The sequence below is a fragment of the Pseudomonas sp. N-137 genome, assembly GCF_034555295.1.
GTDB lineage: Bacteria > Pseudomonadota > Gammaproteobacteria > Pseudomonadales > Pseudomonadaceae > Aquipseudomonas > Aquipseudomonas rhizophila.
Genome location: NZ_JAXUDQ010000031.1, coordinates 114,920 through 172,590 on the forward strand (window position 1 = coordinate 114,920; position 57,671 = coordinate 172,590).

The 57,671-nt window shown below is 60.3% G+C and carries 46 protein-coding genes and 1 tRNA gene (1 of these 47 cut by a window edge); 14 read left to right on the forward strand and 33 right to left on the reverse strand.

Annotated features, from left to right (window positions below):
- The 5 genes from rarD to T3A99_RS26185 form a co-directional block, all read right to left on the reverse strand.
- On the reverse strand, positions 1-741 hold the 5' portion of the coding sequence (gene rarD / locus T3A99_RS26165; protein WP_047228122.1) for an EamA family transporter RarD. Its footprint begins 147 nt before the window's first position; only the first 741 of its 888 coding nucleotides appear in the window; the start codon lies at positions 739-741; its stop codon lies off the left edge, out of view.
- Between the two features lie 203 nt (positions 742-944).
- Complete coding sequence (locus T3A99_RS26170) at positions 945-1,919, reverse strand: serine/threonine protein kinase (RefSeq protein WP_047228121.1); 975 nt, start codon at positions 1,917-1,919, stop codon at positions 945-947.
- A gap of 204 nt (positions 1,920-2,123) precedes the next feature.
- Positions 2,124-4,019: a PhoX family protein gene (locus T3A99_RS26175; RefSeq protein ID WP_047228120.1), complete on the reverse strand. Its 1,896-nt coding sequence runs from the start codon at positions 4,017-4,019 to the stop codon at positions 2,124-2,126.
- Positions 4,020-4,086: 67 nt separating this feature from the next.
- Complete coding sequence (locus T3A99_RS26180) at positions 4,087-4,851, reverse strand: TOBE domain-containing protein (RefSeq protein WP_305466883.1); 765 nt, start codon at positions 4,849-4,851, stop codon at positions 4,087-4,089.
- 57 nt (positions 4,852-4,908) lie between these two features.
- Positions 4,909-5,649: a double zinc ribbon domain-containing protein gene (locus T3A99_RS26185; protein ID WP_047228118.1), complete on the reverse strand. Its 741-nt coding sequence runs from the start codon at positions 5,647-5,649 to the stop codon at positions 4,909-4,911.
- A 91-nt stretch (positions 5,650-5,740) separates the two neighbouring features.
- On the opposite strand from T3A99_RS26185, the gene bioB reads away from it, so the two are divergent.
- The 11 genes from bioB (at position 5,741) to T3A99_RS26240 (ending at position 18,871) form a co-directional block, all read left to right on the forward strand.
- Positions 5,741-6,796 (forward strand): biotin synthase BioB, encoded by a 1,056-nt coding sequence (gene bioB / locus T3A99_RS26190; protein ID WP_076383416.1) that lies wholly within the window; start codon positions 5,741-5,743, stop codon positions 6,794-6,796.
- A gap of 153 nt (positions 6,797-6,949) precedes the next feature.
- The gene (gene bioF / locus T3A99_RS26195; protein WP_047228116.1) at positions 6,950-8,128 is read left to right on the forward strand and encodes an 8-amino-7-oxononanoate synthase; all 1,179 of its coding nucleotides are present in this window, start codon (positions 6,950-6,952) and stop codon (positions 8,126-8,128) included.
- On the forward strand, positions 8,121-8,852 hold the full coding sequence (locus T3A99_RS26200; RefSeq protein ID WP_047228115.1) for an alpha/beta fold hydrolase: 732 nt from the start codon (positions 8,121-8,123) through the stop codon (positions 8,850-8,852). The genes bioF and T3A99_RS26200 overlap by 8 nt, the downstream gene beginning before the upstream one ends.
- Positions 8,845-9,657 carry a malonyl-ACP O-methyltransferase BioC gene (gene bioC, locus T3A99_RS26205; RefSeq protein ID WP_047228114.1) on the forward strand — a complete coding sequence of 271 codons (813 nt, stop codon included), beginning with the start codon at positions 8,845-8,847 and terminating at the stop codon, positions 9,655-9,657. The genes T3A99_RS26200 and bioC overlap by 8 nt, the downstream gene beginning before the upstream one ends.
- On the forward strand, positions 9,654-10,337 hold the full coding sequence (gene bioD, locus T3A99_RS26210) for a dethiobiotin synthase (RefSeq protein WP_047228113.1): 684 nt from the start codon (positions 9,654-9,656) through the stop codon (positions 10,335-10,337). Before bioC ends, bioD begins: the two co-directional genes overlap by 4 nt.
- A 108-nt stretch (positions 10,338-10,445) precedes the next feature.
- Positions 10,446-10,742 carry a hypothetical protein gene (locus T3A99_RS26215; RefSeq protein ID WP_047228112.1) on the forward strand — a complete coding sequence of 99 codons (297 nt, stop codon included), beginning with the start codon at positions 10,446-10,448 and terminating at the stop codon, positions 10,740-10,742.
- 275 nt (positions 10,743-11,017) lie between these two features.
- The gene (locus T3A99_RS26220; protein ID WP_047228111.1) at positions 11,018-12,823 is read left to right on the forward strand and encodes a phenylacyl-CoA dehydrogenase; all 1,806 of its coding nucleotides are present in this window, start codon (positions 11,018-11,020) and stop codon (positions 12,821-12,823) included.
- A 381-nt stretch (positions 12,824-13,204) separates the two neighbouring features.
- The gene (locus T3A99_RS26225) at positions 13,205-14,494 is read left to right on the forward strand and encodes a GGDEF domain-containing protein (RefSeq protein ID WP_047228110.1); all 1,290 of its coding nucleotides are present in this window, start codon (positions 13,205-13,207) and stop codon (positions 14,492-14,494) included.
- 91 nt (positions 14,495-14,585) lie between these two features.
- Positions 14,586-16,382, forward strand: a complete 1,797-nt coding sequence (locus tag T3A99_RS26230) for an acyl-CoA dehydrogenase C-terminal domain-containing protein (RefSeq protein ID WP_274090696.1) — start codon at positions 14,586-14,588, stop codon at positions 16,380-16,382.
- A 219-nt stretch (positions 16,383-16,601) separates the two neighbouring features.
- Complete coding sequence (locus tag T3A99_RS26235) at positions 16,602-18,380, forward strand: acyl-CoA dehydrogenase C-terminal domain-containing protein (RefSeq protein ID WP_047228108.1); 1,779 nt, start codon at positions 16,602-16,604, stop codon at positions 18,378-18,380.
- Between the two features lie 332 nt (positions 18,381-18,712).
- Positions 18,713-18,871 (forward strand): YqaE/Pmp3 family membrane protein, encoded by a 159-nt coding sequence (locus tag T3A99_RS26240; RefSeq protein ID WP_038436734.1) that lies wholly within the window; start codon positions 18,713-18,715, stop codon positions 18,869-18,871.
- A gap of 70 nt (positions 18,872-18,941) precedes the next feature.
- Here T3A99_RS26240 and T3A99_RS26245 read toward each other — a convergent pair whose 3' ends face one another.
- The 16 genes from T3A99_RS26245 to rpsU all read right to left on the reverse strand — a co-directional run bounded on the left by T3A99_RS26245 (position 18,942) and on the right by rpsU (position 40,704).
- Positions 18,942-20,771: a S9 family peptidase gene (locus T3A99_RS26245; protein ID WP_322834952.1), complete on the reverse strand. Its 1,830-nt coding sequence runs from the start codon at positions 20,769-20,771 to the stop codon at positions 18,942-18,944.
- Positions 20,737-21,906, reverse strand: coding sequence for a pyrroloquinoline quinone biosynthesis protein PqqE (pqqE, locus tag T3A99_RS26250; protein ID WP_076383424.1), 1,170 nt, complete (start codon positions 21,904-21,906; stop codon positions 20,737-20,739). The genes T3A99_RS26245 and pqqE overlap by 35 nt, the downstream gene beginning before the upstream one ends.
- Positions 21,878-22,153 carry a pyrroloquinoline quinone biosynthesis peptide chaperone PqqD gene (gene pqqD, locus T3A99_RS26255; protein ID WP_107323006.1) on the reverse strand — a complete coding sequence of 92 codons (276 nt, stop codon included), beginning with the start codon at positions 22,151-22,153 and terminating at the stop codon, positions 21,878-21,880. The genes pqqE and pqqD overlap by 29 nt, the downstream gene beginning before the upstream one ends.
- Positions 22,150-22,902, reverse strand: a complete 753-nt coding sequence (gene pqqC, locus T3A99_RS26260) for a pyrroloquinoline-quinone synthase PqqC (RefSeq protein ID WP_047228105.1) — start codon at positions 22,900-22,902, stop codon at positions 22,150-22,152. Before pqqC ends, pqqD begins: the two co-directional genes overlap by 4 nt.
- Positions 22,903-23,112: 210 nt before the next feature.
- Positions 23,113-24,024 (reverse strand): pyrroloquinoline quinone biosynthesis protein PqqB, encoded by a 912-nt coding sequence (gene pqqB / locus T3A99_RS26265; RefSeq protein WP_047228104.1) that lies wholly within the window; start codon positions 24,022-24,024, stop codon positions 23,113-23,115.
- 81 nt (positions 24,025-24,105) lie between these two features.
- Positions 24,106-24,180: a pyrroloquinoline quinone precursor peptide PqqA gene (gene pqqA, locus T3A99_RS26270; RefSeq protein ID WP_003177660.1), complete on the reverse strand. Its 75-nt coding sequence runs from the start codon at positions 24,178-24,180 to the stop codon at positions 24,106-24,108.
- Positions 24,181-24,351: 171 nt separating this feature from the next.
- Entirely contained in the window at positions 24,352-26,790 is a 2,439-nt protein-coding gene (gene pqqF / locus T3A99_RS26275) for a pyrroloquinoline quinone biosynthesis protein PqqF (RefSeq protein ID WP_322834953.1), read from the reverse strand.
- A 55-nt stretch (positions 26,791-26,845) separates the two neighbouring features.
- On the reverse strand, positions 26,846-27,640 hold the full coding sequence (locus tag T3A99_RS26280) for a carbon-nitrogen hydrolase family protein (protein ID WP_047228102.1): 795 nt from the start codon (positions 27,638-27,640) through the stop codon (positions 26,846-26,848).
- 12 nt (positions 27,641-27,652) lie between these two features.
- Positions 27,653-29,335 (reverse strand): flavin monoamine oxidase family protein, encoded by a 1,683-nt coding sequence (locus T3A99_RS26285; RefSeq protein WP_076383427.1) that lies wholly within the window; start codon positions 29,333-29,335, stop codon positions 27,653-27,655.
- 273 nt (positions 29,336-29,608) lie between these two features.
- Positions 29,609-30,070, reverse strand: a complete 462-nt coding sequence (locus T3A99_RS26290) for an Lrp/AsnC family transcriptional regulator (RefSeq protein WP_024779396.1) — start codon at positions 30,068-30,070, stop codon at positions 29,609-29,611.
- Between the two features lie 199 nt (positions 30,071-30,269).
- On the reverse strand, positions 30,270-31,700 hold the full coding sequence (locus T3A99_RS26295; protein WP_107323002.1) for an alanine/glycine:cation symporter family protein: 1,431 nt from the start codon (positions 31,698-31,700) through the stop codon (positions 30,270-30,272).
- 478 nt (positions 31,701-32,178) lie between these two features.
- Positions 32,179-32,255 (reverse strand) — tRNA-Ile (locus T3A99_RS26300).
- A 15-nt stretch (positions 32,256-32,270) separates the two neighbouring features.
- The gene (locus T3A99_RS26305; protein ID WP_322834954.1) at positions 32,271-36,014 is read right to left on the reverse strand and encodes a bifunctional diguanylate cyclase/phosphodiesterase; all 3,744 of its coding nucleotides are present in this window, start codon (positions 36,012-36,014) and stop codon (positions 32,271-32,273) included.
- Between the two features lie 124 nt (positions 36,015-36,138).
- Entirely contained in the window at positions 36,139-37,986 is a 1,848-nt protein-coding gene (gene rpoD, locus T3A99_RS26310; protein WP_047228083.1) for an RNA polymerase sigma factor RpoD, read from the reverse strand.
- Positions 37,987-38,053: 67 nt separating this feature from the next.
- Positions 38,054-40,012: a DNA primase gene (dnaG, locus tag T3A99_RS26315; RefSeq protein ID WP_047228082.1), complete on the reverse strand. Its 1,959-nt coding sequence runs from the start codon at positions 40,010-40,012 to the stop codon at positions 38,054-38,056.
- A 476-nt stretch (positions 40,013-40,488) separates the two neighbouring features.
- Positions 40,489-40,704, reverse strand: coding sequence for a 30S ribosomal protein S21 (gene rpsU, locus T3A99_RS26320; protein ID WP_002551877.1), 216 nt, complete (start codon positions 40,702-40,704; stop codon positions 40,489-40,491).
- Positions 40,705-40,903: 199 nt separating this feature from the next.
- Between rpsU and tsaD the strand changes: the two genes are divergently transcribed.
- Positions 40,904-41,929, forward strand: a complete 1,026-nt coding sequence (gene tsaD / locus T3A99_RS26325; protein ID WP_047228081.1) for a tRNA (adenosine(37)-N6)-threonylcarbamoyltransferase complex transferase subunit TsaD — start codon at positions 40,904-40,906, stop codon at positions 41,927-41,929.
- A gap of 10 nt (positions 41,930-41,939) precedes the next feature.
- On the opposite strand, the gene plsY is transcribed toward tsaD, so the two are convergent.
- Positions 41,940-42,509 carry a glycerol-3-phosphate 1-O-acyltransferase PlsY gene (gene plsY / locus T3A99_RS26330; protein WP_047228080.1) on the reverse strand — a complete coding sequence of 190 codons (570 nt, stop codon included), beginning with the start codon at positions 42,507-42,509 and terminating at the stop codon, positions 41,940-41,942.
- Between the two features lie 74 nt (positions 42,510-42,583).
- Here plsY and folB point away from each other — a divergent pair, with 74 nt between their 5' ends.
- Entirely contained in the window at positions 42,584-42,937 is a 354-nt protein-coding gene (folB, locus tag T3A99_RS26335) for a dihydroneopterin aldolase (protein WP_018607238.1), read from the forward strand.
- Positions 42,928-43,455: a 2-amino-4-hydroxy-6-hydroxymethyldihydropteridine diphosphokinase gene (folK, locus tag T3A99_RS26340; RefSeq protein ID WP_047228079.1), complete on the forward strand. Its 528-nt coding sequence runs from the start codon at positions 42,928-42,930 to the stop codon at positions 43,453-43,455. The genes folB and folK overlap by 10 nt, the downstream gene beginning before the upstream one ends.
- A 107-nt stretch (positions 43,456-43,562) precedes the next feature.
- Here the strand turns inward: folK and T3A99_RS26345 are convergent, their stop codons facing one another.
- The 11 genes from T3A99_RS26345 to T3A99_RS26395 form a co-directional block, all read right to left on the reverse strand.
- Complete coding sequence (locus T3A99_RS26345; protein ID WP_107322999.1) at positions 43,563-44,789, reverse strand: multifunctional CCA addition/repair protein; 1,227 nt, start codon at positions 44,787-44,789, stop codon at positions 43,563-43,565.
- 63 nt (positions 44,790-44,852) lie between these two features.
- Positions 44,853-46,418: a SpoVR family protein gene (locus T3A99_RS26350; RefSeq protein ID WP_047228077.1), complete on the reverse strand. Its 1,566-nt coding sequence runs from the start codon at positions 46,416-46,418 to the stop codon at positions 44,853-44,855.
- Complete coding sequence (locus T3A99_RS26355) at positions 46,415-47,686, reverse strand: YeaH/YhbH family protein (RefSeq protein WP_274090700.1); 1,272 nt, start codon at positions 47,684-47,686, stop codon at positions 46,415-46,417. The genes T3A99_RS26350 and T3A99_RS26355 overlap by 4 nt, the downstream gene beginning before the upstream one ends.
- 113 nt (positions 47,687-47,799) lie before the next feature.
- Entirely contained in the window at positions 47,800-49,722 is a 1,923-nt protein-coding gene (locus tag T3A99_RS26360) for a PrkA family serine protein kinase (protein ID WP_047228075.1), read from the reverse strand.
- 299 nt (positions 49,723-50,021) lie between these two features.
- Positions 50,022-50,351: a thiosulfate sulfurtransferase GlpE gene (glpE, locus tag T3A99_RS26365; RefSeq protein ID WP_047228074.1), complete on the reverse strand. Its 330-nt coding sequence runs from the start codon at positions 50,349-50,351 to the stop codon at positions 50,022-50,024.
- Between the two features lie 33 nt (positions 50,352-50,384).
- Positions 50,385-51,263, reverse strand: coding sequence for a symmetrical bis(5'-nucleosyl)-tetraphosphatase (locus T3A99_RS26370; RefSeq protein ID WP_107322998.1), 879 nt, complete (start codon positions 51,261-51,263; stop codon positions 50,385-50,387).
- Complete coding sequence (gene apaG / locus T3A99_RS26375) at positions 51,263-51,643, reverse strand: Co2+/Mg2+ efflux protein ApaG (RefSeq protein WP_047228072.1); 381 nt, start codon at positions 51,641-51,643, stop codon at positions 51,263-51,265. Before apaG ends, T3A99_RS26370 begins: the two co-directional genes overlap by 1 nt.
- Before the next feature lie 108 nt (positions 51,644-51,751).
- Positions 51,752-52,570 carry a 16S rRNA (adenine(1518)-N(6)/adenine(1519)-N(6))-dimethyltransferase RsmA gene (gene rsmA / locus T3A99_RS26380; RefSeq protein WP_274090701.1) on the reverse strand — a complete coding sequence of 273 codons (819 nt, stop codon included), beginning with the start codon at positions 52,568-52,570 and terminating at the stop codon, positions 51,752-51,754.
- Positions 52,567-53,556: a 4-hydroxythreonine-4-phosphate dehydrogenase PdxA gene (gene pdxA / locus T3A99_RS26385; protein ID WP_160893922.1), complete on the reverse strand. Its 990-nt coding sequence runs from the start codon at positions 53,554-53,556 to the stop codon at positions 52,567-52,569. Before pdxA ends, rsmA begins: the two co-directional genes overlap by 4 nt.
- Positions 53,553-54,869, reverse strand: coding sequence for a peptidylprolyl isomerase SurA (surA, locus tag T3A99_RS26390; RefSeq protein ID WP_155417177.1), 1,317 nt, complete (start codon positions 54,867-54,869; stop codon positions 53,553-53,555). The genes pdxA and surA overlap by 4 nt, the downstream gene beginning before the upstream one ends.
- Positions 54,850-57,648, reverse strand: a complete 2,799-nt coding sequence (locus tag T3A99_RS26395; RefSeq protein WP_274090702.1) for an LPS-assembly protein LptD — start codon at positions 57,646-57,648, stop codon at positions 54,850-54,852. Before T3A99_RS26395 ends, surA begins: the two co-directional genes overlap by 20 nt.
- Positions 57,649-57,671: the final 23 nt, after the last annotated feature.

Genomic DNA, 57,671 nt, shown 5'->3' on the forward strand with positions numbered 1-57,671 from the left:
GTACTGGAGGAACCCGAGGGTGGTGTAGGGCAAATGCCGCGCCGCAGCGTTAAAGCACACCAACGGCACCAGCGTCACGGGCCCGGCCGCCACCAGCCACCAGGCTTCGGAGGTGGTCCAGAAAACGGCTTGGGCGCTGGTAGCCGCCGGGTTGAACAACAACCAGGCAATGGCGATCGGCACCAGCATCCAGGTTTCCACTACCAGTCCGGGTAAAGCCTTGACCGGCGCCTGCTTGCGGATCAGCCCATAAAAGCCGAAGGTCAGCGCCAGCACCAGCGACACCCAAGGCAGGCTGCCCACTTGCCAGACCTGCTGCGCCACACCGACCGCGGCCAACCCCACCGCCAGCCACTGCATGCGTCGCAACCGTTCACCCAGGATCAACATGCCGAGCAATACGTTCACCAGCGGGTTGATGTAGTACCCCAGGCTCGCTTCGAGCATGCGCTCGTTGTTCACCGCCCAGACATAGGTCAGCCAGTTGGCCGCGATCAACGTACCGCTCAGGGCCAGGATTGCCAGCCGCTGTGGATTGTCCCGCAGTTCGCGCCACCAGCCCGGGTGTTTCCAGACCATCAGCAACGCCGCGCCGAACAGCGCTGACCACAGCACCCGGTGGATGATGATTTCCACGGACGGCACGTTGGCGATGGCTTTGAAATAGATCGGGAACAGACCCCAGATGATGTAGGCACTCAGGCCCAGGATATACCCGCGACGCGGGTTGGCGGCTTGCATGCAGAATCCTTGCTTAGGCAGCTAACAAAAGAGTGATTGTAAGGAGATTTGTCAGATTGTGCTGTGAACCTTTATGCGCGCCATCGCCGGCCCCTGTGGGAGCGAGCTCGCTCGCGATGACGACGGCCCATTCAACATGGACATCGACTGACCTACCGCGATCGCGAGCAGGCTCGCTCCCACAGGGGGGCGGCAGTGGCAAATCAGAACAACTTCAACGGCTCCTCATTGAGCGCCGCCAGCTGCTCGCGCAACGCCAACACCTGGTCGCCCCAGTAGCGTTCGCTGCCGAACCACGGGAAGCTGCGCGGGAACGCCGGATCGTCCCAACGGCGCGCCAGCCAGGCGCTGTAGTGCATCAGGCGCAAGGCCCGCAGTGGCTCGATCAAGGCCAGTTCACGCGGGTCAAAGTCATGAAACTCGCGGTAGCCGTCCATCAATTCCGACAACTGCCCCAGGCATTCCTGGCGATCACCGGCGAGCATCATCCACAAATCCTGTACCGCCGGGCCCATGCGGCAGTCGTCCAGGTCGACGATATGAAAAACCTCGTCGCGGCACATCATGTTGCCGGGGTGGCAGTCGCCGTGCATGCGGATGTTCTGGTGAGGCGTGGCGGCATAGACCTCTTCGACCCGTTTGAGCAGGTCCCTGGCCACCGACTCGTAGGCCGGAAGCAGGCTGCGGGGTACGAAACCGCTTTGCAGCACGGTGGCCAGCGAATCGTGGCCGAAGTTTTTCACGCCCAACGCTTCACGATGCTCGAACGGACGGGTCGACCCGACCGCGTGCAGGCGCCCGAGCAATTGCCCCAGGCGATAGAGTTGGTCGAGGTTGCCCGGCTCAGGCGCGCGGCCGCCACGACGGGGAAACAGGGTGAAACGAAACCCGGCGTGTTCGTGCAGACTGACGCCGTTGTGAATCAGCGGCGCTACCACCGGCACGTCGCATTCGGCCAGTTCGAAGGTGAAGCGGTGCTCTTCCAGAATCGCTTCGTTGGTCCAGCGCTGAGGGCGATAGAACTTGGCGATCAGCGGCTCGGCGTCTTCGATACCCACCTGATAGACACGGTTTTCATAGCTGTTGAGGGCCAGCACACGGGCATCGCTGAGCAAGCCCATGCTTTCAACGGCATCGAGCACCAGGTCGGGTGTGAGGGTTTCAAACGGATGGGACATGCTGACTCCTGCGCAGCGGCAGGGCTGCCGCGTCCGGCCCAGCATGGTAGCGCAGACGGAGGGAGATAGGTGACGGCTGTCGGTGATCGTTCCCACGCTCTGCGTGGGAACGCCTCATGTGACGCTCCGCGTTACTCTTTGGGACGCGGAGCGTCCCTGGCTGAATCCCCACGCAGAGCGTGGGAACGATCAGCGTGAGGGCTATCAGGCGCCGATGACCCCGCCATCCTCACGGGTAATCACCATCACCGACGACCGCGGCTTACCGTTGGGCAGATGCTCGGGGAATGTCGAGCCGCCGCTGGGATGCTGGATGCCGACGAACAGGGTTTTGTAGTCTGGCGAGAAGCTGATGCCGGTCACTTCGCAACCCACCGGCCCGACCAGGAATCGACGGATTTCGCCGCTGTCGGGGTCGGCGCAGAGCATCTGGTTGTTGCCCATGCCGGCGAAGTCCCCGGTATTGCTGAAATCACCGTCGGTCTGAATCCACAGCCGCCCGGCCTTGTCGAAGCCCAGGCCATCGGGGCTGTTGAACATGTTCTGGGCGTTGATGTTGGACGAGCCGGCTTTCGGCGTGCCGGCGTGTACCGCCGGGTTGCCGGCGACCACGAACAGATCCCAGGAGAAGGTCTTGGAGGCATGATCGTCGCGGTCGGTGCGCCAGCGCAGGATCTGCCCGTAGACGTTCTTGGCCCGAGGGTTTGGCCCTTCCACCGGTTGACCGGCATCACCGCGCTTGGAGTTGTTGGTCAGGGTGCAATAGACCTGGCCGTCCTTGGGGCTGACCACGATCCACTCGGGGCGGTCCATGCGCGTGGCGCCAACGGCACTGGCGGCCAGGCGCGCATGGATCAGCACTTCGGCCTGGTCAGCGAAACCGCTGCTGGCGTCGATGCCGTTCTTGCCGTGGGTCAGCTCGATCCACTGGCCCTTGCCTTTGGGGTGGTCCGGGTTGCCGTCGCCGGCATCGAAGCGCGCCACATACAAGGTGCCGTGGTCCAGCAGGTTGCGGTTGGCTTTGGCATTGCGATGGTTGATGCGCTCGCGGCTGACGAACTTGTAGATGAATTCGCCGCGCTCGTCATCGCCCATGTACACCACGGCGCGACCGTCATTGGTCTGCGCGAGGGCGGCGTTTTCGTGTTTGAAACGGCCCAGAGCAGTGCGTTTTACCGGGGTGGATTGCGGGTCGAACGGATCGATTTCCACCACCCAGCCATGGCGATTGAGTTCGTTGGGGTTCTTCGCCAGATCAAAACGCGGGTCGTGCAGGTGCCAGTTGATTTCACTGCTGGTGACAGTGGCGCCATAGCGTTTTTGTGCCGCGTCGAACTGCAGGTCCGCCTTGCTGCTGCCGAAGCAGTCAGTGAAGTTCTCTTCGCAGGTCAGGTACGTGCCCCACGGCGTCATGCCGTTGGCGCAGTTCTGGAAAGTCCCCAGCACTTTTTTGCCGCTCTTGTCGGCGCTGGTTTTCAGCAGGTCGTGGCCGGCTGCCGGACCACGCAGGCGAATCGGCGTGTTGCCGTGGATCCGGCGGTTGTAGCGCGATTCCTGGACGAACTGCCACTGGCCGCGACGACGCTGGATCTCGATCACCGACACGCCTTCGGCGGCTTGGGCCTTGCGCACGTCTTCGGCCGACTGCGGCTGGCCGCCGTGAGGGAACAGGTATTGGTAGTTGGTGTACTCGTTGTTGATCGCCATCAGCGCCCGGTTCTTGTCGCCGGGGAATTCGAACAGGCTCATGCCGTCGGTGTTGTCGCCAAACTGCTCTTCCTGAGCGCGGGCTGTTCCATTGCCACTGGGGTCGAACGCCGGTGCATTTTTGCGCAGTGGCTGGCCCCAACTGATCAGCACCGAGGCTTTGTAGCCCGGAGGCAGGGTAATGGTGTCGGCCGTGGCGGCGGCGATGCTTTTAAAGCCCAGCAGCTTGCTGTTGCCTTCGCTCACGGCGGCGGCCAGCACGCTGCGGCTCAGCAGGTTGCCGCCCAGGAACATCGCCGCGCCGCACAGGGCGCCGGCGCTGATGAAGCTTCGACGGCTCAGGCCGACGATCTTTTCCAGGTCGGTGGATTGGTTTTCTTCTAATAGGCTCATCATCAGGCTCCCTGCTGGTTTTGGCAGTCACCTTAAAGCGGGTCGATGAAACTATTGTTGCAGCGCGCTACAGCGGTGTGCCGAGCAGCACATTTGTCGGTGAAAACGCGACGTGCACCGCAGAACCGGTAGCCAGGTTTCGCTCATGCAATTGGAGCGGATCGGCCAGGGCGCACAATGTCTGGCCGTTGGGCAGGCCGATACGCACTTCACTGGGGCCGTCTTCGGCGGCGGCAACCTGCTCGATCACGCCGCGCAACGTGTTGATTCCCGATTGCTCCGCTGACTCGATGGGGTGCAACTCCAACCAGCCGGCCTTGATCAGGGCCACCACTTCGGTGCCGATAGCCAGCTCCAGGCGTAAGGTGCTGTCATGGGTGATTTGCGCCTCGATGACCAGACCCCGGGCCAGTTCCAGGCGTACCCGGTCATTGTGGCCCTGGGCCTCGATCCCCAGGACTTTGCCATGCAGTTGATTGCGCGCGCTGGTGCGCAGCATCAAGCGACTGAGCAGGCCCAGATCCCCGGCGTCCTCGCTGGCTTCCAGTAACTGCGCCTGCAGCGCTTGCAAGCGCTGATACAGACGCAGCACGCGTTGCCCCTCCTCTGACAGCTTGGCGCCGCCACCGCCCCTGCCGCCGACGCTGCGATCCACCAGCGGCTGGTCCGCCAGGTTATTCAATTCGTCGATGGCATCCCACGCCGCCTTGTAGCTCAGGCCCGCGCTCTTGGCGGCGCGGGTGATCGAGCCTTGTTCGGCAATGTGCTGCAACAAGGCGATGCGTTGTGGGCGCCGGACGATGTGCTGGGTCAGGAGCGGGGGCAATGACATGATGGAGAACTGCGCCAAGGAATCATGAGCGGACGTTGGCGCCTCGCAGGCGGCGCGTCAAGCCGGCTCACCGGGTTTCGGCGTGCGGGCCAGGCAATACACATCGACCCGGGCGGCGCCGGCATCCAATAGTAGGCGAGCCAGCGCCTGGGCTGTGGCGCCGGTCGTGAGCACATCGTCGACCAACGCCAGATGACGGTTGCCGAGCACGGCGTCGGGTGTGATGGCAAAGGCTTGACGCAGGTTTCGGCGCCGGGCCCTGGCATCGAGTGCCTGCTGGGCGGGGGTGTCCAGGACGCGCCGCAGCAATTGTTCTTCGCAAGGGATCTTCAATGTCGCGCTGAGCCAGCGTGCAAGCATCGAGGCCTGATTGAAACCCCGTTGACGCAAGCGCCGATTGGCAAGCGGTACTGGCACCAGTGCGTCGGGTGGCTCCAGTCCTTCATTGAAGTGATGCTGCAGGGACTGCGCCAGCAGTTCGCCCATCAACCGACCGAGCGGCCATTTGGCCTGATGTTTGAAACGTGCGATCAGGCTGTCGATAGGAAAGTCGTAGGCCCATGGCGCCAGGACCCGCTCGAAGGCTGGCGGTTGAGTGGCGCACTGGCCACAACGCAGCCCGGCCATGGGCAGTGGCAAGGCGCAGATACTGCACTGGTCACCGAGCCAGGGCAGTTCGCTCTCGCAGGGGGTGCAAATGGGTTGGGGCGTATCGGTGGTTTCGCCACACAACAGACAAGATTGTTTGTTTTTTAACCAGATGTAAACCGGTCCATCGTATCGTGGTTGACAGCGCATGACTCTTCCTTAAATATGCCGAACATCCGTGTCGCGCCTGTGGGTATTCCATGTCCCCAGGTGCCAGCCAAGCATAATCAAGGAAATGCCCATGAGCGCCAGCACCACTGCCAACCTGCGTCATGACTGGTCTTTGGCCGAAGTCAAAGCTCTCTTCGTCCAGCCCTTCAATGACCTGTTGTTCCAGGCGCAGACCGTGCACCGCGCGCATTTCGACGCCAACCGCGTCCAGGTGTCCACGCTGCTGTCGATCAAGACCGGCGCCTGCCCGGAAGATTGCAAATATTGTCCGCAGTCCGGCCACTACAACACCGGGCTGGAAAAAGAAAAGTTGCTGGAAGTGCAGAAAGTCCTCGAAGAGGCCGCCCGTGCCAAGGCCATCGGCTCGACCCGTTTCTGCATGGGCGCGGCGTGGAAGCATCCGTCGGCCAAGGACATGCCTTATGTGCTGGAGATGGTCAAAGGCGTGAAGGCCATGGGCCTGGAGACCTGCATGACCCTGGGCCGCCTCGATCAGGACCAGACCCAGGCCCTGGCCCAGGCCGGCCTGGACTACTACAACCACAACCTCGACACGTCGCCGGAGTTCTACGGCAGCATCATCACCACTCGTACCTACAGCGAGCGTCTGCAAACCCTGGCTTACGTGCGAGATTCGGGGATGAAGATCTGCTCCGGCGGCATCCTGGGCATGGGCGAGTCCCTGGACGATCGCGCCAACCTGCTGATCCAGCTGGCGAACCTGCCGGAGCATCCGGAATCGGTGCCGATCAACATGCTGGTAAAAGTCGCCGGCACGCCACTGGAAAACGCCGAAGACGTCGATCCGTTCGATTTCATTCGCATGCTCGCCGTGGCGCGGATCCTGATGCCCCAGTCCCATGTACGCCTGTCCGCCGGCCGCGAAGCGATGAACGAACAGATGCAGGCCCTGGCATTTTTCGCCGGTGCCAACTCGATTTTTTATGGCGACAAACTCCTGACCACCGCCAACCCGCAAGCCGACAAGGACATGCAACTGTTCGCTCGCCTGGGCATCCAGCCGGAGGCCCGCGAAGAGCATGCTGACGAAGTGCATCAGGCGGCTATTGAACAGGCGCTGGTGGAGCAGAAGAGCAGCGAGCAGTTCTACAACGCCGCCCTCTGAGTTGACGCAAAAAAAATGTGGGAGCGAGCCTGCTCGCGATGGCGATGGAGCATTCAACATTTATGTTGACTGGCACGCCGCTATCGCGAGCAGGCTCGCTCCCACAGGGGGATCTCCTCCAGTCTTTAAATAGCGGTTCACCCCGAGGCCTGCATGCCCTTCGATCTCGCCGCACGCCTGACTGCCCGTCGTGCCGAAAACCTCTATCGCCAGCGCCCGCTGCTCGAAAGCCCGCAGGGGCCAGAGGTGGTGGTGGACGGCCAGCCGCTGCTGGCGTTCTGCAACAATGATTACCTGGGCCTGGCCAATCATCCGCAAGTGATCGAAGCCTGGCGCGCCGGTGCGGCGCGATGGGGCGTGGGTGGCGGTGCTTCCCATCTGGTGATCGGCCACAGCGGGCCTCATCATGCCCTGGAAGAAGCCCTGGCTGACTTGACTGGCCGCCCGCGGGCACTGCTGTTCACCACCGGCTACATGGCCAACCTTGGCGCTGTCACCGCACTGGTGGGGCAGGGTGATACGGTGCTGGAGGATCGACTCAACCACGCTTCGTTGCTCGACGCCGGGTTGCTGTCCGGCGCGCGCTTCAACCGTTACCTGCACAACGATGCCCAGAGCCTGGCCAACCGTCTGGAGAAAGCCACCGGCAATACGTTGGTGGTTACCGATGGTGTGTTCAGCATGGACGGTGACATCGCCGATCTGCCGGCCCTGGCCCGTGCAGCCAGGGCCAAGGGCGCCTGGCTGATGGTCGATGATGCCCACGGTTTCGGCCCGTTGGGGGCCAATGGCGGCGGGATCGTCGAACATTTTGGCCTGAGCCAGGATGACGTGCCGGTATTGGTCGGCACCCTGGGCAAAGCCTTCGGTACTGCCGGTGCTTTTGTCGCCGGCAGTGAAGACCTGATCGAAAGCCTGATCCAGTTCGCTCGTCCCTACATCTACACCACCAGTCAACCGCCGGCCCTGGCCTGCGCTACGCTCAAGAGCCTTGAGCTGCTGCGCAGCGAGCATTGGCGGCGCGAACATTTGCAGGTGCTGATCCGCCAGTTTCGCCACGGTGCCGAGCAGATCGGCCTGCAATTGATGGACAGTTTCACGCCGATCCAGCCGATCCTGATCGGCGATGCGGGGCGGGCGATGCGCTTGTCGCAGATGCTGCGTGAGCGGGGACTGATGGTCACTGCGATCCGCCCACCCACCGTGCCGGCCGGCAGCGCTCGTCTGCGCGTGACCTTGACCGCCGCTCACAGTGAGGCTCAGGTGCAGCTACTGCTGGAGGCATTGGCCGAGTGTTTTGCACAACTGGGACCGGAGCCAAGCCATGCGTGATCGACTGATATTGCTGCCTGGTTGGGGCTTGGGCGTTTCCCCGCTGGAGCCTCTGGCGGCTGCGCTGCAAGGGCTCGATGAACATCTGCGGGTCGAGATCGAGCCGTTGCCGGCACTGACCTCAAGCGACCTCAATGAATGGCTCGATGAGCTGGATGCCACATTGCCCCAGGATGCCTGGTTGGGTGGCTGGTCGCTGGGCGGCATGCTGGCCGGCGAGCTGGCGGCGCGTCGGGGCGAGCGCTGTTGCGGCTTGTTGACCCTGGCGAGCAACCCTTCTTTCGTGGCCCACGATCAATGGCCGAGCGCGATGGCCGGTGAAACCTTTGATGGGTTTCTCGCCGGGTGCGCCGCCGACCCGCGCCAGACCCTCAAGCGCTTCAGTTTGTTATGTGCCCAGGGTTGCAGCGATCCGCGCGGCTTGTCGCGATTGTTGCTGGCGGGTGCGCCAGTCACTTCGCCCAATGTGTTGATGGCCGGGCTCGAGCTGCTGGCGCAACTGGATACCCGCGCCGCCTTGCAGGGCTTCGGCGGCCCGCAGCTCCACGTGTTTGCCGGGCTCGACGCGCTGGTACCGGCTGAGGCAGCGGGTGAATTGCTGGTGTTGCTGCCCGATGTTGAAATCGGTCTGATCGAACAGACCGGCCACGGATTCCCTCTGGAAGACCCTCACGGTGTGGCGGGGGCGATTCAGGCTTTTTTGCATGAGTCCGATGATGACTGATTTGTCTGTTGCCAAATTGCCCGGTGCCTTGCCGGACAAGCGCCAGGTGGCGGCCTCGTTTTCCCGGGCGGCGACCAGTTACGACAGCGTGGCCGAGCTGCAGCGCGACGTAGGCCAGCAGTTGCTGGACCGGCTGCCTGCTTCGATCATGCCTGAGCGCTGGATGGACCTGGGTTGTGGCACCGGCTATTTCACGAGGGCGCTGGGTACGCGCTTCGGCGAGGTGACCGGGTTGGCGCTGGATATCGCCGAAGGTATGCTCAACCATGCTCGCCCTCAGGGCGGGGCTGCGCACTTTATAGCCGGTGATGCCGAGCGGTTGCCCTTGCAGGCCTCCAGTTGCGATCTGGTGTTCTCCAGCCTGGCGGTGCAGTGGTGCGCGGATTTTGCCTCGGTGTTGAACGAAGTCCATCGGGTTTTGAAACCCGGTGGCGTGTTTGCCTTTACAAGCCTTTGCGTCGGCACGTTGTACGAACTGCGCGACAGCTGGCGTCAGGTGGATGGCCTGGTGCACGTCAACCGTTTTCGCGGGTTCGAAACGTATCAACAGCTATGTGAGGCCAGCGGGCTGAACGTTATCAGCCTGGAAAACCGTCCCCATGTGATGTATTACCCGGACGTGCGCGGTCTGACCCATGAATTGAAAGCCCTCGGCGCCCACAATCTGAACCCCGGCCGGCCCGGCGGGTTGACGGGCAGGGCGCGGATCCTCGCACTGGTTGACGCTTACGAACAGTTTCGTCAGGTACAGGGTTTGCCCGCGACCTACCGGGTGGTTTACGCCGTGCTGGAGAAACCGCTATGAGCCAGGCTTATTTCATCACCGGTACCGACACCGACGTGGGCAAAACCACCGTCGCGGCTGGCCTGCTGCATGCTGCGCGACAGGCTGGCATGAGCACCGCCGCGGGTAAGCCCGTGGCCTCTGGTTGTGAAGTAACGCCCAAGGGCCTGCGCAACGCCGATGCCTTGGCGCTGTTGGCCGAATGCTCGGTGCCGCTTGAGTATGCCCAGGTCAATCCGGTGGCGTTCGAGCCGGCCATCGCGCCTCACCTGGCCGCTCGGGAAGCCGGCGTGGCCTTGACTGTGCAATCGTTGCTGGGGCCGATGCGTGAAGTGTTGGCCTTGGAGGCCGATTTCACTCTGATCGAAGGCGCGGGCGGCTGGCGCGTTCCGCTGGCCGATCAGGACAACCTCTCGGACTTGGCGATGGCGCTGGGGCTACCGGTGATCCTGGTGGTGGGCGTGCGCCTGGGCTGCATCAGCCACGCCCTGTTGACCGCCGAGGCCATCGCCCGGGACGGCCTGCAACTGGCGGGTTGGGTGGCCAATATCATCGACCCCAAGACATCGCGGCTGGAAGAAAATCTGGCGACCCTGGCCGAACGCCTGCCGGCGCCGTGCTTGGGGCGTGTGCCGAGAATCAAGGGCATCACCGCCGAAGCCGTGGCTGCGCATCTGCACCTGGATTTGCTGGACTACTAAGGTTTTCACTATGACAAGGCACTGTGCCATTAGTGTTTTTGTCGGGTCTTTTCCCCAGGCTTCTGTTTCAATGTCCGCTGTCTACCCTTCAAGAAGACGAGTTCTGCCATGGAAATCTCAGGAAATACCGCGTTCTATGCCGGTCTGAGCACTATTCAGACAGGGCAGAACCGTGTCGATCAGGCCTCGAGCCAGATTGCCAACAATACAATCGAGCGTTCGGTCACCAGTCAGTCGTCCGAACTGCAAGTCGATCGTTTGCGGTCGGTGGATCGCAGCCAGCAATCGGACTTGGCCAGCAACATGGTTGAAATGTCCCAGGGCAAGTTTCAGGTCGAACTGGGCGTGAACGTGGCCAAGGCTTCCGATGAAATGCTCGGTACGTTGATCGACACTTTCGCCTGATTCTCTACCTCAGGTTTGCCTGAACGCCGCGATTATTCGCGGCGTTTTCGTCTCTAACTCCTTCTGGCTCAACTAATCTTTTCCTACGGACGCTGTGAGTGTTTCGCTGCGGTGAATTGCTGTGCCTGGGATTTTTTCCGGGACGATGACGAACGGCAAAAGATCGACGCTTGACAAGATTTAGGCGTAAACGTATGTTTCAAACAACTGTTTGACCGTCACAATAAATCCATGCGGTCGTTCATTCCCGGTTACATCAGCAGAGGTTTATCGCTATGCCTGACTACAAGGCCCCCTTGCGTGATATTCGCTTCGTTCGTGACGAACTGCTTGGCTATGAAGCGCACTATCAGAGCCTTCCGGCTTGCCAGGACGCAACGCCAGACATGGTTGACGCCATTCTTGAAGAAGGCGCCAAGTTTTGTGAGCAGGTGCTGGCACCGCTGAACCGTGTGGGCGACATCGAGGGCTGCACCTGGAGCGAATCCGGTGTGAAGACCCCGAGCGGCTTCAAGGAAGCCTACAAGCAATTCGTCGAAGGCGGCTGGCCAAGCCTGGCCCACGACGTTGAGCATGGTGGTCAAGGCCTGCCGGAGTCCCTGGGCCTGGCGGTCAGCGAGATGGTCGGCGAAGCCAACTGGTCGTGGGGCATGTACCCAGGCCTGTCCCATGGCGCGATGAACACTATTTCCGAGCACGGTACGCCCGAGCAGCAAGAGGCCTACCTGACCAAGCTGGTTTCCGGCGAATGGACCGGGACCATGTGCCTGACCGAGCCGCACTGCGGCACTGACCTGGGCATGCTGCGCACCAAGGCCGAGCCTCAGGCCGACGGTTCGTACAAGGTCAGCGGCACCAAGATCTTCATTTCGGCCGGCGAACACGACATGGCCGACAACATCGTCCACATCGTTCTGGCACGCCTGCCAGACGCACCGGCCGGTACCAAAGGTATTTCGCTGTTCATCGTTCCCAAGTTCCTGCCTAACGCCGACGGCTCCATCGGTCAGCGCAATGCGGTGAGCTGCGGTTCGCTGGAACACAAGATGGGCATCCACGGCAACGCCACTTGCGTGATGAACTTTGACGCGGCCACCGGTTTCCTGATTGGCCCGGCGAACAAAGGCTTGAACTGCATGTTCACCTTCATGAACACCGCACGCCTGGGCACCGCGCTGCAAGGTCTGGCTCATGCCGAAATCGGTTTCCAGGGTGGCCTGAAGTACGCCCGTGACCGTCTGCAAATGCGTTCCCTGACTGGCCCGAAAGCGCCGGACAAGGCTGCCGACCCGATCATCGTGCACCCCGACGTGCGTCGCATGCTGCTGACCATGAAGGCCTTCGCCGAAGGTAACCGGGCGATGGTTTACTTCACTGCCAAGCAAGTGGACATCGTCAAGTACGGCGTCGATGAAGAAGAGAAGAAAAAAGCCGATGCACTGCTGGCGTTCATGACGCCGATCGCCAAGGCGTTCATGACTGAAGTCGGCTTCGAATCGGCCAACCACGGCGTGCAGATTTATGGCGGTCACGGTTTCATCGCTGAGTGGGGCATGGAGCAGAACGTTCGCGACAGCCGCATTTCGATGCTGTACGAAGGCACCACCGGCATCCAGGCCCTCGACCTGCTGGGCCGCAAAGTGCTGATGACCCAGGGCGAAGCGCTCAAGGGCTTCACCAAGATCGTTCACAAGTTCTGCCAAAGCAACGAAGGCAACGACGCGGTCAAAGAGTTCGTAGAACCTCTGGCTGCGCTGAACAAGGAATGGGGCGAGCTGACCATGAAGGTCGGTATGGCGGCCATGAAAGACCGCGAAGAAGTTGGCGCGGCCTCGGTGGATTACCTGATGTACTCCGGTTACGCCTGCCTGGCCTACTTCTGGGCTGACATGGCGCGCCTGGCGGCGGAAAAACTCGCCGCCGGCACCACCGAAGAAGCTTTCTACACCGCCAAGCTGCAGACCGCGCGCTTCTACTTCCAGCGCATCCTGCCACGCACCCGCACTCACGTGGCAACCATGTTGTCGGGCGCCAACAACCTGATGGACATGAAAGAAGAAGACTTCGCACTGGGTTACTAAGCCTTACGCGGTTCTTCTAAAAAAGCCGCTGCTTCCTTCGGGAGCAGCGGCTTTTTCATGCTCGCTGCAAATCCCACATTGGAATGTTCAATAGCCACAAAATATGTATCCACCGCGGGCCCTTGTGGGAGCGAGCTTGCTCGCGATAGTGGTGTGTCAGCCCATGGAGATGTCTATTGAACAAACGCCATCGCGAGCAAGCTCGCTCCCACACAGATCAACAGTGATCCTGAAACAATATTCATCCAACCCAACCCTAAGAAAACCGTTCCCTCTGCCGTTACAGCGATGGCAGTGTGACATCTGTCACATCTTGCGTGCCTTACTACTCCAGTTGCAGGCACAATGCCATCTTCGCTCAGCCCGGTCGGAGCTTTACCCTTGCCGCGTTCTTCCGCTGTACGTCTCAGTCATTTCCTACCATCATTGGTGCTATTGCTGGCGGGGCTTGCGGCTGCCTACGTCAAGGATCTCAATGTCTTTTTCACCTCCCTGTTCAACGTTCTTCCTACATTGGTGTTGTTGCTCGGAGGGGCGTACTGCGCCGTTTACCGACGTCAGCGTGAGCTGTTTCTGATGATCACGGTGTACATCGCCTATTTCCTGCTGGACACCCAGACCGACTTCTATCGCGACAACGGCAAGGTGCGCGATGACGCAGCGGTGGTGTTTCACCTCGTCTGCCTGTTGTTGCCGCTGTTATTTGGCCTGTTCGCCGCGTGGCAGGAGCGGACTCATTTGTTCCAGGACATGGTGGCGCGGTTCGCGGTGCTGCTGATCTTTGGAAGCGTGGCGCTGGCCCTGGAGCAAAGTTTTCCCCAGGCACTGCTGTTGTGGCTTTCGGAGATCCGCTGGCCAGCGTTGCACGGTGCCTGGATGAGCCTGATCCAGTTGTCCTACCCGGTGTTCATCGCCGCCTTTGTGTTGCTGGCCTGGCAATACTGGCGCCATCCGCGACCGTTGCATGCCGCGCAATTGGTGGGTTTGCTCGGCGTGTTCTGGATGTTGCCCAAGACCTTCATCCTGCCATTCACCCTGAACATCATGTGCAGCCAGGTGATGCTGATGATCGCGGCGGCGGTCGCCCACGAGGCTTATCAGATGGCGTTCCGTGACGAACTGACCGGCCTGCCGGGGCGTCGGGCACTGAATGAGCGCATGCAGCGCCTGGGTCGCAATTATGTCTTGGCGATGAGCGACGTGGACCATTTCAAGAAATTCAATGACACCCACGGCCACGACGTGGGCGACCAGGTGTTGCGTCTGGTCGCCAGCAAACTGTCGAAAATCAGCGGTGGCGGTAGGGCTTATCGCTACGGTGGAGAGGAATTTGCGCTGGTATTCGCAGGAAAAACCATCGAAGAGTGCATGCCTCATCTGGAAGTCATTCGCGAATCCATCGCGAACTACAGCATCCAGCTACGCAATCCCGACAGTCGTCCCCAGGATGATCAACAAGGTCGCCAGCGTCGTGCCGGTGCCGGGGCATCCAGTGTATCGGTGACGGTCAGCATCGGTGTGGCCGAGCGCATCGAACAGCGCACCCCCGAAGAAGTGCTCAAATCCGCTGACCAGGCTCTCTACAACGCCAAGGGAGCCGGGCGTAACTGTGTGATTGCCTATGGGCAGAACCGTCGCGGTGCGGTGCGCATGGAAGCGGCCGCGGGTTGAGTGATGATGGCGCATTCAGCGTCTGGACTGTGATTGTGAGCCTCGGTGGCCGGCAGTAGGTTTGAACGACCTGTTACCGGAGAAGACCACCATGCCCGAGTACAAAGCCCCGCTGCGCGACATGCGCTTTCTGATCGATCACGTCTTCGATTTCCCTGGCCGCTATGCCGAACTGGGCGCCAGCGATGCCAGCCCGGACATGGTCAGCGCGATCCTCGAGGAAGGCGCCAGGTTCTGTGAGAATGTGCTGGCGCCGCTCAATCGCTCCGGTGACGAAGAAGGCTGCCATTTCGACAACGGCGTGGTCACCACGCCTACAGGCTTCAAGCAGGCGTTCGCACAGTACGTGGAGGGCGGCTGGCACGGCCTGGCGGCGGACCCGACTTACGGCGGCCAAGGATTGCCCAGTTCCCTGGGCCTGGTCATCAGCGAAATGGTCGGCTCTAGCAACACCTCCTGGGGCATGTACCCGGGCCTGACCCATGGTGCGATGTCGGCCATTCATGCCCACGGCACCGAAGAGCAGAAACAGGCCTACCTCACCAAGCTCACGGCCGGTCAATGGACCGGCACGATGTGCCTCACCGAAGCCCATTGCGGCACGGACCTGGGCATCATCAAGACCCGAGCCTTGCCTCAGGCCGATGGCAGCTACGCGATTACCGGCAGCAAGATTTTCATTTCCGCCGGCGAACACGACATGAGCGACAACATCATTCACTTGGTGCTCGCCAAACTGCCGGATGCGCCTGCCGGGACCAAAGGTATCTCGCTGTTCATCGTGCCCAAGTTCCTGCCAGACGCCAGTGGCGAAGCGGGACCGCGCAATGGCGTCTCCTGCGGCTCGATCGAGCACAAGATGGGCATCAAGGCGTCCGCCACCTGCGTGCTTAATTTCGACGGGGCCAAGGGATTCTTGATCGGCGAGCCGAACAAGGGTCTGAACTGCATGTTCACCATGATGAACCATGCCCGGCTGGGCACCGGCATGCAGGGCCTGTGCCTCGGGGAAGCGAGCTTCCAGGGCGCGATCAAATATGCCAACGACCGTTTGCAGATGCGCTCGCTGACCGGCCCCAAGGCGCCGGAAAAAGCCGCCGATCCGATCATCGTCCACCCCGATGTGCGCCGGATGTTGCTGACCATGAAAGCCTTCAACGAGGGCAACCGGGCGCTGACTTACTTCACCGCGCAACTGCTGGATATCGCACACCTGAGCAGCGACGAAACCGCCCGCCAGGAGGCCGAAGACCTGCTGGCGTTCCTCACCCCGATCTGCAAGGCTTTCATGACCGATACTGGCCTGGAAGTGACCAACCACGGCATGCAGGTGTTTGGCGGCCATGGTTTCATTCGTGAGTGGGGCATGGAACAGCTGGTGCGCGACTGCCGTATTGCGCCGATCTATGAAGGCACCAACGGCATCCAGGCCTTGGATCTATTGGGGCGCAAGGTGCTGGGCAGCCAGGGCAAGTTGCTGCGAGGGTTCACCAAAATCGTCCATAAGTTCTGCGCCGCCAACGCTGAACATCCACGGCTCAAGGATTACGTCGCGCAACTCAACGGGCTCAACCAGCAATGGGGCGAACTGACCACCCGGGTTGGCATGGCGGCCATGAAGAACCCCGATGAAGTCGGCGCCGCTTCGGTGGACTATCTGATGTACAGCGGTTACATCATCCTGGCCTATCTGTGGTTGCGCATGGCGTTGGTGGCCCAGGCGCAACTGGATGCAGGCGAAGGTGACGCTGATTTCTGCCGGGGCAAACTGGCGACCTGTGAGTTTTACTTCAAGCGCCTGCTGCCAAGGACCGCTGCCCATCGGGCCGCGGTTGAGGCGGGGAGCGATTGCTTGATGAAGCTGCCGGCGGAGTTGTTTGCCCTCTGATGTGAGGGGGACAAAGATCGCAGGCTTCGCCAGCGCCTACAGACGTGCGCATATTCCCTGTAGGAACTGGCGAAGCCTGCGATCTTTTCTTTGGTGACTAAAAATAACAAAACAGTCACTGGCTGACCCTATGTGTCGCAAAAGTTGTTGGGGTACACTCAGGCCACTGCAAAAACCGTTTTCTTACGAACCAATTGTTTAGATCTTGCGAGGTTTGCCATGGCTGACTACAAAGCGCCCCTGCGCGATATGCGCTTCGTCCTCAATGAAGTGTTCGAGGTCGCGAAGCTCTGGGCTCAACTGCCGGCGCTGGCCGAGACCGTAGACGCTGAAACCGTCGAGGCGATCCTTGAGGAAGCCGGCAAAGTCACCAGCAAAAGCGTTGCCCCCCTCAGCCGTGCAGCTGACGAAGAAGGTTGCCACTGGGCTGACGGTGCCGTCACCACGCCAGCCGGTTTCCCACAGGCCTACAAGACTTACGCTGAAGGCGGCTGGGTCGGTGTCGGTGGTGATCCGACCTACGGCGGCATGGGCATGCCCAAGGCTGTTTCGGCTCAGGTCGAAGAAATGGTCAACTCCGCCAGCCTGTCCTTCGGCCTGTACCCCATGCTGACCGCCGGGGCTTGCCTGTCGATCAATGCTCACGCCAGTGAAGAGCTGAAAGCAGCCTACCTGCCGAACATGTACGCCGGCGTCTGGGCTGGTTCCATGTGCCTGACTGAGCCGCATGCCGGTACGGACCTGGGCATCATTCGCACCAAGGCCGAACCTCAGGCCGATGGTTCCTACAAGGTCAGCGGCACCAAGATCTTCATTACTGGCGGCGAACACGACCTCACCGAAAACATCATCCACCTGGTGCTGGCAAAGTTGCCGGACGCACCGGCAGGCCCTAAAGGCATCTCGCTGTTCCTGGTGCCCAAGTTCCTGGTCAATGCCGACGGCAGCCTGGGGGCGCGTAACGCGGCCAATTGCGGGTCGATCGAACACAAGATGGGCATCCAGGCGTCCGCCACCTGTGTGATGAACTTCGACGACGCCGTGGGTTATCTGGTCGGCGAGCCGAACAAAGGCCTGGCGGCGATGTTCACCATGATGAACTACGAGCGTTTGGGTGTGGGTATCCAGGGCCTGGCCACCGGTGAGCGCTCCTACCAGAACGCCATCGAATACGCCCGTGACCGCCTGCAAAGTCGTTCGCCAACCGGTGCGCAGAACAAAGACAAAGTCGCTGACCCGATCATCGTCCACCCGGACGTGCGCCGGATGTTGCTGACCATGAAAGCTTCGAACGAAGGTGGCCGGGCATTTTCCACCTACGTGGCGATGCAACTGGACACCGCCAAGTTCAGCGAAGACCCGGCCACCCGCAAGCGTGCCGAAGATCTGGTGGCCTTGCTGACCCCGGTGGCGAAGGCGTTCCTGACTGATCTGGGACTGGAAACCACTGTCCATGGCCAGCAGATTTTCGGCGGCCACGGCTACATTCGCGAATGGGGTCAGGAGCAACTGGTGCGTGACGTGCGCATCACCCAGATCTACGAAGGCACCAACGGTATCCAGGCGCTGGACCTGGTAGGGCGCAAGATCGTCGGCAGTGGCGGGGTGTTCTACAAGCTGTTCGCTGACGAAATCCGCCACTTCACGGCTACCGCGAGCAGTGATCTGGCCGAGTTCACCAAGCCGTTGAACGACGCTGTCGGTACGCTGGATGAGCTGACCGAATGGCTGCTGGACCGGGCGAAAAGCAACCCGAACGAAATCGGCGCGGCTTCGGTGGAATACCTCCAGGCGTTCGGCTACACCGCCTACGCCTATATGTGGGCACTGATGGCCAAGGCGGCCTTGGGCAAAGAAGCGCAGGATGATTTCTATGCGAGCAAACTGGGCACGGCGCGGTTCTACTTCGCCCGTCTGCTGCCGCGCATCCACTCCCTGAGTGCCTCGGTGAAGGCGGGTAGCGAGTCACTGTTCCTGCTGGACGCTGGGCAGTTTTGAAATCTGACGGCGTGTAAGCAAATGCTTACACGCCGTGCTGGCGTTTTCCCTCTATCGGCTGATTGGATCCAGAGCTAATCTACTTCACATGGACGTCGCGCAGGATGCGCAAAGCAAAAACACGGACACGTAGGATTCTGCCAGGATGGCGGAGCGAAATGGATGTCAGGGAAACAGTCTGCAAAGCCCCGCTTCGGCGGGGTTTTCTTTTGTCCGCGTTTTTATCTTCCCGCGCTTTATCCCTTCTGGATGGCTTCTCACTGAACCCTGACGAGCGGTCGGGTGTCCATGTGCTATATGGCAATGTGGCCATCGCCAATCAGGAGTCATCCATGGATATCATTCGAATCATCATCGCCATCCTGCTGCCGCCGTTGGGTGTGTTTCTGCAAGTGGGCTTCGGCGGGGCATTCTGGCTCAACATCCTGCTGACTCTGTTGGGTTACATCCCGGGTATCGTGCATGCGGTGTACATCATCGCCAAGCGCTGAATTTGTTGGTTTGCACAAATCCCCTGTGGGAGCGAGCAGGCTCGCTCCCACATTTGGTTTTGCATTTGCCCTATAGGGGGCCATCCATCACCCTGCGATAGAACAACCATTCATGTTCCAGCGCATGAGCCTGGTTGATCGCCTTGCGAAAGCCATGGCGCTCATCGGCGTAGTAATGCGCTTCTACCGCGATGCCGTTGTTCTGCAATGCCTCGACCATATCGCGTGTTTGCTGCGGCACGACCACGGCATCCAGTTCACCCTGGAAAAATATCACCGGGGTGCGGATCTGATCAGCGTGCAGCAGTGGCGTGCGGTCCCGGTAGCGTTCGGCGTCCTGTTGCGGGTCGCCGATCAACCAATCCAGATAATCGCCTTCGAATTTGTGCGTGGCATGACCCAGGGCGACGGGGTCGCTGACACCATAGAGACTGGCGCCGGCGCGGAACACGTCATGGAACGCCAGGGCGCAAAGAGTCGTGTAGCCGCCGGCACTGCCGCCACGAATGAACGCGCGACGGCCATTGATCAAGCCTTGTTCCTCAAGGTACGTGACCACCGCGCAGGCATCCTCGACGTCCACCACCCCCCAATTCAAATACAGCGCCTGTCGATAGGCCCGGCCATAACCGCTGCTGCCGCGGTAATTGAGATCGGCTACGGCAAAGCCGCGCTGGGTCCAGTACTGGATGCGCGGATCAAAAATGGGATAACACGCCGAGGTCGGTCCGCCATGGATGAACACCGCCAATGGCGGCTTCTCTTCGGTGTTCATGGCCGGGTAAAAGAACCCATGGGCTTGGCTGGAAGCCGAGGGATAGCGCAGGGTTCGGGGGCGACTGATGTGTTCGACGGGCAACGGCGCAACGCCACCGGCGAGCACCACCACTGCATGGTTTTGCCGCTCAATGGCTATCACCGCCGACGGGCTGATTGGCGAAGCGGCGATGGCATAAATGAACCGCTCATCGAGTGCCAGGCTGCGAAACCGCGAATAGGCGCCGGTGAAATCCTCGGATACGCCGTCACTGCGGCAGAGGCCCAGTCGCCCGAAACCCGCCTCGGTCCAGCTCGCCAGGTAATCGCGTTCGCCTAGCGGCAGCCAGGTACAGCCGCCCAGTTGCCAGGGTGCTGGGGCGTGATCGGCTTCGGCGGCGGGCAGCGGCTCCAGGTCGTCGGCGGATTCAGTCCAGGGCTGCCAATAACCGTCACGATCGCTCAGGCAATAGAGGCGACTGCGATCATCAAAACGCGGTTGCTGAATGGACTCCTCGTGACCGCTGCCCGCGACGCAACGCGGCTCATTCCAGGCGCCAGCGTTGCGCTCGGCCAGCATCAGTCTCGTTGACGTCCACGGTTGATGGGGGCGGCTCCACTCAATCCAGGCCAGTCGTCGACCATCTGGACTCAAGGTCGGCGCGGCGTAGAAGTCCGCACCTTCGGCCAGCAGATGTCGCTGATGATCTGCCAGGCCGATCGAGACCAGGCGATGCTGATTGGCCTGCTCCTCCACCGCCAGCACCTGGCCGCAAGCGAAGTGAAGATCGCCATATCGACAATCACCTGAGGTCAGCGCCACGGGCTGTTCGCCGGCCAGCGACTGGTGATACACCTGCTGGTCGGCCTCATTGACGAACAGCACACCGTCGTCGCTCAGGCAGAACGAACCGCCGCCGTATTCATAAACCCGGCTGCGGACACTGAACCCGTCCGGGGTCAGGCATCGGGCCTTGGCATCCTGCCAATGCCAGATCCGGCAGGCACCGTCTTCGGGACGGTATTGATTCCAGAACAGTCCAAGGGGCCCGGCTTGCAGCTCAGCGAAGTCGATGCCTGCCGCAACGGCCTGGGCTGCGCTGAAAGAATCAGCCTTTGGCGATGAGGCGTGAGTTTCGTTCATTGCGAAAGGCCAGTTGTTCAATCGTCTGAGTGGCATGCTCGGCGTCTTCCCGAGCCTGAAGAATCATCCCGTGATGCTCGGATTTGCTGCACACCGGGTCGGCATTGCTCGCATCGCCCGTGAGCATGAACGCCTGGCAGCGACAGCCGCCGAAGTCCTTTTCTTTTTCATCACACGAGCGGCACGGCTCGGGCATCCAGTCATAGCCGCGGAAACGATTGAAGCCGAACGAGTCGTACCAGATGTGCTGCATGCTGTGGTCACGCACGTTGGGAAATTGCACGGGCATCTGACGGGCGCCGTGACAGGGCAATGCAGTGCCGTCCGGCGTGACGGTCAGGAAAATGCTGCCCCAGCCGTTCATGCAGGCCTTGGGGCGTTCTTCATAATAGTCCGGGGTGACGAAGATCAACTTGCACGGATGCCCTTGGGCCTCCAGTCTGGCGCGGTATTCGTTGGTGATACGTTCGGCGCGCACCAATTGTTCCCGGGTGGGCAGCAGGCCGACGCGGTTGAGCTGTGCCCAACCGTAGAACTGGCAGGTGGCGAGTTCGACGAAGTCGGCTTCAAGGGCGATGCACAGCTCGATAATGCGGTCGATCTTGTCGATGTTGTGTCGATGGGTGACGAAGTTCAGCACCATCGGATAGCCGTGGGCCTTGACCGCCCGGGCCATTTCCAGTTTTTGCGCGAAGGCTTTCTTTGAACCGGCCAGCAGGTTGTTCACCTGTTCGTCGCTGGCCTGGAAACTGATCTGGATGTGGTCGAGGCCGGCCTTTTTGAAATCGCTGATTTTCTGCTCGGTCAAGCCGATGCCAGAGGTGATCAGGTTGGTGTAGAAACCCAGCCTGCGCGCCTCGGCGATCAGTTCGGCCAGGTCCTGGCGCACCAGCGGCTCGCCGCCGGAAAAGCCCAATTGCGCGGCGCCCATCTCACGCGCCTCGCGAAACACCTTGAACCACTGCTCGGTACTCAGCTCCTTGCCCTGTTCGGCGAAGTCCAGCGGATTGGAGCAGTACGGGCATTGCAACGGGCAACGGTAGGTCAGCTCGGCCAGCAGCCACAGCGGCAGGCCGACTTCAGGCTTGGGCGGCAGGCTTGTGGCGTCAGACAAGTTCGATCCAATGCTCTGCACGGGCGACCTCCATGAATTGCTCGATGTCGTCACCGAGTTCCGGCACGTCGGGGAACTGTCTGGCCAACTCGCCAATGATGGCGGCCACATCCCGTTCACCGTCGATCAGGCCGCCAATCAGCGAAGCGCTGTCGTTGAGCTTGATCATGCCTTCAGGATAGAGCAGCACGTGGCCCTTCTGTGCCGGCTCGTACTGGAAACGATAGCCGGGGCGCCAGCGTGGGGTCTTGCTGCGGTCGAAACTCATAAGGTAATTCCTTTGTGCCACACCCGTTGCCCGGTCACGCTGTGATAGGGCGGGCGGTTCAATTCGTAGGCCATGCTCATGGCATCGAGCATGCTCCAGAGGATGTCCAGTTTGAACTGGAGAATCTCCAGCATGCGCTCCTGGCCTTCGCGGGTGGTGTAATGCTGCAAGGTAATCGCCAGGCCGTGCTCCACGTCACGCCGGGCCTGGCCCAGGCGGGTGCGGAAATATTCGTAGCCGGCGGGGTCTATCCAGGGGTAATGCTGCGGCCAGCTGTCCAGGCGCGACTGATGGATCTGCGGTGCGAACATTTCGGTCAGGGAGCTGCTGGCGGCTTCCTGCCAAGAGGCGCGGCGGGCGAAGTTGACGTAGGCATCCACCGCGAAGCGCACGCCCGGCAGCACCAGCTCCTGGGAGCGCAGTTGATCGGGATCCAGGCCAACCGCCTGACCCAGCCGTAACCAGGCTTCGATGCCGCCGTCTTCGCCGGGCGCGCCGTCATGGTCGAGCAGGCGCTGGATCCACTCGCGGCGGATTTCCCGGTCCGGGCAGTTGGCCAGGATCGCGGCATCCTTGAGCGGGATGTTCACCTGATAGTAAAAACGGTTCGCGACCCAGCCCTGGATCTGCTCGCGAGTGGCGCGGCCCTCATACATCGCCACGTGATACGGGTGATGAATGTGGTAATACGCACCCTTGGCGCGCAGGGCCGCTTCGAACTCGGCGGGGGACAGGGGGGTGTCAGTCATTGCGGTTCTCCGGGCAATTCCCGTGGATTCTGTGGCGTCAGGGTTGGCCCCATCGCGAGCAGGCTCGCTGCCACACTTGATCTGTAACGCATGAAATATCCGGTACGACTCAAACTTCTGTGGGGCGAGCCTGCTCGCGATGGCGTCTCATCCGCCAGCAGCGATTGGCTGACTCAGCGCACACCCACTCCCACAATCGTCGCGCCCGTCCTACAACTCAATACTCATTCCGTCGTAAGCCACTTCAATCTTTCGACGTACAAGCTCGGCCCGCTCGGGCGAGTCTTCGTCGAGGATCGGGTTGGTATTGTTGATATGAATAAGGACCTTGCGCGGCTCGGGCAGTTGCTCCAGCACTTCGATCATCCCGCCAGGCCCGTTCTGTGCCAGATGGCCCATCTCGCGACCGGTGCGGGTGCCGACGCCACGACGCTGCATTTCATCGTCGTCCCACATCGTGCCGTCCACCAACAGGCAATCGCTGCCGGCCATGATCTCCAGCAAAGGCTCGTCGACTTTGCCCAGGCCTGGGGCGTAAAACAGCTTGCCGCCGGTGCGCAGGTCTTCGACGATCAGGCCGATGTTGTCGCCTGGGTGCGGATCGAAGCGGTGCGGTGAATAGGGCGGCGCTGCGCTGCGCAGCGGCAGGGGAGTGAAGCGCAGGTTCGGGCAGGCCGGGATGGTGAACGGCTGGTCGAGTTCGATGCGGTTCCAGCTCAGCCCGCCGTTCCAGTGGGTCAGCATGTTGAACAGCGGAAAACCGGTGCTCAGGTCTTCATGGACCATGTCGGTGCACCAGACTTGATGCGGGCAGCCTTCGCGCAGGCTGAGCAGGCCGGTGGTGTGGTCGATCTGGCTGTCCATCAGAATGATGGCGCCGATACCGGTGTCCCGCAGTGCCCGACCCGGTTGCATCGGGGCGAATCCTTGGAGCTGGGCGCGAATGTCCGGGGAGGCATTGCACAGCACCCAGTTCACGCCATCATCGGAAATCGCGATGGACGACTGAGTGCGTGCCTGGGCTCGCAGGCTGCCGTTGCGAAAACCTGCGCAATTGGCGCAGTTGCAATTCCACTGGGGGAAACCGCCGCCGGCGGCGGAACCTAGAATCTGGACAAACATGGCCGCTCCATCTGCAAACCGAAATAAAAAACGCCCCGGCTGACCGAGGCGTTGTGCTGCGCGTTCAACCGCCTGCAGCAATCAACGGCTGGCGAAGTACATGGTGACTTCGAAACCGATACGCAGGTCGATATATGCGGGTTTGGACCAAGACATGGAAATACTCCTTTAGGTGGGATGCTGTCATCAGGATGGGTCGGTTGAGACCTATACATATAGTCCACCTCCGAAGGGAGATGTTCAGATGCTTAGGCGGCTATGTTACTAAATCTGACATATTCGTTGGCTGCAATTCTCCAAGAAAGCTCATTGCACAGACTGTAATGATCATGGCACCGCGTGCCAGGGCTCTCCAGGGCAGGCTCCATTGGTCAGGCAGTAGCGTGCACTTTCGGCGCTAGTCAGATGCCGCACGGCGTCCATCAGCTGTTCTCGATTCACACGCATGATGGCGTCGGGCAATTGCTCAAGATAATCCGACGGGTGGCCAGCGAGTTTGCCCTGCCAGAGCAGTTCGGCCGCTTGGGCGCAGGGTAGGGCGGCGCTCTGGAACTGGGCGGCGAGGGCCTGCTGCTGACTGGCCAGCGTCGAATCGTCGAGCTGCTGGAGACGGTCCGGCAGGCCGCTCAGGAACTGGTCGATATGGGCGATCAACTGGGCCGCCGAGGCGCTGGGTGATTGGACACCGAACAACAAACCGGTCTGCCCATCGATCTGCTTCACACCGCTGAACACTGCGTAACCCAACTGCAACTCGACCCGCAGGCGCTGGTAAAACGGTGTTTGACACAGCTGTGCCAGCAACCGCCATGCGGCTTCGTCGCGCAGGGCTCGGGTAGGCGTGGGACAAAACAACAACACGGCCTGTTCGTCGCCGTGGGTCTGAAGGGTGTGCCAGATCGGCTGCCGGCAAGGGGAGGTCGGTTGGGCTTGCTGGCCGGCAATGCCGGGCACCCGGGCCAGCACCGGGCCCATTGCTCCCTGGGTGGCGGCCGAGAGACCGATGGCCAGTGCGTCCCAATGCGCCGTCGTCCACACGCTGTTGTCGCGATCAGGCAGCGCCAAGGCTGACGATGGGGAGTTTTGCTGGCAATGAATCGGCAGCTCCTTCAACAGGTGTCGAATCGGTATCAGCGCAGGTTCGCTCTTCGCTGGCGCTGGCGGCAGTGGTTGTCCCAGCTTCGTCAGGATGTGCTCGAGCACCAAGGGCATCGGTGCCTGCAGGCCAACCAGCTTCAGCAGCCATTGGTCGGCGCAGGGCTCAAAGGTGACTTCCACGCCGGCCTGCTGCGCATCTTCACGCAGATCCTGCAGATGCCGATCAAGCCTGGCCGAAAGGTCGAGCGGGGGCAGCGTCGCCAGGCGCCAGCGCAGATACACCGCGCCTTGCGAGGTGTTGTCCGCCAGCCCTTGGCTGAACTGCATGGGGGAACGTTCCCGCCGGCCCCGGGAGCGGTCCTGGGCGAAGGTGCGCAGACCGCGATGGGCGCTGGTCTGGCGGCGTATCAACCCGGTACGGGGTGGTTCGCTTGCCGTTTGCAGGAACGGGTTGGGCGCGGGCAGTTGCCATTGCCCGGTGACGTTATCCGCCGGGTGCAATTGCTTGAGAATTTCCCTGAGCCGCGACAGATCGTTTTCCGACAGTTGAACATCACGTTCTTCATTGTCCCAACGGGCCAGTTGCAACGCCGTCGCGGTCTCCTGCCGACGTTGCAGGCGGGCGCTGAACTCATCGCGCAAGGGCGCCCAGTCGTCCTGGGCGGCGAAAAATCCCAACCAATCGTGCAGCAATGGCTGAATGTCGTTCAGTGCGTGATCGTTGTCGAGTTTGAACTCGATGTGCAACAGCGCCTGCTCGGCAAACTCGTACAGCGCCGAAGCCTTGAGGCTGTCCGCCAGACCGCGTTGACGCAAGGTGGCGAGCAGGCCCCCCGGTTTGCTGTTGTTCAGCCATGTGCAGAGAAAATCCATGGCTTGCGGCGAGGCGACGGGCAAACCTTCGAAGGCGTACAGCAGATCGAGACGTCCTGGGCTGACCTGTTGATAACCGGCCTGGTGCGATGCCATCAGCTCCGGCGCTGGCTGTCGGGTGACCGCTTCACCCGCAGGCACATCGCCGCTGAACTGCTCGGCCAGTGCCTTCAAGGCTTCGATGCTTTGCGGGCCCGCTAGACTCAGCGTCATTTGGCCGCTCTGGTAGAACCTTCGATAAAAGTCTTGCAGTGCCATTTGGAACTCGGCCCGCTGCACCGCGAGGCTGTCGCGATTACCCGCATGGAAACCTCGCAGTGGATGAGCTGCGGACAGTCCTTCGTGCAGGGCCACTTGTCGCTGGGCCGTGGGGTCCTGAGACCAGGCGATGAATTCCGCGTGCAGCACTTCTCGCTCGCGCAATTGGACGGTTTCATCCAGGCGCGGATGGGAGAGCATGTCCCCGAGTCGCTCCAGACCGCCGGCAAAGGCAGCCGGTGGTAATTCGAAGAAGAAATCGGTGGTGCGATCGCTGGTGCGAGCATTGACCTGGCCGCCATGCCGTTGCACGTAGGTCATCAGGTTCTGCTCTGTGGGAAACCGCTCAGTGCCGAGGAAGAAAAGATGTTCGAGCAAGTGCGCCAGTCCCGGCCAGGCGAGCGGCGCATCATGGCTGCCGACCGCCACCCGCAGCACCGCAGCGCTGCGCTTGAGGCCGGGGACATGGCGCAATGTCACTCGCAAGCCGTTGGCCAGGGTTTCAGTGTGGGGGCAGAAGGAATCGACGGCCGACATGAGCGTTTCCAGAACAGAGAAGCGCTCATGCTAGCGGATTAGGGAGCGTTCTCAATCAGTGTTTGTTCAAGTCGTCGTAAAGCTCAGGGCGGCGGTCATGCAGGTAGTTGTAGGCCGCACGGCAATCCTCCATCAGTTGCCGATCCAGGTCACCGACGATCAAGGCCTCGTCCAGCCCGGCCAGGGCAGGGCGGCTGCCATCCGGGGCGGCGATGCTGCTTTGCCCGCAGTACTGCAATTCACCTTCATGACCGCAATAGTTGGCGTAAGCCACAAAACACTGGTTCTCGATGGCCCGGGCGCGCACGGTGACATCGGCGATGAACTCATAGGGCTGCATGTTGGCGGTGGGCACCAGGATCAGTTCGGCGCCGGCCAGGGCCAGGCGCCGGGCGTTTTCCGGAAACTCCAGGTCATAGCAGATCAGAAAGCCGAGCTTCCAGCCGTTAAGCTCGACGATGGGCAGCTCGCTATCGCCAGCGCTGAACATCGCGTGGTCCAGATCGCCAAACAGGTGACTCTTTCGATAATTTGCCAGGCGTTCGCCGTGGGCGTCGATCAGTTGCACCGCGTTGTAAATCTGCCCATCTTCGCTACGTTCCGGGTAGCCATAGGCGATCGCCAGACTGGCCGCCTTGGCGATGCGAGCGATCTGCTGCGCCCATTCGCCGTTGTAGACCTCGGCCAATACATTCACCGCGTCGACGCCAATGTTGTAGCCGGTCAGGAACATTTCCGGCAACACCAACACATCGGCGCCCCTGGCCTCCAGCGCCACCTGATGCAGGCGTTGCAGGTTGGCGGCCGGGTCCAGCGGCAGCGGTGAACATTGGTAAAGGGCTACACGCATCAAAAACTCCTTTTATTCGGGCAGGGCGATCGGACCGATTTCGTCGAACACGTCACCTGGCCCCGGGTTCTCGGGGTGAGTTTCACCGCCGAAGTGCTTCATGATTCCCCACACGGCATTGAGTGAGGTTTGTACCGCGCCCTCAACCCAGGCCGGTGTCCATGAGACGTCATCGCCGGCGATAAAGATCCCTCGCTGTTCGGCCGGCATGTCGTCCTGCATGAAATGGGCGTACATGCGCTGGTTGTAGCGATAGTGGCCGGGCAGAGCACCTTTGAATGCGCCGAGGAAATGCGGGTCGGCTTCCCAGGAGACGGTGATCGGATCGCCGATGATCCGTGCGGCGATGTCCACCTTGGGGTAAATCTTCTTCAAGGCGTCGAGCGCCAGCTTCACGCGTTTTTCCACCGGATGGGGGAGCATTTTCAGCGCATCGCTCATCCACGAGTACGACAGGCAAATGACCCCCGGCTTGTCATCGCCATTGTCGAACAGATAGGTGCCACGGGTGAGGCGGTCGGTGAGGGTCATGCTCATCAGGTCGCGGCCGGTTTCCGGATCCTTGTCCTTCCAGAAGGGCCGGTCGACCATCACGAAAGTCTTCGACGATTGCATGTAGCGGGTGCGGTCCAGGGCCATCCACATTTTTTGCGAGAACAGCGCCTCTTCGCATTCGATCTGAGTGGTCAGCAGCCAGCTTTGGCAGGTGACCAGCACCGCGGCATATTCGCGGGTGTTGTCCCATACGTCGGTCACGCTGAACCGGCCATCGTCGGCGCGTGCGATGCGCTTCACACCGCTGCGCGGGGCGCCCAGGTGCAACGAGTTGAGGCTGGTGCCTTCTGGCCAGTGCGCGCAGCGCTCCGGCACATGCTTCCAGATGCCATGGGGCACCTGCTCGACGCCACCGACCACCAGATGCTGATGATCGTCGCAATTGGTCATCACCACGCGGAAAATTTCCAGCATCGAATTGGGGAAGTCCGAGTCCCAGCCGCCGGTGCCGAAACCCACCTGGCCGAACACTTCACGGTGCTGGAACGAGAGTTTGGCAAACGCCTTGGACGTGGCGACGAAGTCGTAGAAAGTGCGGTCGTCCCACAGGGGGACCAGGGTGTTCCACAGTTCCTTGAGGCGTGGCACGTCGCGGTCGCGAATCGCCTGCTGGATATCGCCGAAGCGCGAACCGTCCTCCAGCGCATCCGCCCAGGCGTCGGCCACTTCCTGGAACAATGCTGGCAGGTCGGCCAACTTTTGTGCGTAGTAGGTCTGGCCTTCCAGATCGATGACCGTGCTGCCCGAGGCCGGGGTCAAAGGGTTGGGAAACGGTTTGGTCTCCAGGCCCAGTTTGTCGACGTAGTGATAGAACGCCGTGGACGACACCGGAAACCGCATCCCCCCCAGCTCGGCAATGACACCCTCGGCGCCGTTGAACGCTTGTGAGCGCAGGCGCCCACCCATTTTCGACGCTTCGTAGACCACCGGCTTGAGGCCCAGCTTCATCAACTCGTAGGCCGCCACCAGACCGGCGATCCCGGCACCGACAATCGCGACTTCTGCCCCGTGGTTGTGGGCGGGAATACTGCCCAGGCCGGCGGGATGCTCGATCCAGTCGTCAAAAGCGAAAGGAAAGTCCGGCCCGAAAATGGTGATGGGCTTCTTGCCGTCTGCTGGGTGGCGATTGTTCTTGTTCATGGCTGACCTTGATTGGGCGACTCGACGCGGCTTTCGCGTCTGAGTATAGGAAAGATGCCAGCCATTCTAGAGAGGGTGAAACACGTTAATAAGACGCAATGTGTCGTCGTTCTGGATTGTTATCAGTCATTTTGATGCGTTGGTTAGTCGTAATGACGAGTCAGAGCCTGGTGAGTATGGGCCTTCTGGTGAAGGCGGTGGGCGGTTACTGGGGAGGCTGGTTGTGCTCGGGTTTTCGTGAGCAAGCCCGCTCTGACAGGTAAGTCGCACCCTCTAGACCGGCTGCCCCCGATCGATCTTGCTGCTGAGGATGATCGAAGTGGTGGTTTTCTCCACCCCATCGACACTGCCAATCTGATCCAGTAACTGATCCAGCTGCTCCGGTGAATCCGTGCGCAGCCAAGCCACATAGTCGAATTCGCCGCTGACCGCACACAGTTGCTGGACCTGGGCCATCGCACTCAAGCGCCGCAGCACGTCCTTGCCGGAGCGCGGTTGAACCTTGATGCCGACGTAAGCCTGTAACCCGCCGTCTATCACCCGCTGCCCCAGACGCACGCCGTACCCGGTGATGACCTTGGTTTTTTCCAGCCGCGCCAGCCGCGAAGTCACGGTGGTGCGGGCGATGCCCAATTGTCGGGCGAGCATGGCGACGCTTTCCCGGGCATTGATTTGCAGGGCGGCAATCAGTTGGCGGTCGATTTCGTCGAGGACGGGAGGGCGGGTGTCAGACAAGATGGGCTCCGGCGTGGATATCGGTGGCTGGCATGTTACAGGCTCCCATGCCTTTGCCACCTACTCCATTGGGATGCGCTCGGGAATGCCTGCCACCATGACGTTGGTCATGGTGGCAGTATCCGCAGATTTGACGATGCTGGCATCAGCCCGTTTCAGATGCGGCCACAGCCCAATCCAGGCTGCGACCGGGCCGGGATCATTTCCAGCGATTGGTATCCCATGCCTTGCGGTCGAGATCGAGGTCGGGGAAATTTGCCGGATCGAAGACCGGCCTTGCCACACCGGCTTTCAACTGCGCGCGGAAGTCGTTGATCACCCGTATCGCGGTAGGGAACAGCATCAAAATCGCAATCAGGTTCACCAGTGCCAGAATGCCCATCATCGGATCTGAGAAGAAGAACACCGAGGTGGCGTTCGGGGCCGCGGCGCCGAGGAAAATCAAGCCCAGGATAAACACGCGCAGCACCAGCAGGGCCGGTTTGGATTTGGTGATGGCCGCCAGTGCGTTCTCACCCAGATAGACGTTGTAGATGATGGACGAGAAGGCGAAGAGCAGGATCGCCAGAGTCAACGCGTAGCGCGACCACTCACCAAAATGGCTGGCCAGTGACTGTTGTGTCAGTACGACACCGTCGATACCTGTAGCACCGGCAACATAGACATCACCCAGCAGGATGATGAAAGCCGTGCACGAGCAAATCACGATCGTGTCGATGAAGACCGAGAACGATTGGGTGATGCCCTGGCTGACCGGGTGATGCACCAGCGCAGTTGCCGCGACGTTCGGTGCGGAACCAAGCCCGGCCTCGTTTGAGAACAGCCCGCGGCGCAAGCCTTGTGCAATCGCAGCCCCCATGCCACCGGCGATGGCTTCTTCATAGCCGAAGGCGCTAGAGACGATGCGTACGAAGAGCGCCGGAATTTCACCGATGTTCATCACGATGACGATCAGGGCAAGCGCCAGGTAACCCAGCGCCATGACGGGCACCACGACATCGGCCGCCTTGGCGATGCGCTTGATTCCACCAAAGATCACAAAACCGGTGACAAGCACCAGGAGTGCCCCGGTCACAAGGCGGCTGATCCCGAACGAATCCTGCATCGCGCCGGCCACAGTGTTGCCTTGGAAGGCATTGAAGCCAAGGCCGAAGGCTGCCAGCAGGCAGACTGCATAAACTATCGCCAGCCAGTTGTAGTTCGAGCCGAGGCCGTGCCGGATATAGTCGGCTGGGCCGCCACGGAAGGAGTGCTCCCCGTCGGTGCGCTTGTAGATCTGGGCAAGCGTACATTCGACGAGACTTGTCGCCATGCCGACGAGCGCGATGCACCACATCCAGAAAACCGCGCCGGGCCCACCGAGCGTGATCGCGACGGCTACACCGGCAATGTTTCCGCCGCCCACGCGGCCGCCCACGGATACGAGTAGCGCCTGTCGCGCGCTGAGGTTATTGGGGTCGCTGTTCTGGTTCTTCCCTGACAGCACGCGGAACATCCGGCCGAAGAATTCGAACTGGACGAAACCCGACATGATCGTGATGAACACTCCGAAGACCACGAGAATGGGTATGAGCGACCACCCCCACGTGAGGCTGTCGACATACCCAAACAGCGTTTGCAGGAATTCCATCTGTTTCTCCTATATTTCTTATTATCGGCGGAATCGCTCTCTTGAGCGTCCCGCGATCAGTTTATGCCTGGTTTTACATCCGATTTCGCGTCTTCGGACGTTTCGGTGCCGCCGATCGTTCCCGATCCGAAAACCCGCTATATGGCACCGTCGAGTCGTTCGAGGGCTAAACCGACCTTTATCGCTGGCAGTGGCCGGGCCCTGGCGGGCGCAACTGTACTACAGAGCGGTAGTTTCGGCGCCCTGAGAGTTGTGCTTAATCAGCCTCAGGGGCTGCCCAATGTCTGTTCAGTTGAGTGCTACTGCCAGTTTGATCTTCTAAACGTCCGGTATAGGCGAAATTCACTATAGCTGGGCGGGTAAACATCGCATGGAGGACGTGCTTATTGCGCAGCCGTTGTTTATGAAGACCTTTGGCCAGTGCGCCCAGTTTCGCCGCTCAAAAACGCAAAAGCCGCGCAATGCGCGGCTTTCAAGATGGTGGGCCCACACGGACTCGAACCGTGGACCAAAGGATTATGAGTCCTCTGCTCTAACCAACTGAGCTATAGGCCCTCAGTAGGCCGCGGATTATAGCGACGGTTTCTCGGCTGTGCTATCCGAAAAATCCGATACGGTCATACGAAGAAACGTTGCGGCGAACTCTTCGGCGCACAGGGGCAGGCTGACGATGTAGCCCTGGATCTGTTCGCACCCTTCTTCAGCCAGGAATTGTTGTTGGGCCAGGGTCTCGACGCCTTCGGCGATGATGGTGAATTGCATACTGCGGCCCAGGGCGATGATTGCCCGCACGATGGCCACGTCGTGCGGGTCATCGGGCAGGCCACGGACGAAGGACTGGTCGATCTTGAGGAAGTCCAGTGGCAAACGCTTGAGATAGCTCAGGGAGGAGTAGCCGGTGCCGAAGTCGTCTATCGCCAGTTGCACACCGAGTTTTTTCAGCTGGTGCAGCACCGCGAGGGCTTCTTCGGCCTGGCTCATGATGAAGTTTTCGGTAATTTCCAGTTGCAACAAGCCGGGCTTGAGGTGGTGCTCACGCAGCAACTGTTCGATACGCCCCAGCAGGTTGGGTTGGCGCAATTGGGCTCCGGCAAGGTTGACCGACAGCGGGCCGAGGCTTTCGTAGGCGTCGTTCCATTCGGACAGTTGTCGACAGGTATGTTCCAGTACCCAGTCGCCAATCTGCAGGATCATGCCGTTTTCTTCGGCCAGGGGGATGAAATGCTCCGGCGGTACGTCGCCAAATGTGGGGTGGGTCCAGCGAATCAGCGCCTCGGCGCCCACCAGGCGATTGTCGGCAAGGCTGAATTTGGGTTGGAAGGACAACGATAATTCGTTGCGCTCGATGGCGCGTCGCAACTCGTGTTCCAGTGCCACCCGCTCACTGGCCTGGGCGGTGAGGTCGCGGGTGTAGCTTTCAACCCGGTTGCGGCCCTTGGCCTTGGAGCGGTACATCGCCGCGTCGGCATTCTTGACCAGCGTGGCGACGTCGCAGCCATCCTGTGGGTACAGGCTGGTGCCGATGCTGGCGCTGATGAAAAACTCATGTTCACCGGCCTGGAACGGTGCGGCAAAGCAATTCAACAGTTTTTGGGCAATGTGTTCGGCGTCGCTGGGTTGTTGCAGGCCTGGCAGCAGGATGATGAATTCGTCACCCCCCAGGCGCGCCACGGTATCGATATCGCGCAACTGCTCGCGCAGGCGCACGGCGATACCCTTGAGCAGCAGATCTCCCACCGGGTGTCCCAAGCTGTCATTGATGTGCTTGAAGCGGTCCAGGTCCAGGAACAGCACCGCACCCTGGCCGCCATCTTCCTGCTGGCTGTTGAGCGCCGTCAGTAATCGGCTTTCGAACAATGTGCGATTTGGCAGGCCGGTGAGCGGGTCGTGGTGCGCCTGGTAATCGAGTCGGGCCTGGGCGTGCTTGAGGCTGGAAATATCGGCAAAGACCGCAACGAAATGGGTGATTTCCCGATCCCGGTTACGCACCGCGCTGATGGTCAGCCAACTGGGATACAACTCGCCGTTTTTACGCCGGTTGGAAATCTCCCCCTGCCAGTGTCCCTCGGCGGTCAACTGGTGCCACATCGCGGCATAGAACGCACTGTCATGCAGGCCGGAAGCCAACAGCCGCGGCGTGTGACCCAAGGCTTCGGTTTCGCTATAGCCGGTGATCTCGCTGAAGGCGCGGTTCACCGCGCTGATGTGCTGTTGTGTATCGGTGATCAGCACGCCTTCGGCAGTGCTTTCGAACACGGTGGCTGCCTGTTGCAGTTTTTCCTGCATCAGGTGGCGTTCGGTGATGTCCCGGGCGATGGTCAGCATGCAGTCTTCGTTGCCGATGGGCAGAGGGCGGCTGGACACTTCGCAGAGCCTTATCTGCCCATCGTTACGGCGGATATGACATCTGAAGTCCCTGACATAACCGTCTCGTTGCAATTGGTCGAGCATCTGTTTGCGCTCATTGAGGTTGACCCAGATACCCAGGTCCAGGGTGGAACGGTCCACCGACAAGGCGCTATTGAAACCGGTAATACGGCTGAAGCCTTCGTTGACCTCAATCAGCAGGCCGTCGCTTTGCCGGGACAGTAGCAGGCCGTCGGGCGAGGCATGAAAAGCCTTGGCGAACTTCTCTTCGGAAGTTTGCAGCTGCTGCTGGGTTTCCTTGAGCTGGCTGATATCACGCACTACCACGACCAGGGCTGGGGTGGTGTCGAGGTCGAAGGGTTCGGCCGAGATCAGCCCGGTGAACACCTGGCCATTGCTGCGACGGAAAGGCATCTCCAGATTGCGGATACTGCCGGCCTGTAATCGTTGCAGCAGGCCCGGGCCGACGTCCTGGATGCCCCAGATGTTCAGTTCGGTCGCGGTTTGGCCCACCACCTCTGCGGCGCTCAGGCCAATCTGCTCCTCGAAGGCTTTGTTGACCTCCAGCAGGCAACCGTCCATCAGGCGCGCTATCACCAGGATGTCCGGACATTGACGAAATACCGAGGCGAATTTTTGCTCGGAGAGGCGCAGCGCTTCCTCGGTGCGTTTGGCTTCGCTGATGTCGATCATCAGCCCGCGCATCACCGGTTCGTGGCCGTGTTCGATCAGGCTGACAATATCGCGCACCCACAGGCAGCGGCCGTCAGCAGTGATCACGCGGTAATCAATGCAATGGTCCCGGCCCGCCAGCACTTCATGCTCACAATAGCTCTGGGCGCGGATCAGGTCGGCAGGATGAATGATGTTGCGCCAGAACCCTGGAATCAGCCAGTGGGAGAGGGGATAACCGAGCAGATCTTCGGCGTGAGGCGACACGTAGCTGTAGGTGAAGTCACTGACCCTTGCCTCCCAGGCAATTGCTGAAAGGCTCTCCACCAGCCCGCGGTAGTGGTATTCGCTGCTGCGCAGTTCTTGTTCCAGATCGACTCGTCGCGCGATCTCTGAGCTGAGGCGGCGATTGATGCGAATCACCGCCGCAAGGACACCGCTCAAGAGGAGCAGCGCAGGCAAGCCGTAAACCAGCAGGTCTGACCAGAACCTTCGGTAATCTCGGACATTGCCGACCCATTTCTCCTGGATTTCGCTGATCTGGGCCGGGCTCATGTCCGCTATCACCTTGTCCAGGATACCCACCAGTATCCTGTTCTCCCGGGGGACGCCCATGGCCAGTTGATAGCGATAGGGTGTTTCTCCGCTGACATAGAGCCCGTCAAGCTTGAGTTGGCGCAGGCTCCAGACACTGGAAGCCAGGTCGCCCACCACCGCATCCACTTTATCTGTGGCCAAGGCTTGCAAGGCTGAGCTGACATTGGGCAGCGCCACCAGATTCAGGTCTGGATGGTGGTTGCGCAACAGTTCGTGGGGCGCATAGTTTTCCACCACGGCGATTTTCAGCCCGTACAAATCCTCAAGGTTATGAGGTTCTGCACCGCCATGATGGGCCAGGATGACGATGGGAAAGTCCAGATATGGGCGGGTGAAGGCCAGGTAGTTCTGACGTTCGGGCGTGGACATGATGCCGGGTAAAAGATCGATTTTGCCCTGTGCGACCTGCTCCAGCACCATCGTCCAGCTGACGGGCTCGATAGGCGTGAGCGTGACAGCCAGCCGCTCGCGGATAACATCCACGTAGTCGGCGGCCAGGCCCTGATACCGCCCCTGATCGTCGCGAAATTCGAACGGTGGCCAGGAGGCGTCGACACCCAGGCGCAGGTCGGGGTGGTCCTTGAGCCAGCGGCGCTCTTCGTCGGTGAGCGTCAGCGCGCCAGCCGTTGCGGTCCAGCTCATCAATGACAGCAAAATCACGGCCGTCAGTCTGGGCATCACGGTCTCGTCATGGCTTGGGGAGGATGTTTCGAGTGTAGACGGGCAATAGGGCGGGGGGGCGTAGCGGGGGGATTTTATCTGCACATAACAAAACCCCCGGCAGGGCCGGGGGTTTTTAACATCACTCGTCGAGGAAGGAGCGCAGGTGCTCGCTTCGCGTCGGGTGGCGCAATTTGCGCAAGGCCTTGGCCTCGATCTGACGAATCCGCTCGCGGGTTACGTCAAACTGCTTACCGACTTCCTCAAGGGTGTGGTCGGTATTCATGTCGATGCCGAAACGCATGCGCAGTACCTTGGCTTCACGGGCAGTGAGGCCGGAGAGTACTTCGCGAGTCGCTTCCTTGAGGCTCTCAACGGTGGCGACATCGATCGGCGACTGCATGGTGGAGTCTTCGATGAAGTCACCCAGATGGGAGTCTTCGTCATCACCGATCGGGGTTTCCATGGAGATCGGCTCTTTGGCGATCTTCAATACCTTGCGGATTTTGTCCTCAGGCATTTCCATGCGTTCGCCCAGCTCTTCCGGAGTCGGTTCACGACCCATCTCCTGCAACATCTGCCGGGAAATGCGGTTGAGCTTGTTGATGGTCTCGATCATGTGCACCGGAATACGGATGGTGCGGGCCTGGTCGGCGATCGAGCGAGTGATCGCCTGACGGATCCACCAGGTGGCATAAGTCGAGAACTTGTAGCCGCGACGGTATTCGAACTTGTCCACCGCTTTCATCAGACCGATGTTGCCTTCCTGGATCAGATCGAGGAATTGCAGGCCGCGGTTGGTGTACTTCTTGGCGATGGAGATCACCAGACGCAAGTTCGCTTCGACCATCTCTTTCTTCGCGCGGCGGGCCTTGGCCTCACCGATCGACATGCGACGGTTGATGTCCTTGATCTCGGCGACGGTCAGGCCGGTTTCGGCCTCCAGCGCGGTCAGCTTCTGCTGGCAACGAATGATGTCCGGTTGCAGGCGGGCAATGGCTTCAGCGTATTTGCTTTTGCCTTTGGCCAGTGCATCGGTCCAGCTTTCGTCGACTTCGTGGCCAGGGAACTGACGCAGGAAATCAGCACGTGGCATGCGGGCATCACGCACGCACAGTTGCATGATCGCGCGCTCTTGCTGACGCAGACGATCCAGGGCGCCGCGGACACGCTCGACCAGGCCTTCGAATTGCTTTGGCACCAGTTTGATCGGCATGAACAGCTCGGCCAGTGCCAACAGCTCGGCAATTGCCTGCTTGTTGTTGCGGCCATGCTTCTTCAGCGCCTTGCGGGTGATTTCCATCTGGTCGGCCACAGCGCCGAAACGCTGGGCAGCGATGACCGGATCCGGACCGCTTTCGGCTTCTTCTTCGTCGTCGCTGGCTTCGGCGTCGTCGTCATCGGTGTCGTCGTCGGCCTTGGCGGCTTTCGCGTCGATCGGCGGCGGCACTTCGGCTGCAGGCGGCGCGATACCGTCGTCCGGGTCGATGTAACCGCTCAGGACGTCGGACAGGCGGCCACCTTCGGTGGTGACGCGGGTGTACTCGGAGAGAATATGGTCAACCGTGCCAGGGAAGTGCGCGATTGCGCCCATCACTTCGCGGATGCCTTCTTCAATGCGCTTGGCGATTTCGATTTCGCCTTCACGCGTGAGGAGCTCTACCGTACCCATTTCACGCATGTACATGCGCACGGGATCGGTGGTGCGACCAATGTCGGTCTCGACCGCTGCCAACGCTGCGGCCGCTTCTTCAGCGGCCGCCTCGTCGGTATCGGCGTCGGCCAGCATAAGGGCATCCTTATCTGGAGCAACCTCGAATACGTTGATCCCCATGTCGTTGATCATGCGGATGATGTCTTCCACCTGTTCCGGATCTGAAATATCCTCCGGCAGGTGGTCGTTGACCTCCGCGTAAGTCAGGTAGCCCTGCTCACGACCCAATAGGATCAACTCTTTGATACGAGACTGCTGTTGCGCTTTTCCGGACATAACACCCTATCCACTGAAGGTCTTGGCGGGCAAAAAACAAGCCGAGGATTATACCTGAGCTGTGACCTCACGCGCCAGTTGAGGTCGGGTTTGATGCGCAAACATTGCGGCTGAGTAAATCGCGCAATTGGTTTTTCTCTTCGCTGGTCAACTCGCTCTGGCGAGCTTTTCGCAGAAGTTGTTCCAGATTTCGCTCGCGTTGGCGGGCGGACAAGCTAGTAATGGTGTCGAAAAACTGTTGTTCAAGGTTGTCTCCATCAATCAACCATTCCTTCTCGGCCAGGGCCTTCAACAGGCGCCCTTGTTCGGTGCCGTGCCACCGGGCGATCAACTGGAAAGAGTTAAGTTTGGGGTTCTTCTGCACGGCTTCAAGGAGTGCGATCAGCAATTGCGTATTGCTGTGGTCCTCGGCGGCAAAGTGCCCGGCGTCCTCGACCTTTTCAGCCAGTTGCGGGTGGTGCAGCAAAGTCCGCAGGGCGGCCAGTGTTGGTGGTTCGACGGCGGCCGGCACGCGCGGGGCACGTGGCTGGTCGCGATCGCCGCGCTTACCGTTCTTGTCCCAGGGTTTTTTGTCCCATTTCTTGCCGCCGCTGCCCGGTTTCTTGGGTGTCCATTCCTGCGCAGGCGCGTAGTCCTGCTGAGGTTGATGATAGTCGGCGAAATCCGGCATCGCGTCGTAATCAATGCCTGGGTCGTAAGCCGGCGGTGCTTCCTGGGGGGCGCTGTGGACCAACTGATTGACCGCTTCACTGTTCAGGCCGGTGATTTCGGTCAGACGCTGGCGCATCAGTGTGCGCAAGTTGGCGCCGGGTACCTTGTCGATCAACGGTGCCGCGAGGGTGGCCATATGAGCCTTGCCTTCGAGGGAGCGTGGATCGGCTTCTTCGGTCAACTGCTGGAAAAAATAATCGGCCAGCGGTTGCGCGTGCTGGTTGATCCGCGCACGGAAAGCATCGGTGCCTTCGGAGCGCACCAGGGTATCCGGGTCCTCGCCCTCGGGTAAAAACAGGAAGCGCGCTCGCCGCCCATCCTGCAGGCATGGCAATGTCGCTTCCAGTGCTCGCCAGGCGGCATTGCGGCCGGCCTGATCGCCGTCGAAGCAGAACAGCACGCTGGGCACGACGCGAAACAGGCGCTTCATGTGCTCTTCGCTGGTGGCGGTGCCCAGGGTCGCAACGGCATTGCGTAAACCTTGCTGGGCCAGGGCGATCACGTCCATGTAACCTTCGACGACGATGATTTCGTCGAGGTTGCGGTTGTTCTTGCGCGCTTCGTACAGCCCGTAGAGTTCCTGTCCTTTATGGAATACCGGGGTCTCCGGGGAGTTCAGATACTTGGGTTTGTCGTCGCCCAGGACCCTGCCGCCAAACGCGATGATCCGTCCGCGCGTGTCACGGATCGGGAACATTACCCGGTCGCGGAAGCGATCATAGCGCTTGCCGGTTTCGGCATTCTCGATCAGCAGGCCGGCGTCGATCATCGCGCGTTGCTGCAAGGTGTCGCTGCTTAAGTGCTTGTACAGATTGTCCCAGCCGGGTGGGGCAAAGCCGAGGCCGAAATCCCGGGCGATTTCCCCGGTCAGGCCGCGGCCCTTGAGATAATCCACGGCTGCCTTGCGGGCAGGATGGCTTTTGAGGGCCTGGCGATAAAAATCGGCCGCCGCGGTTAGCAATGGGTAGAGCGGCGAGTCGGTGGGTTGGCGCGGTTTGTGCGCTCGGCCACTTTCCTCGCGGGGAATTTCCATGCCGGCGGCTTTGGCCAGTTCTTCGACAGCCTGGGGGAAGTCCAGGTTGTCGTGGTCCATGATGAAGCCGAGGGCATTGCCGCCAGCGCCACAGCCGAAACAGTAGTAAAACTGTTTGTCGGGGCTGACGCTGAAGGACGGGGTCTTTTCCTTGTGGAACGGGCAGCAGGCCGTGTAATTCTTGCCGGCTTTTTTCATTTGCAGGCGAGAGCTGACCACATCGACGATGTCGGTGCGGTTCAGGAGGTCGTCAATAAAGCTCTGGGGAATCAGCCCGGCCATGGCGTTCTCATCATCACTGCGCGAAATATGGACCCGAAATCAGCAGGCGTAACCGACTCTTGGTCTTGAGGCACGGTAAAACGGTGGCTCGACCGGGTCGTCTGCATCATCGCTGTCGGGAAGTGTATCTGCCGATAGTCCACTGACGTTAATCACTAATCAGTATTCGACTGTTTGAATATGTTGCGCTGAGTCCGGTAACGGCCGTTCAGGCCTCGGATCATCAGGCGGGCACGCAAGCAGGTGCCTTGGGCTGATCGTCGTTAGAGGAATCAGGGTGTGCTCGTCAGTAGCCTTGGAAGGCTCGTCAGAAGAGACGTGCACCGCTGGCAAAAGAGCCAGGTCTGACGTGGTAAAGCAGGTTGTCTCGGTCGCATGTGCGACTTTGACAGTGAAGCATCAAGCGTTTTCCGCAAATGCCATAAGCCCGGCTTGAGGGCCGGGCTTGGCAGAAGCTTGCTACGGACGTCTGTGTATTAGTACAGACGTACGGCGCGGCGCTGTTCGCGCTGAACTTTCTTGGCGTGACGCTTAACAGCGGCTGCTGCTTTGCGCTTACGCTCGGAAGTCGGCTTCTCGTAGAATTCGCGGCTACGAACTTCAGCCAGAACACCGGCTTTTTCGCAGGAGCGCTTGAAACGACGCAGAGCTACGTCGAAGGGTTCGTTCTCTTTTACTTTGACGGCTGGCATCCAGAGCTACCTTCATTCATTACCGGGGTCAACATCCTCGCGGCAAAAGAGCACTTGAAGACGTCGGTTTTTAAGGGTTGCGGATGTTAACCCCTCATCGCTCGGAATGCAAAGCCTCTGATCGAAAACCGCTGGTCGGGGCACAACGTGACGACTATTATGCGCGCCTTCGAATTCAGCCTCTACAAGGCGCAAACCCATGCTAGTACTGGGATTAGAAACCTCCTGCGACGAAACCGGTGTCGCATTATACGACAGTGAACGCGGCCTGTTGGCCGATGCGCTGTTCAGCCAGATCGACCTGCACCGCGCCTATGGCGGCGTGGTGCCCGAGCTTGCGTCCCGCGATCACGTCAAGCGCATGCTGCCCTTGATTCGCCAGGTCCTGGCCGAGGCCGGCTGTGTGCCGACCGAGATCGACGCCATTGCCTACACCGCCGGGCCGGGCCTGGTGGGCGCGCTGCTGGTGGGTGCTTCCTGTGCCCAGGCGCTCGCCTTCGCCTGGGGTATCCCGGCCTTGGGCGTGCATCACATGGAAGGTCATTTGCTGGCGCCGATGCTGGAGCCGCAACCGCCTGAGTTTCCGTTCGTCGCTTTGTTGGTCTCTGGCGGTCATACACAGTTGGTCCGGGTCGATGGCATCGGCCAATACGAACTGTTGGGGGAAACCCTGGACGACGCTGCCGGTGAAGCCTTCGACAAGACCGCGAAGATGATGGGCCTCAATTACCCGGGCGGACCGGAAATCGCACGGTTGGCGGCCCACGGAGTGGAAGGGCGTTTCGTCTTCCCGCGGCCGATGTGTGACCGCCCCGGCCTGGATTTCAGCTTCAGCGGCCTGAAAACCTTCGCCCTGAACACCTGGCAGCAATGCGTCAGCGCCGGAGACGACGGCGAGCAAGCCCGTTGCGACATCTCGCTGGCGTTCCAGCAGGCGGTGGTGGAGACTTTGACCATCAAGTGCAAGCGCGCCCTGAAACAGGCCGGACTCAAGCGTCTGGTGATCGCTGGCGGAGTCAGTGCGAACAAGGCTTTGCGCGTGTCACTAGAGAACATGCTTGGCAGCATGAACGGCGACGTTTACTACGCCAGGCCGGAGTTCTGCACAGATAACGGGGCGATGATTGCCTTCGCCGGATGCCAGCGTTTGCAAGCCGGCCAGCACGAAAGCCTGGCAATCAGCGTGCAGGCGCGCTGGCCCATGGAGCAGTTGTCACCGCTGTAGGGCGATTGGATTAAAAATGCCGTTCGCGCCCGGCAAACAGGTCGCGTAGATTGCCCCGGTGGCGCCAGACGATCAGTGCAACGAGTGCCGTCACCGGCAGCAAGGCCGCCGGCTCCTGCCAGGCCAGCAATGGCAGGATCAGCGGTGTGGCGATCAGGGCGGCCAGGGAGCTGGTACGGGTCAGGTAGAACGTCAGCAGCCAGGCAGCGACGGCCAGCAGGGCGGCGGGTGGATACAGACCCAGCAGCATGCCGGCGGCGGTGGCGACACCCTTGCCGCCGCGAAAGCGAAAGTACAGCGGGAACAAGTGACCGAGGACGGCGCAGACACCGATCCAGGCCTGTTGCTGCAACGAAAGTCCTGCAAGATTGGCGAGCAGAACCGGGACAAGGCCTTTGCAGAGGTCGCCAAGCAAGGTCAGGATGGCAAGTTTGCGTCCGGCCAGGCGCAGCATGTTGGTGGCGCCGGCATTGCCCGAGCCACTCATTCGCGGATCCGGGCGACCGGTCAGGCGGCTGAGCAAAATGGCGAAGGACAGCGAGCCAAGCAGGTAGGCGAAAGTCGCCAGTAACCAAAACATGCTAACTATTCCGGGCGAGGACGCCCTGATTCTAACGGCGCATTGCGCCCTTGTCGTGCTGCGGAGAAGAGTGCTTGGACAGAGTGTTTATCGAAGGCCTGGAAGTCGACACGGTCATTGGTGCCTACGACTGGGAGCGCGGCATCCGCCAGTGTCTGCGGCTGGATCTGAGTTTCGCCTGGGATAACCGTCCGGCCGCCGCCGGCGATGACCTGACCCTGGCGCTCGACTACGCCAGCGTATCGTCGCGCATCCAGGCATTTGCCGAGCAAGCCCAGTTCCAATTGGTCGAGACCTTTGCCGAACGACTGGCCCAGGCGCTGATGGACGAGTTCAAGATTACCTGGCTGCGCCTGAAAGTGACCAAGCCCGGCGCTGTGCCGGCCGCCAGTGGCGTGGGCGTGGAGATCGAGCGCGGATGTCGCTGACTCAGGTTTTTCTCGGGCTCGGCAGCAATATCGAGCGCGAAGCCCACTTGTGCGCAGGTCTTGAAGCCCTTGCCGGTTTCCTGGTGGACATACGCTGTTCGGCGGTGTTCGAGAGCCAGCCGGTGGGGATCAAGAGCGGGCCTTTTTTCAATTTCGTCGTAGCTGCCTACACGGATCTGCCGCTGATGGAGCTGGACCGTCGCCTCAAGTTCATCGAAGCAGACAACGGTCGTTATGCGCCGGACCGTAAAGGGCTGCCGCTGGATATCGACGTGTTGTTGTATGGCGAGCAGGTCGGCAATTTCGACGGCTTGATCCTGCCCCGCGCCGAAATTCTCAAGAACGCCTTTGTCCTGTGGCCATTGTCGTTGATTGCACCCGATCGGATACATCCTGGCGTAGGCAAAAGCTTCGCGACTTTGTGGGATGAGTCGCAGATTGACCAGGTGTTGGCTCCGGTGGCTTTTGAATGGCGGGGTGTACCGCTCACGCCTTTGGAGCTGCTGTCAGGCCTCTGACGTCATCGCGAGCAGGCTCGCTCCCACATTGCGCCTGAGCGGCCCGCGATGCCTGTGGGAGCGAGCCTGCTCGCGATGGCCGAGATGCAAGCCGACACAAAGCTTTCTCAGCTCGCCGCGTCTTTATACGCTTTCAATGCCCGAAGACGCTCACGCTTGATCGCCTCGCCCAATTCAGGTCCCTTGAAGCCTTTTTCCAGCAAGGGCTGCACCGCTACTCCGCGTGCGGCCGCTGCCGCTCCACGCAGGTAATCCGCCTGTGGATAACTTCGACTCTCCAGGCCCTTGCGGCCGCGCGCATCCATCTCGCACGCGGCGATGAACTCCTCGAAGCGCTGAGGGCGGCGATACACGTCAAAACTCTGCAACAGCTCAAGCAAAGTGGATGCCTTCAGCTCAAGCGCACGATGGCCGTGGGTATGGTATTGACCGACCAATAAAGCCAACTCCTGACAGTCGCGCGGTGCCTTGAAACGTTCATTGACCGCCTTGATCAGCTTCAGGCCCGTGTGTTCATGGGCGATATGCCGGGGCCATTCGTGCGCGGGCGTCAGGCCTTTGCCCAAGTCATGCAGTAGGCACGCCCAACGAACCGTCAGGGGCTGTTCATGCAGCGCGGCCTGCTCCAGCACGCTCAGGGTGTGGACGCCAGTGTCGATTTCAGGGTGATGGGCCTCGGGTTGCGGCACGCCGAACAGTGCATCCACCTCGGGCATCAAGACTTTGAGGGCTGTGCAATCGCGCAGGACCTGGATAAACACCTGCGGTTGTTTTTCCATGAGGGCGCGGGAAATTTCTTTCCAGCTGCGTTCGGCGGTCAAGGCTTGCAGTTCGCCCGAGTCGCTGAGCTGGCGCATCAGTTCCAGGGTTTCGTCCGCCACTTTGAAACCGAGCGGAGCATAGCGCGCGGCAAAGCGGGCAACCCGCAGGACCCTGAGTGGATCTTCGGCGAACGCGGGGGAAACATGGCGTAGCAGGCGGGCTTTGAGATCGCGTTGGCCGTGATACGGGTCGGTAAGATTGCCATGGTCATCTTCGGCCATGGCGTTGATCGTCAGGTCCCTGCGGATCAGGTCTTCTTCGAGGGTCACTTCAGGGCTGGCATGGAACACGAAGCCGCCATAACCGCGGCCACTTTTGCGTTCGGTGCGGGCGAGGGCGTATTCCTCCCCGGTCTTGGGATCAAGGAATACCGGAAAGTCAGCTCCCACCGGGCGAAAGCCCTTGGCGAGCATATCCTCGGCCGTAGCCCCCACCACGACCCAATCAATGTCGGTGACAGGAATGCCCAGCAGGCGATCGCGAACGGCGCCGCCGACTTTATAGATCTGCATAAAAAACCTCCGTTGGTCTGACAGGATAACCTTTGCGCCAGGCCTTCGGAGGTGAAAACGGGTTCAAAGATGAATGACAGCCAAGTCCAACCGGCCATAATCTCCTTCGGTTTGCTCGGTTCTGGGGGGCACGTGATGGGTTTTCATCACCTGCTCGCCTTGCAGGGTTTCGAGATGGATGTCGAAACCCCAGAGGCGGTGCAGGTGCTTGAGGACTTCATCGGTTGAGTCGCCCAACGGTTTGCGATCATGCGCCTGATGGCGCAGCGTCAGCGAGCGATCGCCCCGGCGATCGATGCTGTAGATCTGAACGTTGGGTTCGCGGTTGCCCAGGTTGTATTGCGCCGCCAGTGTCTCGCGGATGACGCGATAACCGCTTTCATCGTGGATGGCAGGCACCAGCAGGTCATCTTTCTGGTCATCATCGAGGATGCTGAACAGTTTCAGGTCGCGGATGACCTTGGGCGAGAGGTACTGGAGGATGAAGCTCTCGTCCTTGAAGCTGCTCATGGCGAATTTGATAGCGGACAACCAGTCCGAGCCGGCGATGTCCGGGAACCAGCGCCGATCCTCCTCTGTGGGGTTTTCACACATGCGCCGGATATCGCGGTACATGGCAAAGCCCAGTGCATAAGGGTTGATGCCGCTGTAATACGGGCTGTCGAAACCGGGCTGGAACACCACGCTGGTGTGGGACGTGAGGAACTCCATCATAAAACCGTCGGTGACCAGGCCTTCGTCGTACAGGTCGTTCATGAGCGTGTAATGCCAGAACGTGGCCCAGCCTTCGTTCATGACCTGGGTCTGGCGTTGCGGATAAAAATATTGAGCGATCTTGCGCACGATGCGCACGATCTCCCGCTGCCACGGCTCCAGCAGCGGCGCGTGTTTTTCAATGAAATAGAGGATGTTTTCCTGAGGCTCGGCAGGGAAGCGCGCGTTGTCTTTCTCGCTGTACTTGTCGGCCCCTTTGGGAATGGTGCGCCACAGATCGTTGATCTGCTTTTGCAGATGTTCTTCGCGATCCTTTTGACGCCGGCGTTCTTCTTCGGCGGAAATCGGATACGGTCGTTTGTAGCGGTCCACGCCGTAGTTCATCAGCGCGTGGCAGGAGTCCAGCAGGTCTTCCACGGCATCGATGCCGTGACGCTCCTCGCATTGCATGATGTATTGCTTGGCAAATACCAGGTAATCGATGATCGAGCTGGCATCGGTCCAGGTGCGAAACAGGTAATTACCCTTGAAGAAGCTGTTGTGGCCATAGCAAGCATGGGCCACCACCAAGGCCTGCATGCAGATGGTGTTTTCTTCCATCAGGTAGGCGATGCAAGGGTCGGAGTTGATCACGATCTCATAGGCCAACCCCATCTGGCCGCGGCTGTAGGACTTCTCGGTACTGAGGAAGTGCTTGCCGTAGGACCAGTGGTGATAGCCCAAAGGCATGCCGACCGACGCGTAGGCGTCCATCATCTGCTCGGCGGTGATCACCTCGATCTGGTTCGGGTAAGTGTCCAGGGCATAACGGTCCGCGATACGGCTGATTTCCCGGTCGTAGGCCTGGATCAGCTCGAACGTCCATTCGGAGCCGGTGGAGATGGGTTGACGCTTCTGCTCTTTTTTGGCGGTCATGTCACTAACCTGCGCTGGAAGAGTTCACGGAAGACCGGGTAGATGTCCCCGGCCGAGACCAGTTGCTGCTGGGCAAATGTGTCGGAAAACGCTTCGGCAATGCGTTCATATTCGTACCACAAGGCCTGATGTTCCCGTGGAGTAATTTCCACATAGGTGTAGTACTGGACGAACGGCATGATCTGGTTGATCAGAATGTCGCGGCAAATGGGTGAATCATCGTTCCAGTTGTCGCCGTCGGACGCCTGGGCGGCGTAGATGTTCCATTCATTGGCCGGATAGCGTTCGGACATGATTTCCTGCATCAACTTCAGGGCACTGGAAACGATCGTGCCGCCGGTTTCCCGGGAATAGAAGAACTCCTCTTCGTCGACTTCCCTGGCGCTGGTGTGGTGGCGGATGAACACCACATCGATCTTGTCGTAGTTCCGTTTGAGGAACAGGTACAACAGGATGAAGAACCGCTTGGCAATATCCTTGGTGGCCTGGGTCATGGACCCCGACACGTCCATCAGGCAGAACATCACGGCCTTGGAGCTGGGGTTGGGTTGTTTCACCAGCAGGTTGTACTTGAGATCGAAGGTATCGAGAAATGGCACACGGTGAATCCGCGCGCTAAGTTTTTCGATCTCCGCTTCCAGCTCCTGAATATCGCCAAAATTGTCGGGTTCTTCGCGCTTGAGGCGGGCGAGCTCCTCCTTTGTCTCGCGCAACTTTGCCCGGCTGCTGCCAGACAGCGCGATGCGCCGGGCATGGGCCGAGCGAAGCGTACGGATAATGTTGATACGCGAAGGATTGCCTTCATTGCTGATGCCGGCGCGCACCGTCTTGAACGTATCGGTGCCGGTCAGGTTGCGCTTGACCAGATTCGGCAGCTCGAGGTCCTCGAACATGAACTCCAGGAATTCCTCCTGGGTAATCTGGAACACGAATTCGTCCATGCCCTCGCCGGAGTTACCGGCCTTGCCCGGACCTCTCCCGCCACCTCCGCCTTGCGGACGCGGAATGTGTTCGCCGCTGGTGAATTCCTTGTTGCCGGGGTGCACGACAGTCTGTTTGCCGCCACGCCCGTGGTGAAGCACCGGCTCGTCGATGTCGCGTCCGGGGATGCTGATCTGCTCGCCATGTTCCATGTCGGTAATGGAACGGCGACTGACCGCCTCTTCGACGGCCTTCTTGATATGGTCGCGGTAACGCCGCAGAAACCGCTGGCGGTTCACCGTGCTTTTGTTCTTGCCATTAAGGCGTCGGTCGATCACATAGCTCATAGGTGGCCCTCTGGGCAGCTTCAAGTTCTCAGCTTCAAGCTGCAAGCCGCAAGCGCAGGGACGGTGAGCGCCCCTGCAGCTCAAGGCTTGAAGCTTGCCGCTGCTTCACTGCCTCACTGCGATTTCCGGACCCGCAGGTACCACTCGGAGAGCAGTCGTACCTGTTTGTCGGTGTAGCCACGTTCGACCATGCGTGTGACGAAGTCGTTGTGTTTTTGCTGGTCCTCCTTGCTGGCCTTGGCGTTGAAACTGATGACTGGCAGCAGGTCTTCGGTGTTGGAGAACATTTTCTTCTCGATGACCACCCGCAGCTTCTCGTAGCTGAGCCAGGTCGGGTTCTTGCCGTTGTTGTTGGCCCGGGCCCGCAAGACGAAGTTGACGATTTCGTTGCGGAAATCCTTGGGGTTGCTGATCCCGGCCGGTTTCTCGATTTTTTCCAGTTCCTCGTTCAGCGCCACGCGGTTGAGGATTTCGCCGGTTTCCGGATCGCGGTATTCCTGATCCTGGATCCAGAAGTCCGCGTAAAGCACGTAGCGATCGAAGATGTTCTGCCCATATTCGCTGTAGGACTCCAGGTACGCGGTCTGGATTTCCTTGCCGATGAACTCGATATAACGCGGAGCCAGATACTCCTTCAGGAAACGCAGGTAACGCTCGCGGGTTTCCGCCTGGAATTGTTCCTGCTCGATCTGCTGTTCCAGCACATACAGCAGGTGAACCGGGTTGGCTGCGATCTCGTGTGGATCGAAGTTGAAGACCTTGGACAGAATCTTGAAGGCAAAACGTGTGGACAGACCATTCATCCCTTCGTCGACCCCCGCGTTGTCGCGGTATTCCTGGATCGACTTGGCCTTCGGATCAGTGTCCTTGAGGTTCTCACCGTCATAGACGCGCATCTTCGAATAGATGTTGGAGTTTTCCGGCTCCTTCAGGCGCGACAGCACCGTGAATTGGGCGAGCATCTTCAGTGTATCGGGGGCGCAGTGGGCCTTGGACAACGAGCTGTTGAACAGGAGCTTGTCGTAGATCTTGACCTCATCGGTGACTCGCAGGCAGTAGGGCACCTTGACGATGTAGATCCGGTCGATGAAGGCTTCGTTGTTCTTGTTGTTGCGGAAGGTGTGCCATTCCGATTCGTTGGAGTGCGCCAGCAGGATGCCGCTGAACGGAATCGCCCCGAGGCCTTCAGTGCTGTTGTAGTTGCCTTCCTGGGTTGCGGTCAGCAGGGGGTGCAGCACTTTGATGGGCGCCTTGAACATTTCGACGAATTCCATCAGGCCTTGGTTGGCCCGGCACAGCGCACCCGAATAGCTGTAGGCGTCGGCGTCGTTTTGAGGAAACTCTTCCAGCTTGCGGATATCGACCTTGCCCACGAGGGCCGAAATGTCCTGGTTGTTTTCATCCCCCGGTTCGGTCTTGGCCACCGCGATCTGGTTGAGGATCGAAGGGTAGAGCTTGACCACCCGGAACTGGCTGATGTCACCGCCGAACTCGGCCAGGCGCTTGGTGGCCCATGGCGACATGATGGTATTGAGGTAGCGGCGCGGAATACCGAAGTCTTCCTCCAGAATCGCGCCATCTTCGGTAGCGTTGAACAGCCCCAGGGGGGATTCGAACACGGGAGAACCCTTGATGGCGTAGAAGGGCACCTTTTCGATCAGTTCCTTGAGCTTCTCGGCCAGGGACGATTTACCGCCGCCGACGGGACCAAGCAGGTACAGGATCTGTTTCTTTTCTTCCAGACCCTGAGCTGCGTGGCGGAAATAGGACACGATCTGGTCGATGCACTCTTCCATGCCATGGAAGTCCTGGAAGGTCGGATAGCGGCGAATCACCTTGTTGGAAAAGATCCGCGAAAGCCTCGAATTGGCCGAGGTATCCAGCAGTTCCGGTTCTCCGATTGCCAGCAACAGGCGTTCCGCAGCCGATGCGTAGGCGCTGCGGTCCTGCTTGCAGAGATCGAGGTATTCCTGCAGCGAGTATTCCTCCTGCCGCGTGGACTCGAAACGTTGCTGGAAGTGGCTAAAAATACTCATGACGTCACCTCGCTCGATACGTGGAGCCGGTGTCGGATCAATCAGTCGATGCTGGTCGGCCGCTGGGAACCCAGCTGCCGTTTACCCCCCAGAATGCTTTCAGAAATGCCGTCTCCTGAAAGCTGTCTCCCGATGAACCCGCGCGCCGGTGTACCGGCTCTCCCCTGTTTTGGATGGCCTGAGGCTAAGGATAGTTCGGAATCGGAGAGGTAAAGGTTGAATGCGTAATTAGTTGTGGCAGACCGTTCGTCCGCCATCACCCAAACCCGCGGTTCACGTGGGCTTGGGCGTCATAAAAATTATTCCGGGTTACCTGGGGCTGTTTCTGCAGGATAAGTCGTGCGCCACAGTTCAAAACCGCCGTCCAGGCTATAGACATCGGAGAAGCCTTGGCTGACCAGGTAAGCGGCTGCGCTCTGGCTGGAGTTGCCGTGATAACAGACCACCACCACGGGGGCATCGAGGTCCGCATTGCGGATGAAATCGGAGAGGGAGTGGTTATCCAGATGGGTCGAGCCGCTGATGTGCAGGGCGGCGAAGGTGGCCGGATCTCGAACGTCGACGACAACCGCGCCTGTTTCACGCAGGGCCTGGGCCTGCTCTGGGGGGATGCGTTTAAAAGCGGTCATTTGGGACTCCTGTAGCCTGACGCGTGGCACCGTTCAAACGATGGTAGCGGCCGTTACTGATGCAATGGTCGGATGATGAAGGGATTTGGCGTGACCCTGTTCGTCACACTCGCAACGCAGTTGCTCGCCAGAGTCGACGTTCATCAGCGTCATCGCGCTACCCCATACGCATCCGGTGTCGAGGGCGAAAACCCCAGGTTCGTCGGATTGGCCTTCCAGTGCCGCCCAGTGCCCGAAAATGATCTTCAGATTACGGGTCTTGCGCTCTTTGTGTTTGAACCAAGGGGCGTAGCCAGGTGGCGCGGTCTCGATGCCTTCCTTGCCCTTGAGGTCCAGCTTACCGTCGCGGGTGCAGAAGCGCATGCGGGTGAAATAATTGGTGATGACTCGCAGACGGGCGGTGCCGGTGAGATCGTTGTCCCATTTGACCGGTTCATTGCCGTACATGCCATCCAGGTAGGGGCCGAACAGGTTGTCGTCGCGCAGCGCGTGTTCGACTTCGCCGGCGTACTTGAGCGCCTTGCGCAAGGACCACTGGGGTGGGATGCCGGCGTGCACCAGCGCCAGGTTGCGCTGCTCGTCGTAGTGCATGAGCTTTTGCAGGCGCAGCCATTCCAGCAGCTCGACGCAATCGGGAGCATCGAGGATCTCGCTCAAGGTATCGGATTTTTTCAGGCGCTCGATGTTCTGCCAGGCGGCCAGCAGGTGCAGGTCGTGATTACCGAGCACGCAGACCAGCGAATCGCGGATGTTGTAGAGAAAGCGCAAGGTCTCAAGCGATTGTGGGCCGCGATTGACCAGATCGCCCACCAGCCACAGCGTGTCTTTCTGTGGGTCGAAGGCGACCCGTTCCAGCAGGCATTTGAGCGGGTCCAGGCAACCTTGCAGATCGCCGACCGCATACGTCGCCATCAGTGCAGGGCTCCGGGTACCGCCAGGCGAAACGGCTTGATGATCGCGTCGAAACGCGTGCCGTCCTCCGCCAGCATCTGGTACGTGCCCTGCATGGTGCCGACCTTGGTCGTCATCACCGTCCCGCTGCTGTAGCTGTGGCTTTTTCCAGCGTCGATCAGCGGTTGCTGACCGACCACACCCTCGCCCCGCACGTGCTCAACATGACCATCGCCGTCGGTGATGACCCAGTGGCGTGATAGCAGGCGGGCTGGCAATGAGCCGTTGTTGCTCACGGTAATGGTATAGGCGAAGGCGAAACGGTTGTGCTCAGGTTGCGACTGTTCTGCCAGAAAGCGGGTGGCGACGCTGACGTCGACCTGATAACGAAGATCGGACATGCAAAAAGGCCTTAAAAGCGAAGCGGGACGCGGGCGTAGCTGAGAAGATCAGTCTAGGCCATGTATCGGGTAGTAGACCAGACGTCCCACCCGATAGCGATGAGCTTGTCAGATGGCGTCGGCTTTGGGCGTTACCTGTTCGCTGAGTTTGTCGGCCAGGCGCACGAACGCCGCCAGGTCCAATTGCTCGGGACGCAGGCTGCCGTCAACGCCGGCGGCTTCGATTTCGGCGCTGCTGAGCAATAGCTTCAGGGTGTTGCGCAGGGTTTTGCGACGCTGATTGAAAGCTTCGCGTACGACGCGCTCCAGCAGGCGATGATCCTTGGCCGGGTGCGGCAGGACGGCATGGGGTACCAGGCGGACGATGGCCGAGTCGACTTTGGGGGGCGGGTTGAATGCCCCAGGGCCTACGTTGAACAGATGTTCGACCCGGCAATGGTACTGAACCATGATCGACAGGCGACCCCAGTCACCGCCGCCAGGGCCAGCAGCGAGCCGTTCGACCACCTCTTTTTGCAACATGAAGTGCATGTCGCGGATCAGGCCAGCGTTGCTCAGCAGATGAAAGATCAGCGGCGTGGAGATGTTGTACGGCAGATTCCCCACCACCCGCAGGCTATTGGGCGCAGCCTCCAGGCTATTGAAGTCAAACTTCAGCGCGTCGCCCTGGTGCAGGTTGAAATTGCTCATGCCAGCGAACCGCTGGTTGAGGATCGGGATCAGATCCTTGTCCAGTTCCACCACATCCAGTTGCGCACCGCTGCCGAGCAGGCCTTCGGTCAGCGCGCCCTGGCCCGGGCCAATCTCCAGCAGGCGATCGTCGGGTTTGGCATTGATGGAGCGCAGGATGCGATCGATTACGCCAGCGTCATGCAGGAAGTTCTGGCCGAAGCGCTTACGCGCGCGGTGTTGGTATTGCTCGGTCATAAATGGGTCTCGGCCATCTGGTAGGCGGTTTCCAAGGCGACCTGCAGGCTGCCGGTATCGATCCTGCCACTGCCGGCCAGGTCCAGGGCGGTGCCATGGTCCACCGATGTGCGGATGATCGGCAGGCCCAGGGTTACGTTGACTGCCGCGCCGAAGCCTTTGTACTTCAGTACGGGCAGGCCCTGATCGTGGTACATCGCCAGCACCGCGTCGCAGTGCTCCAGATATTTGGGGGTGAACAGAGTGTCGGCAGGCAGCGGGCCACGCAGGTCCATGCCCTCGCTGCGCAAGCGCTCCAAGGTGGGTTCTATGGTGTCGATTTCTTCATGGCCCAGATGTCCGCCTTCACCGGCATGGGGGTTGAGCCCGCACACCAGGATACGGGGCCGGGCGATGCCGAACTTTTCCTGCAGGTCGGCGTGCAATATCCGCGTGACCCGCTCCAGGCGTTGCGGGGTGATGGCATCGGCGACGTCCCGCAAGGGCAGGTGCGTGGTCACCAGTGCCACGCGCAGGCCGCGGGTGGCGAGCATCATTACCACCTGCGTGGTGTGGGTCAGGTCCGCCAGGAACTCGGTATGTCCGGAAAAGGCAATCCCGGATTCGTTGATCACACCCTTGTGCACCGGAGCGGTGATCATGCCGGCGAAACTCCCGTCCAGGCAGCCCTGGCCAGCGCGGGTCAGGGTTTGCAGGACGAATGCCGCGTTGGTCTTGTCCAGTTGCCCGGTAACCACCGGGGCGCCCAGTGGCGTATCCCAGACATACAGGCTGTTGGCGGGTGCCGGGACATCCGGCCAGGCTCCCGGTGTCACCAGCAGCAGGTCGACGACCACCCCCAGCTGCGCAGCCCGCTCGAGGAGCAGATCGCGGCTGGTGATGGCTATCAGGGGATGTGGCTGGGGTTGCGAGGCGAGCAGTAGGCACAGGTCGGGACCGATGCCGGCAGGCTCGCCGGGTGTCAGCGCGAAACGCTTGGGTTTCACTGCGCTGCCTGGTCTGCACCAGGGAGTTTGATTTCGACGTAGGCTTCATCGCGAATCTGACGCAGCCAGGTTTGCAGCTCTTCGTCGTATTTGCGGTTGCGCAGCACGGTCATCGCCTGTTGTTCACGAGCCTGGGTGGTGCTGTCGGTGGCGCGGCGGCCAAGGACTTCCAGTACGTGCCAGCCATAAGGGCTCTTGAACGGCTTGGACAGCTGGCCTTGTGGTGTCTCGGCCATCACCTGGCGGAACTCGGGCACCAGTGCGTTCGGGTCAACCCAGTTCAGGTCGCCGCCGTTGAGGGCTGAACCCGGGTCTTCCGAGAAGCTCTTGGCCAGCTCGGCGAAATCTTCACCCGCTTCGATGCGCTCATAAAGCTTTTGCGCCAGACGCTGGGTTTCGGCTTCGCTGCGGATCTCGCTTGGCTTGATCAGGATATGGCGAACATGCACTTCGTCACGCACCTGAGCACCGCCACCGCGCTTTTCCAACAGCTTGAGGATAATGAAGCCGCCGGGCGTGCGGGCTGGTTGGGTGATGTCACCCACGGCCATGCTGCTCAGTTCGCGATCGAACGGAGGGGGCAATTGGGCGGCTTTGCGCCAGCCCATATCACCACCTTCCAGGGCGTTGTCACTGCCAGACCTGGCAATGGCCATCTGACCGAAGTCGGCGCCTTGCTTGAGTTGCTGGTAGATGTCCATCGCCTGACGGTAAGCATTCTGGATGGCTTCGGAGTTGGCGCTTTCCGGGGTAGGAACCAGGATGTTCGCCAAGTGCAGTTCCTCGGAAAGCTGCATCTTGCCCAGATCGGAGGCGAGGAAGTTTTTCACTTCCTGCTCGGACACCTGGATGCGTTCGGCTACACGACGCTGGCGCACACGGCTGATGATCATCTCGCGGCGGATCTGATCGCGAGCGTCCTCGTAAGAGAGGCCGTCGCGAGCCAGGGCAGCGCGGAACTGGTCGACGCTCATGTTGTTGCGCTGGGCAATGGTGCCGACGGCCTGGTTCAATTCTTCATCAGTGATGCGGATGCCCGAGCGTTCGCCAATCTGCAATTGCAGGTTTTCGACGATCAGGCGTTCGAGCACCTGTTGATCCAGTACGCCCGGAGGCGGCAGGCCACCACCGCGCTTGGCGATGGTCTGCTGCACTTCATGGACGCGCTGGTCCAGCTGGCTTTGCATGACCACGTCGTTGTCGACGATAGCCACCACTTTGTCGATGGGCTGTACCGCGGCGTTGGCCGCGGTACCCAGGAACAGCGCGCCCAGCATCAGCGGGCGCAGACAATCAGAAAGCTTGGTCTTCACGTTCACGATAACCTTGGATGCCTTTGTCGAGGAAGCTCTCTACCTTGGCGCCGGTGAGGCCGCCGAGTCCCTTCAGGACAATTTGGAGGAAGATGCCGTGGTCGCCCTTCTCGTTTTCCGGGGCGGCTTGACTGAACTCTTCATAGTCGACCCAGTAACGGTTGATCAGGCGCAGTTTCCAGCAGCAGTTGTCGTATTCGAAACCACCGAAGGCTTCCAGGGTACGGTTGCGGTTGTAGTCATACTGCCAGCGGCTGATGAGATTCCACTGCGGCACGACCGGCCAGATGACCGAGAAGTCGTGCTGCTGGATCTTGTAGTAGTCCTTCACGTAGCCCGGAGTGCCCGGAGTGCCATAGTCGCCGCCACCTACGGACCATTGGCCGGTGGTTTCGTCGTAACGGATCTGATCGTTGCGATAGCGGTAACCGGCGTTGATGACCTTGTTCGGGTTGTCTTCAGGCTGGTAGTGGAACATCGCGCTGCCCGAGCGAGGGCTGTGGGTGTCCGGGTCCCAGTTGTAGGTAGCCGTGGTTCGCCAATCGCGGTTCCAGCGGTACTCGTATTCCAGTGCGTATGGAGATACGTCAGACTTGGCGTCTTCGCGGGTCTTGAAGTCGATACCTGGCAATTGTGTTTCGCGATCCTTGAAGTACAAGGCTTGCCCGACACTGATGCGTTGACGTTCAAAGCCGTTTTCTTCGATCCAGCGACTGGTCACGCCCAAGGACAACTTATTCTCGTCACCGACGCGGTCGGAGCCGGAGAAGCGGTTGTCACGGAACAGCGAAGCGTAGCTGAAGGTATATTCGCTTGTGTCGAATACCGGAATATCACTCTGATCTTTCTCTGGAACATAGAGGTAGAACAGGCGTGGCTCCAAGGTTTGCCGGTAGTTGGTGCCAAACCACTGGGTGTTGCGGTCGAAATACAGACCGCTGTCGATGCTGGCGATTGGGACGCCGCGGCTCTGGCTGCCACTATAAGTACCCTGTAGACGGTCGGCTTCAGGTGTTTGCAGAGCAATATCTGATTTACCTCGTCCGTCCAGATCCAGGTCGTACTGAGTGTATTGATACTTCAGTGCCGGCTTGATGTAGCCGTACGTCGCTTCCATCGGCAGGCTCATGACCGGTGCCAGGTTCAGGCGATTGCCGTTGGCCCGTGCCAAACCGCTAACGTTAGTATCCAGCCATGGCTCGGTGTTGCCATCTTCATCTATATAGCTACCGGTCCGCAAATCCCGATCAAACCGCACCAGTTCTGTCTGATAAGCGAAATCCAGACCATACGGGTGCTGCGGCAGCGCGCCATTGAAGGTGATTTGCGGCAGACGGTTATACGGCGTGATCTTCGAAATCGTCGCCATCTGGTAGGCCTGGGCATTCAGCCGCGCAACGTAGTTGTCACCCCGATAGCTGACCGCACCCTGTTGATTAACAAAGTCCCGAGACTCGACACCAATCTGGTCGGTCTGCAGATCCTGGAAGTAATAAGGATCGCTGATCTTGGTGTAGTCGACTTCCGTCAGCACGCGCGAGTCGAGCCCGCCCTTGTGCTGCCAGTTGTACATGTAACGGGTCTTACTGTAGTCGGACTGCTTGCTACGTTCGTCCTCTTCATCGTTGAGGTACGCCGCACCGAACTGACCTTCGCTGGACTTGGTCAGGTAGCGGAATTCGCCTTCCATCAACAGGCCGCGCTTGCTCATGTAACGTGGGTACAACGTGGCATCGTAGTTGGGTGCCAGGTTGAAGTAATACGGGGTGACCAGCAAAAAGCCGGTATCGCTGCCAGTGCCGATTGTCGGCGGCAGGAAGCCGGACTGGCGACGGTCATCGATCGGGAAATAGATGTACGGCGTATACAGGACCGGGAAGTCCTTGACCCGCAGCGTCACGTTGGTGGCGGTGCCGAAGCCGGTAGCCGGGTTCAGGGTGATGTTGTTGCCCTTGAGTGTCCAGGCGTTGCTGCCCGGCTCGCACGTGGTGTACGTACCGTCCTTGAGGCGGATGATCGCGTTTTCAGCACGCTTGGCGTACAGCGCGTTACCGCGGATGCGCGACTTGTGCATCACGTATTCGGCGTTGTCGACCTTGGCTTCGCCAGTGTCCAACTGCACATCGGCGTGGTCGCCGACGATGAGCGCACCGTTATCGCGAACGCGCACGTTGCCGCTCAGCTCGCCGCGGTTTTCAGCCTGGTACAGGTTGGCCTCGTCGGCCTCGACCTGCATGCTGCCTTGACGCATGACCACGTCGCCGGCCAGCGTTGCCACCTGCTCTTCCTGCTGGTAGCGCGATGCTTTGGCGCCAAGGAAGGTCGGAGCGTCGCTTTTGTCCGTCTTGTCATTCATGCCAGGACGAACGGGCTCGATATAGGCGCCGGCGCAATAAGGACCGGTTTCGGCCAATTGGGCAGGGGTGAGGTTCTCCCGTGGAACCCAGTCCAGGTGACTGTAGTCCGCACTGCGAGACTTCAGGCCGCGGCCTTTGGCTTCGGTGACGAGCACGGGCTTGTCGCCGGCTTCTTCGCCCGAGCTGCTGTCGGCCGGGGCCTCGCCGCTGGCGGAAACCGCACTGCCGTCATGCACCGGACGTGGCGGCAATGCAGCAGCCGGCGTCTTGGGCGAACAGTCCCAGGCACCCGAAGCGGAGACGGAGCAGTCATACTGCTCTGCCGCGACGACGAATGAAGAGGCCAAGGGTTGCAGGGCCAGCAGACTGCCGGTGACCAGCAACGGAAATTTTTTACGAAACGCGGGGGATTTCAATGCCATCTTATTAGTCCGGGCTTCCTGCG

What these genes read in the sequence shown, in the direction of transcription:
- T3A99_RS26305 (WP_322834954.1), bottom strand. Translation starts at nt 36,014, where the DNA reads ATGCCCAGACTGACGGCCGTGATTTTGCTGTCATTGATGAGCTGGACC.
- rpoD (WP_047228083.1), bottom strand. Translation starts at nt 37,986, where the DNA reads ATGTCCGGAAAAGCGCAACAGCAGTCTCGTATCAAAGAGTTGATCCTA.
- dnaG (WP_047228082.1), bottom strand. Translation starts at nt 40,012, where the DNA reads ATGGCCGGGCTGATTCCCCAGAGCTTTATTGACGACCTCCTGAACCGC.
- T3A99_RS26350 (WP_047228077.1), bottom strand. Translation starts at nt 46,418, where the DNA reads ATGACCGCCAAAAAAGAGCAGAAGCGTCAACCCATCTCCACCGGCTCC.
- T3A99_RS26355 (WP_274090700.1), bottom strand. Translation starts at nt 47,686, where the DNA reads ATGAGCTATGTGATCGACCGACGCCTTAATGGCAAGAACAAAAGCACG.
- pqqD (WP_107323006.1), bottom strand. Translation starts at nt 22,153, where the DNA reads ATGAGTTTCGACCGCAGCAAGACCCCACGCTGGCGCCCCGGCTATCGT.
- T3A99_RS26200 (WP_047228115.1), top strand. Translation starts at nt 8,121, where the DNA reads ATGCGTGATCGACTGATATTGCTGCCTGGTTGGGGCTTGGGCGTTTCC.
- rsmA (WP_274090701.1), bottom strand. Translation starts at nt 52,570, where the DNA reads ATGACCGAGCAATACCAACACCGCGCGCGTAAGCGCTTCGGCCAGAAC.
- T3A99_RS26395 (WP_274090702.1), bottom strand. Translation starts at nt 57,648, where the DNA reads ATGGCATTGAAATCCCCCGCGTTTCGTAAAAAATTTCCGTTGCTGGTC.
- tsaD (WP_047228081.1), top strand. Translation starts at nt 40,904, where the DNA reads ATGCTAGTACTGGGATTAGAAACCTCCTGCGACGAAACCGGTGTCGCA.
- apaG (WP_047228072.1), bottom strand. Translation starts at nt 51,643, where the DNA reads ATGTCCGATCTTCGTTATCAGGTCGACGTCAGCGTCGCCACCCGCTTT.
- T3A99_RS26245 (WP_322834952.1), bottom strand. Translation starts at nt 20,771, where the DNA reads ATGAACGAAACTCACGCCTCATCGCCAAAGGCTGATTCTTTCAGCGCA.
- T3A99_RS26230 (WP_274090696.1), top strand. Translation starts at nt 14,586, where the DNA reads ATGCCCGAGTACAAAGCCCCGCTGCGCGACATGCGCTTTCTGATCGAT.
- T3A99_RS26235 (WP_047228108.1), top strand. Translation starts at nt 16,602, where the DNA reads ATGGCTGACTACAAAGCGCCCCTGCGCGATATGCGCTTCGTCCTCAAT.
- bioC (WP_047228114.1), top strand. Translation starts at nt 8,845, where the DNA reads ATGACTGATTTGTCTGTTGCCAAATTGCCCGGTGCCTTGCCGGACAAG.
- bioB (WP_076383416.1), top strand. Translation starts at nt 5,741, where the DNA reads ATGAGCGCCAGCACCACTGCCAACCTGCGTCATGACTGGTCTTTGGCC.
- T3A99_RS26285 (WP_076383427.1), bottom strand. Translation starts at nt 29,335, where the DNA reads ATGAACAAGAACAATCGCCACCCAGCAGACGGCAAGAAGCCCATCACC.
- rpsU (WP_002551877.1), bottom strand. Translation starts at nt 40,704, where the DNA reads ATGCCAGCCGTCAAAGTAAAAGAGAACGAACCCTTCGACGTAGCTCTG.
- T3A99_RS26295 (WP_107323002.1), bottom strand. Translation starts at nt 31,700, where the DNA reads ATGGAATTCCTGCAAACGCTGTTTGGGTATGTCGACAGCCTCACGTGG.
- T3A99_RS26185 (WP_047228118.1), bottom strand. Translation starts at nt 5,649, where the DNA reads ATGCGCTGTCAACCACGATACGATGGACCGGTTTACATCTGGTTAAAA.
- plsY (WP_047228080.1), bottom strand. Translation starts at nt 42,509, where the DNA reads ATGTTTTGGTTACTGGCGACTTTCGCCTACCTGCTTGGCTCGCTGTCC.
- T3A99_RS26345 (WP_107322999.1), bottom strand. Translation starts at nt 44,789, where the DNA reads ATGCAGATCTATAAAGTCGGCGGCGCCGTTCGCGATCGCCTGCTGGGC.
- bioF (WP_047228116.1), top strand. Translation starts at nt 6,950, where the DNA reads ATGCCCTTCGATCTCGCCGCACGCCTGACTGCCCGTCGTGCCGAAAAC.
- T3A99_RS26370 (WP_107322998.1), bottom strand. Translation starts at nt 51,263, where the DNA reads ATGGCGACGTATGCGGTCGGCGATCTGCAAGGTTGCCTGGACCCGCTC.
- pqqC (WP_047228105.1), bottom strand. Translation starts at nt 22,902, where the DNA reads ATGACTGACACCCCCCTGTCCCCCGCCGAGTTCGAAGCGGCCCTGCGC.
- glpE (WP_047228074.1), bottom strand. Translation starts at nt 50,351, where the DNA reads ATGACCGCTTTTAAACGCATCCCCCCAGAGCAGGCCCAGGCCCTGCGT.
- T3A99_RS26180 (WP_305466883.1), bottom strand. Translation starts at nt 4,851, where the DNA reads ATGTCATTGCCCCCGCTCCTGACCCAGCACATCGTCCGGCGCCCACAA.
- T3A99_RS26175 (WP_047228120.1), bottom strand. Translation starts at nt 4,019, where the DNA reads ATGAGCCTATTAGAAGAAAACCAATCCACCGACCTGGAAAAGATCGTC.
- T3A99_RS26215 (WP_047228112.1), top strand. Translation starts at nt 10,446, where the DNA reads ATGGAAATCTCAGGAAATACCGCGTTCTATGCCGGTCTGAGCACTATT.
- bioD (WP_047228113.1), top strand. Translation starts at nt 9,654, where the DNA reads ATGAGCCAGGCTTATTTCATCACCGGTACCGACACCGACGTGGGCAAA.
- T3A99_RS26220 (WP_047228111.1), top strand. Translation starts at nt 11,018, where the DNA reads ATGCCTGACTACAAGGCCCCCTTGCGTGATATTCGCTTCGTTCGTGAC.
- pqqB (WP_047228104.1), bottom strand. Translation starts at nt 24,024, where the DNA reads ATGTTTGTCCAGATTCTAGGTTCCGCCGCCGGCGGCGGTTTCCCCCAG.
- T3A99_RS26240 (WP_038436734.1), top strand. Translation starts at nt 18,713, where the DNA reads ATGGATATCATTCGAATCATCATCGCCATCCTGCTGCCGCCGTTGGGT.
- T3A99_RS26170 (WP_047228121.1), bottom strand. Translation starts at nt 1,919, where the DNA reads ATGTCCCATCCGTTTGAAACCCTCACACCCGACCTGGTGCTCGATGCC.
- T3A99_RS26360 (WP_047228075.1), bottom strand. Translation starts at nt 49,722, where the DNA reads ATGAGTATTTTTAGCCACTTCCAGCAACGTTTCGAGTCCACGCGGCAG.
- T3A99_RS26280 (WP_047228102.1), bottom strand. Translation starts at nt 27,640, where the DNA reads ATGCGTGTAGCCCTTTACCAATGTTCACCGCTGCCGCTGGACCCGGCC.
- folK (WP_047228079.1), top strand. Translation starts at nt 42,928, where the DNA reads ATGTCGCTGACTCAGGTTTTTCTCGGGCTCGGCAGCAATATCGAGCGC.
- pqqF (WP_322834953.1), bottom strand. Translation starts at nt 26,790, where the DNA reads ATGTCGGCCGTCGATTCCTTCTGCCCCCACACTGAAACCCTGGCCAAC.